Source organism: Idiomarina sp. 28-8 (assembly GCF_000320945.2).
In the GTDB taxonomy this organism is placed as follows: Bacteria; Pseudomonadota; Gammaproteobacteria; order Enterobacterales; family Alteromonadaceae; genus Idiomarina; species Idiomarina loihiensis.
Genome location: NZ_DF266793.1, coordinates 1 through 55,175, shown reverse-complemented (window position 1 = coordinate 55,175; position 55,175 = coordinate 1). Strand labels below are relative to the sequence as shown.

Sequence of the window (55,175 nt, the reverse complement as noted above, 5' to 3'; positions counted from 1 at the left end):
GAGCAAATTAAACCCGAACATATACAACCCGCTGTTGAAGAGTGCATACAGCACGCTCGAAAAACCATTGATGAAGTACTGGAACATGGTGATTTTAGCTGGAATGGTTTGATTGAACCTTTGACCGATGCGGATGAAAAGCTTGAGCATGTCTGGGCACCGGTATCGCATTTGAACTCCGTAAAGCACGCCTGAACTGCGTGAAGCGCATGACAGTTGCCTGCCATTGTTGTCGGACTACGCAACCTATGTAGGACAGCACAAAGGCTTGTTTGACGCTTATCAGGCACTGCGTGAAAGTGACGAGTTCGACAGTTTGACCGAAGCCCAGCAAAAACTCATTAACGACACCCTACGTGATTTTCGTTTGTCGGGTGTGGATTTACCCGAAGACAAAAAGAAACGTTATGCTGAAATTTCATCGCGGCTGTCTGACTTGTCTTCAACCTTCAGCAACAACTTGCTGGATGCCACCCACGCATGGACTTGCCTGATTACCGATGAAAGCCGCCTGGCTGGCTTGCCGGAAAGCATCAAAGAAGCTGCAAAAGAAACCGCAGCAGACCAGGAAAAAGAAGGCTGGTTGTTCACTTTAGATATTCCAAGTTATCTGCCGGTCATGTTGTACGCCGAAGACCGGGAGCTGCGTAAAGAAATGTACCAGGCTTTTGTGACCCGCGCGTCGGAAACTGGACCTAATGGCGGGGAGTTCGATAACTCTGAGGTTATGAACGAAACTTTGGCTTTGCGTCATGAAATGTCGGAGCTGTTAGGTTTTAACGACTTTGCTGAAATGTCACTGGCGACGAAAATGGCTGAGTCGCCGGAGCAGGTATTAGGTTTTGTGCAGGAGCTTGCCAATAAGTCTAAAGCACAGGCGAAAGCCGAGTATGCTGAAATTGAAACCTTTGCGGCAGAGCAAGGCGTGGAGAAAATGGAAGCCTGGGATGTTCCTTACTTTAGTGAGCAGTTAAAGCAGCAGCGCTACTCTATTTCCGATGAATTATTACGCCCCTACTTTCCTGAGCAACAAGTGCTAAACGGTTTGTTTGAGGTGGTTAAGCGCCTGTTTGGCATGACGGTTAGCGAGCAAAAAGACGTAAAAACCTGGCATGAGAATGTGCGTTTCTTCCGCATTCACGATGCCGACGGACATTTGCGTGGCAGCTTCTACCTGGATCTCTACGCGCGTTCAGGCAAGCGAGGAGGCGCCTGGATGGCGGATTTTGTCGGCCGCAGAGTGCACGCCGATGGCGAATTGCAAAACCCGGTGGCCTTTTTAACCTGTAATTTTAGCAAGCCGGTGGGTGGTAAGCCTGCACTCTTTACTCACGATGAAGTGCTGACATTATTCCATGAATTCGGTCATGGCTTGCACCACATGTTAACTCAGGTCGATACCGCTGGTTTGTCTGGTATTAACGGTGTTGAATGGGACGCTGTTGAGCTGCCCAGTCAATTCCTGGAAAACTGGTGCTGGGAACCGGAAGCGCTGGCATTAATATCCGGACACTATGAAACCGGTGAACCGCTGCCGCAGGAGCTTCTGGAAAAAATGCTGGCTGCGCGCAATTATCAGTCGGCTATGCAAATGATGCGTCAATTGGAGTTCTCGCTGTTTGATATGCGCATTCACCACGAGTTTGACGAAAACACGGGTGCGCGTATTAGTGAAATTCTGAGTGAAGTGCGTCAGCAAACTTCGGTACGTATTCCACCGGGGTACAACCGTTTTCAGCATAGCTTTGGTCATATCTTTGCTGGCGGCTATGCGGCAGGTTATTACAGTTACAAATGGGCTGAAGTGCTGTCGTCTGATGCGTTTGCGCGCTTTGAAGAAGAGGGCATATTTAACGCTACAATCGGGCGCGACTTTTTACATGTCATTCTGGAACGTGGTGGCAGCCGTAAAGCCGCAGATTTATTCCAGGAATTTCGTGGTCGCGAACCGAATGCCGAAGCTTTGTTACGTCATAGCGGCATAACAGCCTGATGTTCACATCAGGCTGCGATAGCCATAACCAAGTTGACGAGACCAATTAAACCAAAGACGAATAGAATGGTAAGAATAACGCCAATGATGATGTAGGCTTTCGGACTACCATGCTGGAAGTCTCGTTGGCGGTTTTTTTCTGTTTGCACACCTAAAAATGCCGCCAACACACTCATAACCATACTAAAAATTCCTGGTTTAGAGGTTTTATTTTCGGTAGATTCAGACATTAATCAGTGTATTCGTTTTGATAATGTTTTTTGTTGCTGTCGCTTGAACTCGAGATTAACTCAATCAAGTCGAAGAAGTGAAATTGTACGGACCGGCTGTCGCCTTTTAACCAGCTAAACCATGTCACTTGCTCGGCAGCTAACTGACACTCAACAGAGGTGTTACTGGGTTCTATTTCAGTGACAAGCTGCTGGCAGCGCTGAGTGGGGTTTTGCTGAGCAACGAGCGAGGAAGGACTCACGATAGCAAGCGCAGTAAACGCAGCTAATGCTAGTGATGTTATTATTGTTAGTAATCGCATGAAAGTCCCTCTCAAGTCTTGATTGACTAATTTATCAGCGATTTTGTAAAAATTCTAGTCATCATTGCGAATTTTTTTGTCATGGGTTAACTGCTACAATAAGCATCATTTTGAAATAGGTCAGGAAAACGAACAATGAAACCACTAATTGCACCGTCGATACTGTCCGCGGACTTCGCGCGGTTAGGTGAGGAAGTTGACGCGGTATTGAACGCTGGTGCCGATGTCGTGCATTTTGACGTAATGGATAACCACTACGTGCCTAACCTGACGATAGGTCCTATGGTATGCAAAGCGTTACGTGATTACGGAATTGAAGCGCCAATTGACGTGCATTTAATGGTTAAGCCTGTTGACCGTATTATTCCAGACTTTGCCGAAGCCGGGGCTTCTATCATTACTTTCCACCCGGAAGCATCCGACCATGTTGACCGGACTTTACAGCTTATTCACGAACAGGGTTGCCAGGCGGGTTTAGTGTTAAACCCTGCAACACCGCTGCATTACCTTGATCATGTTATGGATAAAGTGGATGTCATTTTACTGATGTCGGTTAATCCGGGTTTTGGCGGGCAGTCTTTTATTCCGTCAACGCTTGATAAGCTCAGAGCGGTGCGTAAACGAATTAAAGCAAGTGGGCGCGACATACGCCTGGAAGTGGATGGTGGTGTTAAGGTTTCAAATATTGGTGAAATTGCAGAAGCTGGCGCGGACATGTTCGTTGCTGGTTCAGCTATTTTTAATGCGGATGATTACGCCAGTGTCATCCAGACAATGCGCGATGAAATCGCTGCGGTAACAGGTTCTTAGAGGAAACAGTAATGTCGAAACCAATTGTGTTAAGTGGTTGTCAGCCGTCGGGACAGTTGTCTATTGGTAATTATATTGGCGCATTACGTCAGTGGGTTAAGATGCAGGACACTCACGACTGTAAGTTTATGTTGGTTGATCAGCACGCCATTACTGTACGCCAGGACGCCGAGAAACTGCAGCAAGCAACTCTTGATGGACTGGCTTTGTACCTGGCTTGTGGCCTTGACCCGGCAAAAAGTACGGTGTTTATTCAGTCGCATGTGCCGGAACATTCTCAATTAGCCTGGGTGCTTAACTGCTACACGCAAATGGGCGAGCTAAACCGCATGACGCAGTTTAAGGATAAGTCTCAGCGTCACGCTAGTAATATTAATGCGGGTTTGTTCACTTATCCGGCGTTAATGGCGGCAGACATTCTGTTGTACCAGGCGAATGAAGTGCCGGTGGGCGATGACCAGAAGCAGCACCTGGAAATGACGCGTAATGTTGCTGAGCGTTTTAATAACTTGTATGGCGATATTTTTACGATTCCGGAACCAATGATTCCAAAAGTCGGTGCGCGGGTGATGTCACTGCAGGAACCGACTAAGAAAATGTCAAAGTCGGACGATAATCCAAATAATTTTGTCGGCTTGCTGGAAGAGCCGAAGAAGATTCTGAAGAAAATTAAGAAAGCCGTTACCGACTCTGATGAGCAGGCGCGCATTTACTTTAATCAGGAAGAAAAGCCGGGCGTCTCGAATTTGCTTAGCATTATGTCAGCTGCCACAGGTAAGTCGATAGACGAGCTGGTACCTGAGTACGAAGACAAAATGTACGGGCATCTAAAGGTGGATGTGGCGGAATCTGTGGTTGCCATGCTGGAACCGATACAGCAGAGGTATCACGCAATGCGTAATGATCAGGCATTTTTGCAACAGGTTATGAAACAAGGCGCTGATAAGGCACGTGAAGCCTCAGCAAAAACTTTGTCAGATGTTTATAAAGCGGTAGGTTTTGTACCTTACCCGGGATAAATTTAACTATGGTGGATAAATCTCCGGAACAGCGCGAAAAGGAGTTGCTAACCAGTGTTGAAACCATGGCTAACATTGGCAGCTTTTGGTATGAACCCGCGTCCGGAGATTTATATTGGAGCCCTCAGTTACGAGAAATTCATGGTGTAGCCCAGGATGAACCCATTACTTATGAACAGGCAATGGCGTTTCACCTTCCTGAATACCGTGAAAATATTGAGCACCTGGTCGAGCAAAGCTTTCAAAATCACCATAGCTGGTCGGCAGAAAGCTGTCTTAAAGACAGAAGCGGAATAATTCACTGGGTTGCTATTACGGGCATTACCCGAACGCTGAAAAATGGTGACATGGCACTGTTTGGTGCCATTCAGGATATTACGGTTAAAAAGTACCGTTTGCAGCAGTTGCAAGAGCAAGCCAACACCTTACGCAGCACACTGGACAATTTACTGGATGCAGTTATTACCATCGACAATAACGGCATGATTATTAACTTTAGTGTGCCGGCTGAACGCATGTTCGGTTACAGCGCCGCTGAAGTGAAGGGTAAAAATGTTAGCGTGTTAATGCCTGAACCCTATGCCCGTGAACATGACCGTTATATTAGTGCTTATCAAAAAACAGGCCGCGCCCGCATTATTGGTATTGGCCGCGAAGTTCAGGCTAAGCGCAAAACTGGAGAAGTGTTTCCTATCGATTTGGCGGTAACCGAGATAACGCATTCTGGTGAAACGCAATATGTTGGCATTATACGGGATATTACCGAGCAAAAAGAAAATGCCCGTAAGCTTGAATATTTAGCAAACTTCGATGAGCAAACGGGGTTGCCAAATCGTCATCGTTTTCTTGATCTGGTTGAGAAACGTATTGAAAGTCAGTTACCCATTGCTGTCGCAGCCGTTAATATTGACTACTTTAATCGCGTTAATACAATTCACGGACACGAGGAAGGTGATCGTGTTATTCAGTTAATTGCACAGCGAATGAGAAAAACTATTGGCGATTCGGGCTGGATAGCGAGAGATCTTGGTGACAGATTTTGGGTGGGGGTTATGCAGGACTCTACCGAAACCAGTCTGGCTATTATTGATAAGCTGCACGGCGTACTGCGCGAGCCGTTTAAAACGGCATTCCAGACGCATTATCTCACCGCAAGTGTCGGTGTCAGTTTAAGTGGAGGTGATGAAAATGCTTCCGGACTGCTGTCACAGGCCGATACGGCAACGTCTAATGCACGACATAGCGGCCGGGATAAAGTTGCGGTACACCGAGCTGAAATATCTAACTCGGTTGTAACCGATGCCGAAACCGAAGTGGCCTTACGAGCGTCTTTGGGTAAAGGGCAGTTCGAATGCTGGTTGCAGTCTAAAGTGGATACCAACGGTGTTGTTCATGGTGCAGAGGCTCTAATGCGTTGGCGCAACGAAGCCGGAGAGATCATTCCTCCAGATCAATTTATTCCAATTGCGGAGCGTTTTAAGCTGATTATTCCTATGGCTAAAGAATTGTTGAGTCAGGTCGCTTTCGTTGTGCGGCAGCTGAGCGATAAAGGGCTTAATGATCGTATAGCGGTGAATGTCAGTCCAATTGAGTTTTTACAAGACGACTATGTCGAGACGGTACAAAGAATATTTGCCGAACAAAATGCACCGCTGAATCAACTGACCATTGAAATTACTGAAAACTTACTGTTAGCTGACCCTGAAATAGTCGAGCAAACAATGTCGCGGCTTGCCGGGCTCGGCGTCGTATTTTCTATTGATGACTTTGGGACTGGGTATTCTAATTTCATGCGCATTCAGCAACTGCCAATAGGCGAGCTAAAGATAGACCGGGAGTTTGTTCAGCTCGCAGAGGTGAATGACAAACATATGGGGCTGCTGCTGGCTATGCTGAATATGACTAAATCTCTATCGGTTTCCTCGGTAGCAGAAGGCGTAGAAACTGAAACTCAGGTTAAATTACTGAAAGAAAATGGCGCTGATTTATTGCAGGGGTTCTACTTCGCCCGGCCAGTCCATTTTAAAGACTGGCTAAGCGAGCGGCTGTCCTAGCAGTATGATTGTTTTAATTGATAACTTTGATTCATTTACTCACAACCTTGCACGCTACTTTCGGGAATTAGGCGAAGACGTTAGTGTTTTCAGGAATAATGAATTAACCCTTACCGACATAGAGCAGATAGCACCGCAAGCACTTGTTATATCACCTGGCCCCTGTACTCCCAACGAGTCGGGAATATCTTTAGCTGCTATTGAGCACTTTCAGACTAAGCTGCCAATATTAGGTGTGTGTCTTGGTCATCAGGCATTGGCACAGGTTTTTGGTGCAAACGTTGTTCGGGCAGAAAAAGTTATGCATGGAAAAACCAGTGTGATTAAACACTCCGGCGAAGGACTTTTCCGACAGCTGAATAACCCATTAGAAGTGACCCGTTACCATTCCCTTGTTGTTTCTCCTGAAAGCTTATCAACAGATTTTGTCATTGATGCCGATACAGAAACCGAAAAAGGTCAGCGCGAGATTATGGCAATAAGGCACCGGCATTTGCCGCTGTTTGGTGTTCAGTTTCATCCCGAGTCTGTGATGACAGCACAAGGACATAATCTGTTAGCGAATTTTTTACGTTATATACGATAATCAGTAAGTAGTATTTTCTCTGCTTATTCAACATAATACTGCCGCAGTTCAGATAATACCGAGGTAACATGTTCCACTTTTTTGCGGGTACCACAGAAGGCGGTAGTAATGATCCCGCCCTGCGCTTAGAAAAACGCTTTATCAACTATCTGATAAGCTTCCCGTTTGCGCGTAAAACTCGCTCAAAAGAAGATGGTACCGACGACGAAGAGCATGAACAGCGACGTAAGCTTTTAGAAGTTGAGCGTCTCAATTACGAAGAGCGCGATCGTAAAGCGCAGGCGCGCCAACGGTACGCCGATCGTATTTCTGATGAATTGCATGAAGAGATTTATCATCGTGCGTTGAAAACCATCGAAGATGGTGACTACATTCGCGAGCGCTTGATCCCACTACCTGAAAAGCTACCTGAATTGCTCGATACGCTTAGCATGAAAGCCGCTTCTATGCGCCGGATTGAGTCCGTTGTGCAAGGTATGGACTGGTTTCATACGGGGTTAATCCGTACGGTCAATCAACCACCGTTTATTGATCGGAATAAGCAGGTGAAAATTGATAACCTTCGGGTGGCCATGAGCTTTGTGGGCACCGAAAACCTACGCCTGCTGGCTCCCGCTTATATTATGCAAAACTGGCTGCCGCCGGCAACGCAACCCTTCACCTTATTCCGCCGCAAAATTTGGGAGCATTCGCTGGGTACGGCTATTGCTGCACACAATATTGCGGTAGAGCGTAACCTGCGAGATCCGGTTCTAGCCTATACCATTGGTATGTTCCATGAGCTGGGAAAAATTGCCTTAACCAAGCTGTATTTGCGTTTATTTGATGATGTGCAGCGCGAATTCGCTATGCAAAGCGTTAACGATAAGTCACCCGAGCGCCACAATACTATTGTCACTTTAACTCCGGACGAACGCTTTCTACGCGACTTAATGCTGGAAAAGGATAAAGACGTGAGCTATCTGGTTGCTGAAGGCTGGGGGTTAAAGCGTGTTCCGGTAAGCAAACACTTATTGGCTTTTACGCAAAGCAAAACGAAAGACAAAGGCTATGAATCTGAATACGCGGAAGCCTTAGCCCAAGCTAATGCTTATTGCGAATTCAGAATGCTGCGGGAAGTGGACCTTGCCAGTCTGGAAGAGGGTAAACATCTACTCAATAAGCATTCAATAACGTCAGAAACTGTTGCTCGCTTGCACAATGTGAGCTTAAAACGCCCGCCAATTGTCGTGCCGGAATAGAGAGGTCAGCACTCAAACTCGGTGTCGATTAATAAATGCTCGAACACTTTACCGATATGCGCTTCCTCGTCAGTGAAGCGCACGCCAACACTTATCATTCCATGCTCTTTGCGCTGATTCATAATTTGACCTGAAAGAGTCAGAGGCTCTTTCTGAGAACCCGAGCCAATACTGATTTTTATATTCATATGAGTGACATTACCTGTCTGGTTCTGCGCCTTAAACACAATTCGACACCCGGCAGAAGAGATATCGACGATAACACCACTGGCCAATTTCTTTTTAGTGTTAGTCTGGCTGCCGTCAGCAGTAACATCGACTGGAATGTGTGTTCGAACCCTCCGCTGTGCGCGTAGTGCGCGATTCTCAATTTCTTTCGGATAATCCAGATACAGCAACCTGAACGGGATATTTGAGACGGCCCGGATCTTTGTTTTAAACGCCAGGCATTCACCCGCTTCTCCCTCTAAAACCAAGCGAACAATAACCGGGTTGCCTTCATATAACACATCGGCATAGCTGCCGTCAGTGCGTGGATTCGGCTGTTTTAACAATAAATAGTTACCGGTATCAAAGCCCACAACCTGAAGCTTGGTGCGCACCTTGGTCGCCGAAGAAAACTCAACATCAATTACGTCGCCCGGACGTAAGTAGGTAAGCTTTAACTGTGGTTGAGATGAGGCGTTCAGGGGCGGAGTCTGATTTTCCATAACGTCTTCTGTTGCCGAACATTTATTCAATAAGTCAGGCTAAATTAACACCAGTTAAAGATCAATGTAATTCTGCGTACTTAAATGTTAATTCGGAGAAAACATTTTCGTGACCTAAAAAATAATGACTAAAGATTCATGGTTTCAGTATGCATTAGCATAACTATTCGTATCTTATGCAAGAAAAGCGTAAACCCTCGGGATTAGGGATTTATAACCGAATTATCACAGACAAACTGCACAAATTTTGGCATAATAGCCGGCTACTTTTAGAGATGAATTTGTTGACACCTTTGTTAACTCGCTAAGGCGATAAGGACGAGAGTAATGACAGACAATAAGACAGTAAACCGTGAAATGTTTAATGATGTAATGGTTCCAAACTACAACCCGGCATCGATGATTCCAGTTAAAGGAGAAGGTGCTCGTGTTTGGGATCAAGAAGGTCGTGAGTATGTCGACTTTGCCGGTGGTATCGCTGTGAACTGTCTTGGTCATTGCCACCCAGCGATGGTGTCAGCCCTACAGGAACAGAGCCAGAAGTTGTGGCATCTAAGTAATGTTTTTACCAACGAACCGGCAATTCGTCTGGCGAAGAAATTAACCGAAGCCACCTTTGCTGATCGCGTTTACTACGCTAACTCAGGTGCTGAAGCCAACGAAGCGGCATTAAAGTTGGCGCGTCGCTGGGCAATTGAAAAGCACGGTGAGCATAAGCAACAAATTATTGCTTTTACCAAAGGTTTCCACGGACGCACCTTCTTTACCGTAACCGTGGGTGGCCAGCCAGCCTACTCTGACGGTTTTGGTCCAAAACCTGGTGCTATTGAGCATGTGGATTACAACAACATCGACGCGCTTAAGGAACTGATTTCCGACAAAACTTGCGCGGTAATGATGGAGCCATTGCAAGGTGAAGGCGGCGTAGTAAGCCCTGACGTGGAATTCGTGAAGGCGGTACGTGAACTGTGTAATGAAAACGACGCGTTATTGATTTTTGATGAAGTACAAACAGGCTTTGGCCGTACCGGTAGCCTCTATGCTTATGAACAGCTGGGCGTAACGCCGGATATTCTGACTTCAGCCAAGGCTTTAGGCGGTGGTTTCCCTATTGGCGCTATGCTGACAACAACGGAAATTGCTGAGCATCTTAAACCTGGTACTCACGGTAGTACTTACGGCGGTAACCCACTGGCATGTGCTGTATCAGAAGCGGTACTTGATGTTGTGAATACGAAAGAAACGCTGGACGGCGTGAAGCAACGTGAGCAGTGGTTCAAAGAGCAACTGGCCGCAATTAACGAAAAATATAACGTGTTCAGCGAAATTCGAGGTCAGGGCTTATTACTTGGCGCGGCAATGAATAAAGAGTACGAAGGGCGTGCGCGCGACTTCTTGCTGGCCGGTCAGGAGCATGGCGTGATGGTACTGATTGCCGGTGCTAATGTGGTGCGTTTTACCCCGTCACTGGTTATTTCTGAAGAAGACATTAAAGAAGGCCTGCAGCGCTTTGAAAAAGCTGTTGCTCAGGTCGTCGGTCAATAACTGAGGCTGTTTTATGTTGCTAATCAGACCCATTAAGCCGTCAGATTACGAAGCGTTATATCAGTGCGCGATTGAATCCGGTCATGGTTTTACTTCCTTACCGGTAGACCAGTCGCTGCTGGAGCGCCGCATTAATGCGGCGCAAAAAGCATTCGCTAAAGACACCGTTGAAACACCGGGCGATGAAAGCTACCTGTTTGTTATGGAAGATACCGAAACCGGTACTATTGCAGGTGTCAGTGGTATTGAAGCTGCGGTGGGTTTGAATGAAGCCTTCTGGCATTACCGTTTGGGTAAAGTTGTGCATCATTCAGAAAAGCTTAATATTTATAATGCGCTGGAAACCTTAACCTTGTGTAATGACTACACAGGTGTTTCTGAGCTATGCACTCTATTTTTGCGTGAACCCTACCGGCACAATATGAACGGACGTACTTTATCTCGTTTCCGTATGCTGTTTTTAGCGCAGTTTAAACAGCGTTTCAGCGACTGGGTAATAGCCGAAATGCGCGGTGTTTCAGATGAAAATGGTGATTCGCCATTCTGGAACTGGCTGGAAGAGAACTTTTTCTCAATGGACTTTCCTAAAGCAGACTATTTAAGTGGCATTGGCGACAAAGTCTTTATTTCTGAACTGATGCCTCGCTTCCCTATTTATACCAACTTGCTGAGTAAAGAAGCGCAGGCGGTTGTTGGCAAAGTTCACGACAATACCCGTCCGGCGCTGAAATTACTGGAATCTGAAGGTTTCCGCTTCCGCGGGTTCGTCGATATATTTGACGCAGGGCCAACGGTTGAAGCTGAAGTGTGTAATCTGAACAGTGTCCGTAACAGTCGTTTAGTGACGGTAACTGTCAGCGAATCTACAGCGGAACAAGAAGGCATTCCTCACATTGTCTGCAACACGCAACTGAAGAACTTTCGTGCGACCAAACTGTCTTTACCGGCAGGTGCAGACGAACTCATATTGACGACAGAACAAGCCCAGGCAATGCATTTAGAAAGCGGCGATGAAGCCCGCATTGTTGCACTCTAAGCAGGAGTATTTGTATGACGAACAGTATTCAATTTATAGACGGTTGTTGGGAAGCTGGTGAAGGCCAGCTGTTCAAATCGATTGATCCAGCACGAAACGAAGTTATCTGGAGTGGCGAAGCTGCCAGTGAAACTCAGGTTGAAAAAGCCATTTTGGCAGCACGGGCGGCATTTCCGGATTGGTCTGGCCGCAGTGTTGAAGAACGCCTGGCTATCTGCCAAAAATTCTCTGAATTGCTGGAAGAAAATAAAGAGCACCTGGCTCGTACCATGGCCAAAGAAACCGGCAAACCTATTTGGGAAACTCGTACCGAAGTGGGCGCTATGATGGGAAAAGTGGCTATTTCAGAACGAGCCTACCATGAACGCACCGGTACCGTTGAAAACGACATGCCGGGTGCAAAAGCCTTTATCCGCCACAAGCCGCACGGCGTGGTCGCTGTTTATGGCCCTTACAACTTTCCGGGGCATTTGCCTAACGGGCACATTGTACCGGCACTTATTGCGGGTAACACCGTGGTGTTCAAGCCAAGTGAACTGACCCCTATGGTGGCTCAGGAAACCGTGAAATTATGGGAAAAAGCAGGCATCCCAGCGGGCGTTCTTAACCTGGTTCAGGGTGAAGTGGAAACCGGTAAAGCATTGTCAGCGCATCCACAAATTGATGGTCTGTATTTCACCGGCTCATCAAATACCGGTCACCTGCTACATAAACAATTTGGCGGTCGTCCGGATAAAATTCTGGCACTGGAAATGGGCGGTAATAACCCATTGTTGGTGACTAATGTGGCTGATATTGATGCAGCGGTACACAATATTGTGCAATCGGCTTTCATCACTTCTGGTCAGCGCTGCACTTGTGCACGTCGCTTGTTCATCGAAGATTCTGAGCAAGGTCGTGCTGTACTGGAACGCCTCATTGAAGTGACTGAGAATATTCTGGTCGACGACTACGAAGCTGATCCACAGCCATTCATGGGTGCTATGATTTCTGCTAAAGCTGCGGGAGAAATGGTCGATGCACAGAATGAGCTGTTACATAAAGGAGCTAAGTCATTAGTTCGTATGAAGCAGGCTGACTCGAAGAAAGGGTTTGTCACTCCGGGTATTGTGGATGTAACCGGAGTTGAAGATTTACCGGACGAAGAACATTTTGGACCATTACTGAAAGTGTATCGCTTTAAAGATATCGATGCGGCTATTAAAGAAGCGAACAACACACGTTATGGCCTGTCTGCCGGTGTTTTGTGTGACGATGAGCAAACCTATCGTTACTTCTTTAAACACATTCGCGCAGGTATTGTGAATTGGAATAAGCCGATTACTGGTGCCAGCAGTGCTGCACCTTTTGGCGGTATCGGTGCAAGCGGTAATCACCGTGCTAGTGCGTATTATGCGGCGGATTATTGCGCTTACCCGGTTGCCTCAGTGGAAGCTGACAGCATGAGCTTACCTGAGAGTTTAGCGCCAGGGCTTAAATTTTAATCGCAATCTGTGCTAGTTTAGTGGCTGGGCAACGTATGGGTTGCCTGGCCGCGTGACAAAGAGAAACAGATGATAGTTGAAACAGACGGATACATTGAGCTAATCCAGTACCTGACAGGTCAGTTACCGGTCTTCACTGAACAAAGCAGCAGCGCAAAAACTGCGGACTACACTTTGCGCGACTTTATGGAAGAACGCTTGTCAGAAAGCATGATGGCAGTGTTTGAGCAGAATGAGCTTGATGAGGCTGTGCGGCTGGATATTGTCCGGGAAACGGATGCTATCGTTTACGATTTAGAAGAAGTGCTATCGAAAGTTCTGGATAATCACCCGACTCCGCAGCAGGAAGCCTTCATTAACGAGTTTGTCGGTCTGGTAAAAAACCTTTTCGATGAGCGTCTGCAAAGTTACCGACTGTAGTCTTTTATTGAGTTCAGCAAGGATCTTCAATGTCAGCAAATAGCATGAATGCAAAGGTCACCTGGGTAGAGGATATGACTTTTGTGGCTACCTCAGGTAGTGGTCATCAAGTGGTGATGGATGGTGACAGTCCCGGCAAAGCCCCGAGTCCTATGGAAATGGTGCTAATGTCGGCAGGAAGCTGCGCGTCAGTTGACGTGGTCAGTATATTGCAAAAAGCTAAGCAGAACCTTCAGCGCTGCTATTGTGAGTTGTCAGGGACACGTGCCGATTCAGTACCAAAGGTTTTTACCGACATTCATCTGGAGTTCGTGGTCGTGGGCACCGATATCAACGAAAAGCACGTAGAGCGTGCGGTGAAACTGTCGGCCGACAAGTACTGTTCGGTGGCTAAAATGCTGGAAGCTTCGGTTAATATTACCCACAGTTACCGTATTGAATCTCCTCAACAAGACGACTGATCTTTGAATTATCGACACATTTTTCATGCCGGCAATTTTGCCGATGTTTTTAAGCACTTGCTGTTGGCGCGGGCGCTGGAGTATTTTCAGCAAAAGAAAAAGCCCTACTTTGTACTCGATACTCATGGCGGTATCGGTTACTACGACTTGCAAGGCGATCAGGCAGTAAGAACCGCCGAAGCTGAACAGGGCATTGTCCGTTTTGCTGAGCACTCAGCTGAAGAGCCGTTAGCCGCCGCATACTTAAACACCGTGCGTCAATTAAACGAAGAGCAGGATAAGCTTCGGTATTACCCCGGTTCACCGGTCATAACTTCTGAATTTTTACGCGAAAATGACCGGTTAGTTGTTTGTGAACTGCATAAAGAAGACGCAGAGACTCTTAAAAACACCCCCTTGGGACGACACAAACAAGTGCAAATACTGGCTCCTATGGACGGTTATCAGGCTGTGCGTGCGCAACTTCCCCCGGCTGAAAAGCGCGGTTTGGTGCTTATTGACCCGCCTTTTGAAAACACCACGGAGTTTGACGATGTGGTCAGCGCGCTTGAACAGGGCTTAAAACGCTGGAAAAGCGGCAGCTTTGCGGTTTGGTATCCCATTAAAGATGAGCTGAAAACGGCGGCTTTTCATCGCGACGTTGGCGCTTTGTCGGATCTGCCTAAGACTCTGATCATGGAGCTGAATATACGCACCAATGATGAGCGTAAAGGGCTTCACGGCTGTGGCTTTCTCTGGGTTAATCCGCCTTATGGCGTGGTACAGGACAGCGAGCATCTGTTACCCGTGTTGTGCAAGACTCTGGCTCAGGATAAAGGTGCCAACTTTCACAGTCGCTGGTTAGTTGGTGAGTAGTTACTTACTTGATATCCAGTCAACCTGACGGCGAACCTGGTTTTTCCTTTCCATAATTTGTTCAATCAGCGGTGTCAGAATAAGCTCCATGGCTAAGGCCATTTTCCCACCGGGCACAACTAGGGTGCTGGTACGTGACATAAACGAGCCGTCTATCATCTGCAGGTAATATGGGAAGTCGACGTTCTTAATACCGCGAAAACGAATAACAACAAAACTCTCGTCCAGTGATGGAATATCCTTGGCGCTGAAAGGGTTGGACGTATCAACCGTAGGTACTCTCTGGAAGTTGATATGAGTACGCGAAAACTGCGGAACAATATGGTGAATGTAATCTTCCATGCCGCGAATAATGCTGGTGGTAACCGCTTCACGTGAGTGCCCCCGCTCCGAGGTATCGCGAATTAATTTCTGGATCCACTCAAGGTTAACAATGGGCACCATACCGATTAATAAATCAACATATTGAGTTACATCGTAGCCGTCTCCGCAAACACCACCATGCAAGCCCTCATAGAAAAGTGCATCGGTACTTTCAGGCAGTTCTTCCCAGGGCGTGAAAGTACCGGGCATTTGGTTATAAGGAACCGCATCATCAAAGCTGTGTAAATAGCGACGGACTTTACCGTTGCCGGTTTGCGAATAAGAGCGGAATAACGATTCTAACCGGTCAAAGTCGTTGGCTTCGGCACCAAAATAACTGATATGACGACCCTGTTCCTGAGCTTTGCGAATAGCCAAGTCCATTTCAGGGCGGGAGTAGCGATGAAAGCTGTCACCTTCCACAAACGCTGCACTCACATCTAACGAACGAAAGATATGGCGTACGGCCTGACCTGTGGTGGTTGTTCCTGCTCCTGATGAACCGGTAACGGCAATAATCGGGTGCTTTGATGACATAACATTCTCGCAAACTAAATAAGAACAGTTGTTATACTGACCTGATTTGCTAAGGTCAAGGTAAACCCAACGCTTTAATAATGAGGAGGGGGTGGTTCGTCTGCCGGATCTGAGTCAGTCGACTGATTCTCCTGCATTTGTTTTAGGCGTTTTCCTAACCAGCGAATTTGCTTTTGCATTTCACTCATTTGCTGAGTCTGCTCAGTAACTAGTTTATTTAGTGAATCAATAGTGTCTTCCTGGAATGTTAACTGCATTTCCAGATTAGTTAATTGTGCTTCTATCTTCTCTACTGTCATTCTTTACTACCTGTTAAATCAATATTCCACCACTCAGCAAGACCGGCAGAGCTCTCGCTAATGACCTGTTGCTGTTTTTCATCAAAGACGACGGCTAACACCGCAGCGTTGCTGGGACGTCCTCCGTCGCGTAAATCTACCCGCCAGTGCGTGAGCTCTTCTCCTGTCGAGGTGTCCCAGATTGCAATTTGACGTGATGGCGAGCCGGTAATGAGATAATCACCGGATGCGCTAAAACGCGCAGCACTAAAAATTTTATGGCGCTCTATGAATTTAAGTTTTGAGGCAATTTCGCCATCGGGTAGTGAGTGAATAATCGAATTATCGATTGCATCTGAGATAAACGCGAAGTGACCATCAGGGTGCAGAGCAACCTGTGTGATCCGCCCTTCCAGTGGCCAACGGTGCACAATTTGCCCGCTCCGGGTATCCCACAGTATAGCCGAATGGTCGTTTGAACCGCTTAGAACATAAAAACCATTGGGCGAAATATCAAGAACATTAATACTTTCGGTATGCCCATAAAATTCAATACGTCGACCCGAGGCGGGGTTGAAAGCAACCTGTGTACCGTCTTGCTTTCCAAGCACCACCGTTCCACCTTTTTTACTGACCACCAGCTTTTGTATCTCGCCTGAACCTATTTGCCAGAACCCCAGATTTTCGCCGTTATTAATATCCCACATGGAGAATTCTTTACGCGATGCTGCAACCGCCACTTCCCCGTCGGCGCTAATATCAACGTCTATAATCTGAGAGACGGTGTTTTCATTATGCTGCCATTGGTACTTGGCGTTGGTGGCATAACGTGGCCACAGCAGTAAACCAGTTTCATCTGTAGAGACTAGGCTATAGTTTCCGTCGTCGGAAATATCAGCGGCGTAGGTGCCGTTTTCAGCGTGAATTGTTTTATTGACCTTTTCCGGTGCAGGTTGGCAACCGGTGAGTACAACCAGCAACATAAACGCACCGCACAGCTTGAGAAAAGGCATAGGCAAGTTCCTTGTGGTTGTGTAGTATGGTTCTGTTAGATAACACTATTATGGCATAGTCCGAAAGGATGCAAGACGATAATTGGAGAAAACGATGAAACAACTGATAAAGCCGTTAGCTATTTCAGCCATCGCGCTGGTACTGACTGCTTGCTCGCAAGAAAAATTTCCGGCTAATGATACGGAATTAAAAACAGATAAAGATAAGCAGGCTTACGCGTTAGGCTCTTCTGTTGGTGGATTTATTGCGCGTAACCTGGATCGTCAGGAAGAAGCGGACTACATGCTGGAACGTGATATTGTTATTGCCGGCTTTGTGGATGCGGTTAAAGGTGATCCTCAGTTAAGTGATGAGGAAGCTGAAAAAATCCTGAACACTATGCGCAAAGAAGTTATGGAGCAACGTCAAAACGTATTGGGTAAGAAAGCGGCGGAAGAAGGCAAAGCGTATTTAGCCGAGAACGCGAAAAAAGAAGGTGTTCAAACAACCGACTCTGGTCTTCAATATGAAGTTCTTGAAGAGGGTGACGGCGTTAGCCCATCAGAAACCGACATGGTAGAAGTTCATTACGAAGGCACGCTGGTTAATGGCGAAGTGTTTGACAGCTCATATGAGCGTGGCGAACCAACATCATTTCCGCTAAACCGTGTTATTCCCGGTTGGACTGAAGGTCTGCAGTTGATGAAGGAAGGTGCTAAATACCGTTTCGTTATCCCGTCTGAACTGGCATACGGTGATCGTGAATTGGGTGATGGTCAAATTCCACCAAATTCAACGCTGATTTTTACTGTTGAACTGCTCAACGTACAAAAAGACGAACCGGATACCGAATAAGTTCAGTTGCGCTTTCCTCTATACAAAAAAACGCCGACGAAATGCCGGCGTTTTTATAAATTCAATAAAAGTTAGCTTAAGCTGTTATTAAATTATGCTCGTCTAAATGATTGAGAAGTTTGTCTTCAAACTCCATTCTCAATTCCAGTGCCTCACCCAGTGCCGATAAATCTCTATCGAAGGTTTCACAGTGGTCAGTTGAGCTTATCTCTCCGTATCTATCATTAAAATCTAATGCAATTTCAGTGGTGTCAGAAATTAAAGGGAATAATTCGTCAGCTAAATCATCAACTGAGTTTCCCTGAGATGAAGCTTCGCGCACAATTTGATCATAAATTTCAAAATGACCACTTGAGACGTAGTCGACTAATTGACCGCAAAAGTTACGGATATCAGTGACATCGGGTAAGCCCGAGCGAATGCTTTCATAAGGCGGGAGCGCGGCAAGTTTAAAGTAATTCACCAGTAAGTCCTGGCGCTCGGATAGCCATAGGTCGATACTTTTATGAGCGCCGCCCCAGCGCTTTTTTGCCTGCTCATTACGGCTTAACATGATACTCTCCGTCTATAGTTTCAGTACCTAATGTAAATTCAGAAGCATTAGAACTCAACTGATTTTACAGAAAACCAAACGCATTTGATACGCGGGATTAATATGGCGACTTTGTATTCAAAACCGGCGGGTGATGAACCTGCCTGGTGGTTTGTGGTGAGCTCTGACCATCTTTTTCTGGATGACAGCGGAGAAGTCCCTTTTGGCTGCCTGCAAGATCTGAGCTTTCCAGACTTAAATGACTACCGGGTAGTGGAAATAGGAGAACTGCGGGAGCGTAGCTGTTATTTGGTCATGGCTGACTATATGGATGAGCAGTTCATTGGTGGTGAGTTCGTGCCTTTACGGCAATTACTTACCGTGGATGACATGGAAAAGTTTGCGATGGCAGGCAGAGCCCGGCAATTCAGCGACTTTTTGAATACTCATCGCTTTTGCGGTCGCTGCGGAGCCCGCATGCAAACTATAGAATGGGAGCTGGCAATGCATTGTAATCAGTGCCAGCACCGTTGTTATCCGCGCGTGTCGCCATGCATTATCGTGGCTATTCGCAAAGGTGACAAAATTTTACTGGCTCAGGGTAAGCGGCATAAGCCTGGGTTGCACTCTATACTGGCAGGGTTTGTTGAAGCCGGCGAAAGTCTGGAGCAGGCATTAGAGCGAGAGGTTTATGAGGAAGCAGGTATCCGCGTTAAGAACATTCAGTACCATTTAAGCCAGCCCTGGTCTTTCCCTCATTCATTAATGATGGGATACACTGCAGACTGGGCAGAAGGCGAATTGCATATTGATCCGCACGAATTGGTGACAGGCGACTGGTTTGCTTTTGACAGCCTTCCGAATATTCCGCCGGAAGGGACCATAGCAAGAACGTTGATTGACCTATCTCAAAAGAGGTAAGCATAAGTTTTCATGGAGCCAATGCCTGTGGACTGATAAAATGCCGGGCATTGATGTTGATAAATAATTGGATTCGCTATGACCGCTCCGGCGCTTAAAAATGATCGTTACCTTCGTGCATTGGCAAAACAACCTGTTGATCGCACACCCGTCTGGATGATGCGTCAGGCTGGGCGCTATTTACCTGAATATAAAGAAGTGCGCGGTCAGGCTGGCGACTTTATGTCATTATGCCGTAACACTGAACTGGCCTGTGAAGTGACCATGCAACCGTTACGTCGATTCGACCTGGATGCCGCTATACTCTTCAGTGATATTTTGACCATTCCGGATGCTATGGGTCTGGGTTTATATTTTGAGGCTGGCGAAGGTCCAAAATTTAAAGACCCGGTTCGCAGCATGGCTGCTATTAAAAATCTGGCTGTGCCCGATATGGAAGACGAGCTGGGTTACGTGATGGATGCTGTGCGCGCTATTCGTCGCGAACTGAATGGCAGTGTGCCACTTATTGGTTTCTCCGGAAGTCCCTGGACACTGGCGACCTACATGGTTGAAGGTGGCAGCACCAAAAACTTCTCCAAGGTGAAGCAACTGATGTTTGCTGATCCTGAAGCTATGCATACCTTGCTGAATGTACTGGCTGAGTCCGTTACTCAGTATTTAAATGCGCAGATTGCCGCAGGTGCGCAGTCGGTCATGATATTCGATACCTGGGGGGGAGTTTTATCACCACGTGACTACAAAGCATTTTCTCTGGCTTACATGGAGAAAATTGTAGCGGGTCTTACGCGGGAAGCCGACGGACGCAAAGTGCCGGTTACTTTATTTACCAAAAATGGTGGGCAATGGTTGGAAGCTATGGCTGCCAGCGGTGCCGATGCGCTGGGTGTGGATTGGACCACCGATTTATCCGATGCCAGAGCTCGTGTTGGTAGGCAAGTCGCGCTGCAGGGAAATATGGACCCTAGCGTACTGTATGCGAAACCAGCGCGGATTGAGGAAGAAGTACAAAGCATATTACAAAGCTATGGTTCAGGTACTGGCCATGTGTTCAATTTGGGGCATGGAATTCACCCCGAAGTAGATCCGGAGCATGCTGCTGCTTTTATTGAAGCTATTCACAAATACAGCCCCGCGTTTCATTCAAACGATTGAATTTGCGATTAAACCGCCAGAATCCTCGTTAAGTGCACCGCCTTTAGGCGGTGTTTTGCGTACAATAGTCCATGTTAAAACCGTTGTAAAAAGAACCTAGAGGTAAGCATGGCGAAACGTTCCTGGATTAATCCCATTACTATTGTTGTCGTTGTCCTGACTGCGGCAGCTGTGTATTTGTTTGGGTTTCCGCCTGAAACTAAGGTTGAAGAGGGAAAGGAACAGTCGGTTCCGGTTAAAACTCAGACCGCTGAAATTAGTGAGTTCCGCGATACTATTGAAGCGTTAGGCACCGCCATGGCCAATGAAACGGTTCGTATTACCGCGCAAACTCAGGACGTTGTTGAAAAAATCTATTTTGAAAGCGGCGACTTAGTTGAGCAGGGACAACTGCTGGCTGAGTTAAATGCGCGTATAGAAGTAGCTCGTGTGCAACAACTCAAATTTAGTTTAGACGAAGCAAAACGACAGCTGGAACGCATAACCGAATTGCGTCGTGGTAATGCAGCCTCACAACAACAACTTAATGAGCAACAAGTTCGGGTAAATGGGCTCCAGGCCGATTTAGAAGTTGCGGAAGCAACTTTAAAAGAAATGAAGATTTATGCGCCATTTTCAGGCCGTGTCGGTATTCGTGAAATAAGCGCCGGTTCTCTGGTCAGTCCGGGGGATGTGTTTACAACGCTTGATGATATCAAACCTATTAAAGTGGACTTCAGCGTTCCTGAACGTTATTTCGCTAGTATTGCCGTAGATCAGGAAGTGATTGCCCGCAGCCGTGCATATCCGGGCGAACAGTTTATTGGGCGTATTTCCAGCATTGATTCTCGTGTGGACCCGGTAACGCGGTCAGTAAAAGTCCGTGCAAAAATTAACAATGATGATGAACGCCTGCGTCCGGGAATGCTTTTGCAAATTACTTTGCTACGGAGCATTGATGAAGCTCTTTTGTTGCCGGAAAAAGCGCTTATCCCCATTCAAAACAGACAATATGTGTATGTGTTAACACCGGATAATCGCGCGCGCCAAAAAGAAGTCACTATTGGTCGACGTAAGCCCGGTATTGTGGAAATTACAGGCGGCCTTAAACCCGGAGAAGAAGTTATTATAGAAGGTATTGTTCGCCTTCGTGACGGTGTACCCGTTTCTGTGCAGGGAGGTTAAAGTATGTTGTTGTCAGACCTTTCTGTAAAACGTCCGGTTTTTGCAACCGTACTGAATATTCTGCTGGTGGTTTTCGGTATTGTAGCTTTTACCATGCTGCCGTTGCGAGAATATCCGGATATCGATCGTCCTATAGTTACTATTGATACAGACTACCCCGGCGCCTCTGCCGAAGTTGTAGAAACTCAGGTCACGCAGTTAGTCGAAGACCGTATTAGTGGCATAGAAGGCATTAAAAACATTAGCTCTAGCAGCCGCAACGGGCGCTCCAGTATCAGTATAGAGTTTAATCTGACTCGCGACATTGATGCCGCTTCTAACGACGTTCGTGAGCGGGTGTCCCGGGTACTTGATAACCTGCCGGAAGAAGCTGACCCCCCTGAAGTTTCAAAGGCCTCAAGCGATGAGAGTACCATTGTCTGGTATAACCTTCGCAGCGAGAGCATGTCGATTCTGGAGCTAACTGACTACGCGGAGCGATACATCGTAGACCGTCTGTCAGTTGCCGACGGTGTCGCACGGGTAGTCATTGGTGGTGACCGCCGTTACGCCATGCGTGTATGGCTGGACCGTGATGCTATGGCGGCACGGCAGGTGACGGTAACCGATATTGTTAGCCGTTTGCGAGAAGAAAACGTTGAGCTTCCGGCAGGTGAAGTTGAGTCAACCGACAGAGAATTCTCGGTTCGTATGGCACGCGCGTATTTATCGCCGGAAGACTTTAAAAACTTGGTGATACGACAGGGCGACGATGGTTACTTAGTCCGGTTGGGTGAAGTGGCCCGGGTAGAACTGGGTGCCGAAGATGACAAAACCGACTTCCGGGGTAATGGCGTTAACATGGTTGGTGTTGGTGTCATTAAACAGTCGAAGGGCAACACCCTGGATGTGGTGAAGAACGTTCACCGGGAAATGAAAAAAATTCAGGAAACCCTGCCTGAAACCATGTATCTGGCACCCAGCTATGACTCGTCGATATTTATTCAGGGCTCAGTTGACGAAGTTTATAATACTCTGGCTGTGGCGATGGCACTGGTTATTGTCGTTATTTACCTGTTTTTAGGAAATATAAGGGCAACTATTGTTCCTGCGCTGACGGTGCCTGTGGCGATTATTGCGTCCTACATGGTGCTATTCGCACTGGGCTTTTCCATAAACTTGTTAACCTTGCTGGCGCTGGTACTGGCTATTGGACTGGTGGTTGATGACTCTATTGTCGTGCTGGAAAACATATACCGCCGTATAGAAGAGGGAGAGCCTCCGGTTCTGGCTGCTTATCGTGGAGCCAGAGAAGTGGGCTTTGCGGTTATTGCGACAACTCTGGTACTGATTTCGGTATTTGTACCGTTGGCTTTCTTAGACGGAAATATCGGTAAGCTTTTTACGGAGTTTGCCCTTGCCATAGCCGCTGCTGTTGCTTTTTCCAGTATTGCTGCACTGACGTTAACGCCAATGCTGAGCTCTAAAATACTGAGTAAAAAAGAGCGTACCAGTAAATTTGGTAAGGCTTTTGATGCGACTTTCAACTGGCTGGAACAAGGTTACCGTGGCGTGCTTGAGAAAAGCGTGAAGCGGCCTATGATGGCAATCGTGTTGGTGGTTATGTCGGGTGTTGTTGCGTTCGGTTTATTCAGCTTTATTCCACAAGAGTTCGCGCCACCTGAAGACCGCGGTACTTTTTATATTCAGGTGCGCAGTGCCGAAGGCGCAAGTTTCGAGTCCAGCTCCAGACATATGGACGAAATAGAACAGATTCTTTTGCCTTATATTGATGAAGGCAAGATTGACCGTTTGATTGTTCGTGCTCCCGGTTGGGGCGGTAGCGCCGGTATTGCTATCGTCGGTGCCGTTCCGTTTGACGAGCGTGACTGGTCAAGTTTTGATCTAATGGAAGAAATGCGCTCTCAGTTGGATTCGGTTGTCGGCGTTCAGGCGTTCGCTTTTATGCGGAGTGGTATTAGCGGCGGAGGCGGGCGTCCGGTCGAATTCGTGTTGCAGGGGAATACCTACGAGCGCTTAGCTGAATTTCGTGACATTGTTATTGAGGAAGCTTCTACCAACCCGGGTTTACAGGATCTGGACAGTGACTATAAAGAAACTTTGCCACAATTACTGATTCAGGTGGATGAAGCCAGCGCGGCTGATTTAGGAGTTTCAGTGCAGGATATAGGTATCACCTTGCAGTCTGTATTAGGCCAAAGACGAGTGACAACCTACCTTGATCGCGGTGAAGAGTATGACGTGATGCTGGAGGGCGAAAAAGCCGATTACCGTAGCCCCAGCGCCATAGATAATATCTATGTACGTTCGCGTAAAAGTGACGAATTGATTCCGCTTTCTAACCTCGTAACCATCACTGAGCAGGCCACTTCAGCCCGGCTTAACCGATACAACCGTATGCGCAGTGTCACCATTGAAGCGAATCTGGCTGAGGGATATTCACTGGGTGAAGCGTTGAGTTATTTGGAAGGCGTGGTGCAGGAAAAACTGCCGGAAGATGTCTCAATTGACTATAAAGGCGAGTCTCAACTGTACAAAGAGAGTGGTAGTTCAATTGTCTTTGTTTTTGGGTTGGCATTGGTCATTACCTTCCTGGTTCTGGCGGCGCAGTTTGAAAGCTTTATTCATCCGTTGGTCATTATGCTGGCGGTACCTATGGCTATAGTTGGGGCTTTAATGGCGCTGTATCTGGCCGGAATGAGCATCAATATATACAGTCAGATAGGCATAGTAATGCTCATTGGTCTGGCAGCGAAAAATGGTATTCTTATTGTTGAATTTGCGAATCAGTTGCGTGATTCAGGAGTGGAGTTCAAAGAAGCTGTGCTTAAAGCTGCGCAACAGCGTTTACGACCGATTGTGATGACGGCGTTCACAACTCTAATGAGTTCCGTGCCACTTATCCTCGGTTCTGGGCCGGGAGCTGAAAGCCGTATGGTCATTGGTACGGTTATTTTTGCCGGGGTTGCAGTGTCAGCATTTTTGACGTTATTTGTTATTCCTGCTCTGTATATCGCTCTGGCGAAGAATACCAGCTCACCAATGGCTATCACGCGTAAACTGGAATCTTTACAGGAAGAGTATCCAGACCATCATAGTTGATGGCCTGCGGTGCTAATAGTGCAGAATAGGTTCGTTGCCGGCAGTGGTCAGGCCGGCAACGACGTTTTGTGCATAACTAGGGTGATTGGTAAAAATACCGTCGACTCCCATTGCGTGCAGTTCTTCAATGTCGTGCTGACCATCCACAGTATAGACATAAACTTGTAAGCCCCTGCGATGACCGTCTGCCACCAGCTCCGGAGTGACAAAATCAACAGCGAAATGAGCTGAGAAGGCTTTGAGTTCTTCTGCAAAGTAACAATAGCTCAAAGGGCAACTGGCGCTTAGCGCTCCAATTTTAATGCCGGGACGACGCTTTTTAAGGCGTTGTAACCAATGATGGTTAAAAGAAGACACCAGCAGCTGTTCTGGTTTGAAATTGGAGTTTTCCAATGCGTAATCAACATCCAGCAGAAGCTCTTTAGTGGGTACGTCGCCTTTAAGCTCGATGTTGACATGACAATGTCCGTTAATATGAGCTAAAGCCTCACGTAGCGTGGGTATAGACTGCTGACCAAAGACTTTCAGATGCCGAATTTGCTCTGCGGTTAAATCTTTTAATCTGCCCGGAGTGGCTGTCAGGCGTTCTAAATACCGGTCGTGAAAGACAAAGCGCTCACCATCAATGGCGTAAACATCCAGCTCTATGCCATGGACTCCGCTGTCCATTGCGCGTGAGAACGCGGCGAGCGTATTCTCCGGGGCTTCATAACTGGCCCCTCGGTGAGCCCATAAAATCAATCGTCGCTCTCTTTTATTTCTGCCATCACTTCCCCCATGCGGGTTACTGACTGAGGTCTAAGTCCATCATCAAACTCAATGGCGTCTTTAGCAAAGGTCAATACAACGGTCGAGCCCAGTTTAAAATGACCCATTTCCTCACCTTTTTTAAGATGTATAGCAGAGTGTCCCGAGGTTGGATATGACCAGCTTTGAATGCGGCCGCCGGTAGGAGGCGTTATGGTACCGGACCATACAGTACCGATACTGGCAACAATTGTCGCACCAACCAAGACCAATGACATGGGGCCAACTTCGGTATCAAAAATGGCAACTACGCGCTCGTTTCGGGCAAAAAGATTAGGGACATTAGCCGCTGTTAACGGGTTAACGGAGTACAAGTCACCTGGCACATAAATCATTTTTTTCAGCACGCCGTCGCAGGGCATATGAATGCGATGATAGTCTTTCGGTGCCAAATAAATGGTTGCGAATTTACCGTCAACGAAAGGTTTCGCATCTTCTTCGTTGCCTCCCAGTAATTCCTGCAACGAATAATCGTGGCCTTTGGCCTGAAAAATACGTCCGTTTTCAATGTCGCCCAGTTGGCTGACGGCACCATCGACCGGATGAGCCAGTTCGCTTTCGCTGGCTTCTAAGGGTCTGAGCTCAGGTTTTAAATGGCGGGTAAAAAACGCATTAAAGGTTTTATAAGCTGTTGGCGATTCTTCAATGGCTTCACTCATATCAATTTTATACTGTCGGATAAACCAACGGATAAACAGCTGAGTAAACCATCCGGCACGCGCCGCAGCAAACTTTCCTATTAAGCGGGAAATTAAATGCTTAGGCATGACATGCTGGAAGAATATTTTGACTTTATCGGTCTTAGCCACAGTTATTTACCTCGAATTGCCCGACTGGGCTTTTGTGTTTTCATAGTCTCAATAATGCGATGATAATTAGAAAGACGCCAGTCATGCAATTGATTGTTGCTGACAGCTTCCTGTAATGCACAACCTGGGTCGTCTGCGTGTTTGCAGTCACGGAATTTACAGCCGCCTAAATAGTCGCGAAAGTCCACATAGCAACGAGCGATTCGCTCGGGTTCCAGATGCCACAATGAAAACTCCCGAATTCCAGGAGAGTCAATCAGTGCACCGCCTTGCTTTAAATCATACCAAGTTGCGACGGTGGTTGTGTGCTGTCCTAATCCTGAATTATCGGACACTAAATTCGTCTCGGCGTTCACCTCAGGTAACAGTTGATTGACCAGCGAGGATTTACCCACCCCGGACTGCCCAACCACAATAGAAATACTGTCTTTCAGCATGTCCTGCAGGGCATCCAGACCATCCTGAGTCGCGCTGCTGACGTTAAGGACTTTATAGCCAATACTCTCGTAGTCTTTTAAGCGCTGCTGGATATGGTTGCGCTCTTCTTCGTCTATTTCCGGCAGTAAATCGGCTTTATTCAGGACAATAACCGGCTCTATGCCAATGTCTTCGCAGGCGACTAAGTAGCGATCGATAATCGGAGAGGAGAAGCTTGGCAATACGCTCGAGATAATAAAGATTTGATCAATATTAGCGGCAACCGGTTTAAGACCGTCGTAGTAGTCGGGACGCGAGAGCAAGCTGTCGCGTTCCTGAACGGCAACCACTACGCCCTTCATGCCTTGTTGCTCAACCGAAGATCTGGACCATAAAACACTGTCGCCACACACCAGACTGCTGATAACCCTGCGAATATGGCAGCGATAGGTGTTTCCCTGCTCGTCACGGATATCGGCATGTTGGCCAAAGCGGCTGATAACGCGACCGGGCTCCGGTGCATTAAGCTGGCTGTCAGTCCACTCTATATCAGTGTTTTTCAGTCGCTTTTTCTGATTGACTGATACTTGCCGTTGCTGACCTTTGTTAAGACGTCTGCGTTTTACCAAGCCCGTTAACCTGTTGTCGTGCTAGAAATGACGCTATCATACAACAAATTGTATTGAGAGAGCAGGGTAATGACCGAGGACAATAAGAAACAACGCTTAATTTGGATTGACCTTGAAATGACAGGCCTGGAGCCTGATGAAAATCACATTATTGAAGTGGCTACCATAGTCACCGATGCCGAGTTAAACACTCTGGCCGAAGGGCCTGTCATTGCGGTTCATCAGCCACAAAAGTACCTGGACAGGATGGACGACTGGAATGTGAAAACACATACCGGTTCTGGTCTGGTTGAACGGGTAAAGAAAAGTCAGCACGACGAGCATAAAGCGGCTGCAGAGACCATTGAGTTTTTAAAGCAGTACATTGATGCCGGCGTATCACCAATGTGCGGCAACAGTATCTGTCAGGATCGCCGTTTTTTGGCAAAGCATATGCCTGGACTGGAAGCGTTTTTCCATTACCGGAATTTAGACGTCAGTACGTTAAAAGAGCTGGCTAAACGCTGGAACCCGGAAGTTGCCAATAGCTTTAAAAAGTCAGGTGCGCATGAGGCTTTAGCGGATATTCGCGAGTCTATTGCAGAATTACAGCACTATCGAGAGCATTTTTTCAGCAAATAAACCAATTGCGGCGTGAAAACTATTGACCTTATCGGTGGTATCAGTAGAATACACGCCGCACTGACGAAGCGGGAATAGCTCAGCTGGTAGAGCACAACCTTGCCAAGGTTGGGGTCGCGAGTTCGAATCTCGTTTCCCGCTCCAACGTCAGTCTTTCCACCAGAAGTGTCAATATGCGGGAATAGCTCAGCTGGTAGAGCACAACCTTGCCAAGGTTGGGGTCGCGAGTTCGAATCTCGTTTCCCGCTCCAGGTTTTAATCGCTAGTACGTTTAAATTGAATTTAATACGCACCAGCGACAAGGTGTTCTGAACCTTCGTTTACTAACTCTTCTTCGAACTATCTACAAACATAGCAATAGCGCCATCACCTGTAATATTACAGGCGGTACCGAAGCTGTCTTGTGCCATGTACAAGGCTATCATTAAGGCGATAGCAGTTTCGCCGAAGCCCAGCATTGAACCCAATAGACCAACCGCCGACATAACGGCGCCGCCGGGCACACCTGGTGCGGCTAACATGACAATGCCAAGCATTAAAATAAACGGCAGCATGGTAAAGAAGCCGGGAATAGCCAGTGAATTATGCAGCACCATAACCGCGACCGCACAGCTAACAATGGTAATGGTGGAGCCAGCTAAGTGAACGGTAGCGCAAAGTGGCACGGTAAAGTTGGCTACGTCATTATCGACTTTGTTTTTACGCACGCTTTGTAAGGTAACAGGAATAGTTGCAGCACTGGACATAGTACCTAACGCGGTGAAATAGGCTGGCAGCATGTTTTTAATTAAAAACAGTGGCGAACGACCGGTTTTTATGCCTGCCATAATGTACATAGAGGTGATGTAAACCCAGTGCAGAGCAACGGCAAGTATGAGAATGACACCAAATGTTTTCAGGGTATTAAACACCGTGCCGGCAACGGCCATTTCTGTAAAGATACCGGCAATATACAGCGGCAGCAATGGAATAATAACTTTAACCAACAGCAGCTCGATAATGTCGCGGCCTTGATCCGACAGTTTTTTCAAACTTTCAGCTTTAGTACTGGCAATGCCCAACCCGAATATAAAGGCTAGAACCAGAGCTGACATGACTTCCATAAGTGGCGGAACTGACAGTTCAATAAAAGGTTCGATAGTGGCTTTGGCTTCGGTAGAAACACTTTGAGCATCGGTGGTCAGCCAGGGCACGACAAGGCTGGCGGCGAAAAACGCAACACTACCGGCGATGACGGTAGAGGCATAAGCTATACCTAAGGTTTTACCGAGCATTTTTCCGGAGTTGCTTGGTAAGCTGGCAATACCGCTGGTAATGAAGAACAAAATAAGTAATGGGATGGTAAAGAATAACAACTGACCGAACAGAGCTTTAAAGGTCAATAACAGTTGGCTGACCCACTCGGGCATATATAGCCCAATGAGAATACCGGCGACAATACCCGCAATTAGCTTAAGAATTAATCCCATAATACTCGACTCTTTTTATGAATGTTTTTACGAATGGAAGCTTGCTGTTTTAGGCGCTATTTAAGCCTTAGCTAATTAGAGCAAGCCTTTTAAATGCGCAACCACGCTGCGGCCTAAAGCGCTGAGATTATACCCGCCTTCCAGGCAAGATACGATACGGCCGTCGCAATGATTATCGGCAATTTCTTTCAGTTTGAGGCTTATCCAGTGGTAGTCTTCTTCTTTCAATAAGAACTGCGACATGTCGTCTTCGGCGTGGCCGTCAAACCCTGCAGAAATCAGCATGAGTTGTGGAGCAAAGTCATCTAACGCCTTAAACCACTTTTGGCTAACGGCTTCTTGCCATTGTGGGCCTTTGCATCCTGCGGGTAAGGGAACGTTGTGGATATTGTCGGCGCTGGTGTCTTCGCCGGTAAAGGGGTAAAACGCCTGCTGAAAAGACGAACAAAATAAAATACGCTCATCGCTCTGAACAATGTCTTCTGTTCCATTGCCGTGGTGCACGTCAAAGTCGACAATGGCAACGCGTTCAAGCCCGTGCGTTTCCAGAGCATGGTAAGCGGCAATAGCAACATTATTGAACAGGCAGAAGCCCATCGCTTTGTCGCGGGTGGCGTGGTGTCCGGGCGGGCGCACGGCACAAAAGGCCTGCTTGTTGTAAGTGGTCAGTACATCATCCACTGCATTGATGGCGGCTCCGGCAGCCTTCAGGGCGGCGGCTTTACTGCCTGCGGTTATTAAGGTGTCCGGATCAATCCACTCGTGGTCGTACTCCGGAATTTGCGCGAAAACAAAATCGACATGCTCTTTGGTATGGGCTCTGTAAATAGCCTCAAGTGGCGCGTCGGAAGCGTCTTTTCTGACCAGAACAAAGTCCATTCCGGAGCGGATCAATTGGTCGTTAATGGCCGCTATGCGAGCCGGGCACTCTGGGTGTTGTTCATCCGGAATATGCTCCAGGCAATCTGAATGACTAAAAACAACGATAGACATAGCTAGTCTGCGTCCTCGTTCAGCTCGAGTTTCAGCAGCACTTCTCCGGGCTCTTCACTGGGTAGGCGCTTAAAGCCTCCGCGCTCGAACACGCTGAGCATGGGCTTATTAGCTGCCAGAACATAGGCCTGCATACTGTCCAGCTTGCGTTCTTTGGCAATACGGATCATTTCATCCAGTAACATGCCCGCCATGCCCCGCCCCTGATACTTCTCACGGGTAACAAAAGCCACTTCACAGCTATTTTGAGACTCAATGAAGTAGTAACGTCCTACGGCCTGAATTTGAACCGCTGAGCCCTTCTGGCGAACAATACAAAGGGCCAGGTCTCTGGACTGATCAACGCTGACCAAATTACAGGATTTTTCCCGGGTCATATTGGTGGGCACTGCGTTGTATCGTAACTGCAGGGTTTCTTTGGTATGAGAGTAGAAAAACTCCTGCAATCGTCGTTCGTCTGATGGATAGAGAGGTCTTAAGTCGAAAGACTCATTATTAATTTTTAGCTTTTTAAAGCCGATGTCACCAAGTTCAGGCACATCGACAGGGGTTTGTTGCTGATAGTTGGGCACCCAGTAGTGTTTGCGTACTTCCTGTAACAGATGGCTACGGAATTTAGGGTGGGCAACACGAATCAGCTCTAATGCGCGTTCGCGGATACTTTTTCCGCGCAGCGACGCCACCCCAAATTCGGTTACGACATAATGCACGTGCCCTCGCGTGGTGACCACTCCGGCTCCTTCACGAATAAAAGGCACAATGCGCGATACTTTGCCGTCTTCGGTGGTTGACGGCAGAGCAATGACGGGCTTACCCCCCTTACTTAAGGAAGCGCCACGACTGAAGTCAACTTGCCCGCCAATACCGCTATAAAACTGATGTCCTATGGAGTCGGAAACAATCTGTCCGGTTAAGTCCACTTCAATGGCGCTATTAATAGCCACGAGTTTGTCGTTGCGGGCGACATTGGCCGGTGAGTTAACGTACTCACTAGGGTAAAAACCAACGTGGGGGTTGTGATCAACAAAGTCATACAGAGCTTTAGAACCCATACAAAAACTGGTGACGATTTTGTTCGGGTGAAAGGTTTTTTTACGATTGTTGATGACCCCTTTGAGCATAAGGTGCATAACATCGTCAGTGATAAGCTCACTGTGAATGCCAAGATCTTTGTGATTGCTCAGGTAACGCAGTGCCGCCGCGCAAATGGTACCCACACCAATTTGCAGAGTCGCGCCATTTTCAACCAGCAAAGCAATGTACTGGCCTATACGTTCAATGATTTTATTGTTTTCCAGGCTTGGCGGCGGCAGCTCCGGTAGTGGCGCCGCATGTTCCCAAAAATGGTGAATCTGGTTCGTGTGCAGAAACGACTGTCCATAGGTAACCGGCATATTAGGGTTAACCTGCGCTATTACCGTATTGGCAGACTTAGCTGCCGCGGCAACCACATCAACCGACACGCCCATAGAATGGTAGCCGTACTTGTCGGCGGGGCTGACCATAATTAAGGCCGCATCCAGCGGCAGAATTCCGTTACTGAACAAATTCGGAATGTCGGAAATAAAGCTGGGAGTGTAATCTGCGCGTCCTTCGTTAACCGCAGTTCGTACTGTATCCCCACCAATAAAAAAGGTGTTTACCTTAAAGAGTTGCTGATACTGCGGACCTGCCCATTTGTTATCAGACAGCGTCATTAACTGCACAATTTCAATATCGTGCAGGTTTTTCGAATTTTCTATCAGGTCATCAATAAGGGCCGTAGGCACCGCTGCGTGAGAACCTATAAAGATTCTCTGCCCGGATTTCAGTATTTTTGACCAGTCTAATTTTGTCTTTGTCATAGCACTGTTTTACCGCAGTGAGGTGTTTTGTGCAATCCTCTAAAGTGAGATAGACTCAGCGGTTAAATTACCGTCAAACGGACATGCTTCCCATGCAAAATAAAAACAATAAATGGGTTACTCATAAATTTAACTTTTCTGTTGTCTCCGGGGAACAGGGATATTTATGTTGAAACTGTCTAACTTTGGGCCGGGTGCCCTGGTCGCCGCGGCTTTTATTGGTCCGGGTACGGTGGTTACCGCATCATTAGCTGGCGCTAATTTCGGCTATGCACTGCTGTGGGCATTGCTATTTTCCGTTGTCGCCTGCGTCATTTTGCAGGAAATGTCTGCCCGTATTGGTTTGGTAACTCAAGCTGGCCTGGGCGAGAATATTCGTAATAATTTAACCTCGGGCTGGCTTCGGTGGCTGGCGTTGTTGCTCATTTTTAGTGCTATTGCTATTGGCAACAGTGTCTATCAGGGGGGCAACCTTTCCGGGGCTAGCCTGGGTGCAAGCGAACTGCTTGGATCGGTACCTGTACTTGATGTCTGGCTGAGTAATGCCTGGGCACTTGTCATTGGTATTATTGCGCTATTGATACTCTGGTCCGGGAATGCCCGCGTGATAGAGCGAGCTCTTATTGTTATGGTGCTGCTAATGAGCGTGGCTTTTATTGGTACGTTTCTATTAACAGACCCTGACTGGGGGGCGGTATTCACTGGTACCTTTGGTTTTTCCATGCCTACCGGAGCGACTTTAACGGTCGTGGCTCTAATTGGCACAACCGTGGTTCCTTATAATATTTTCCTGCACGCATCCAGTGTTTCAAAAAAATGGAAAACGGCAGAAGAACTGCCTGCCGCGCGGCGTGATCTCTTCCTATCTATTCCTTTTGGTGGCCTTATTTCTATGGCTATTGTGGCTACGGCCGCCTCAGCTTTTTTTGGTCAGCAAATTGAGATAGAAAGCGCTGGCGACCTGGCTGAATCTTTAAGACCATTGTTTGGAGACGGAGCCACCTACTTAATGGCAATAGGGCTGTTCGCTGCGGGTATTTCGTCGGCAACAACCGCGCCTTTAGCCAGTGCTTATGCACTCTGCGGAATTATGGGCTGGTCCGTTAATTTACGCAGCAGAGCTTTTCGGATTATCTGGTTCACGATTCTGGTAATTGGCATTATTATTTCCAGCGTTGGTATTAAGCCCGTAACTGTTATCTGGTTTGCACAGGTGGCTAATGGCATCTTGTTGCCCATAATAGTCGGATTTCTCTGGTGGCTTTGTCAAAGTCCTCTGTTGGGAAAATATCGCAACTCACTGCTGCAAAATATTTTAGCCGCAATTATTTTTCTGATTTCTGTAGTGCTGAGTGGCAGAAGTCTTGGTTCCGCTTTTGGGTTTTGGTAGGTAAAAGCTACGTCCCTGTAGCTTTATTTTAATTTGAGGTTACTCGCTGGCGGCACCAACAAACTCCAGTTCTTGTGGTTCGCTGGACGCTTCAATACTGACATTTTCAGCAAATAGGAAATTAATTTCGTCATCGGCTTCAGGGTCGTCGTCACCGTTACAGGTTAGCGCGGCTGTGTAGTCTCCTGCGGCAATAAACCCAAGCGAAAAGTCGTAGGTACTAACGCCATCAAAGTAAACCGCTGTGCTGGCATACGGCGTATTTTCTTCCGAACCGCCGTTATCAGCCAGAGTTGCTTCGTCAAGATCACTGCCTTCGTATAAATACACGTAAGCTACTGGCTCATCTGTGTTTTCCGGTGCCACGGTGCAAGTGTCGTTAAACAGCAGTGCGCCTTCAGCGACGGTTCCTTTCAGGTGTCCGACCGCAGAATTATCAACTAAACGAACGCCTCTGGGTTTAAGAATATAGTGGCTTTGGCCTACCGGATTTGTCATTGAGTTGCGTAAGTCAAACTCGACAGTAAAGTTAAGGTTGCCACCGGCATCGGCAATAAAGCCGTCTAGTTTAAGTTCATTAGAAGGGACTTGAATACTCACCTTCTCGGCTTCGCCGTCACCATTTGTGTCGGTCATAATGTATGAGCCATCCGCCATAACCAGTCTTAGTTGACCGTATTGTCCGGCTGCTATTTCAGCATCTTCCAGAAACATCATTGAATCGTTGCCGGTGAATTCTAATAAGTTAATACCTATGGTGTTGGCTATGGGCTGGCCTTCCTCATTAGTACAAAGATCATTTTCTTCAGGAGCCTCGATATCTTCACCAACTGTGAAAGTCCGCGGAGAGCTGCCATTTCCCGTAAGCTCAATGGCATTAAAGCAGGCGACAACAGATTCTGCATTGTCGACAGGGGCGTCACTGATACCTAAAGAGAACTGAGCGACATCGTTAGTGTCATTACTATCTGATCCTCCGCATGCAGCCAGACCTAATGTAGCGGTAGCCAGAGTTGTTAACATTAACTTATTCATAGTGCTCTTCCTTTTACTCGCGAAATAATTTGAAACAAAGTGACATATTTGATTACGTGAGGCTAATTTATAGATGCTGTAAAAATTTGTTAAAAGGCATTTTACAAAAATTTTCATTGACAAAATTCTGAGTTAGCTCTATATCGTCTTTGTCGTATACAACGACAGACTTTTGTTCGGTTTTTAGTCTGTAGGAAGGGCTTACCCATGACCAAGATGACCCGTGAATCACTGTTAAAGAAACCGTTTAACGATTTCCGCAACTATCCTTATGGCTTTTCACGCTCCGGCGACTTTTCAATTCGTGAAAGCGATGCATTGACTCATTATGGTTGTTTGATTACAGCCATGCTGAACGGTGAATTTAAGCCGACGTTAAAAGAAGACATTGAATTACTGGCCGCGTGCAAAGGTGAGCAAGCTCCGGTAAGTACTGTAGAAAAGGTTTGGGCCAAGTATCAGGCACGAATTCATCGCCCTAAAGTTGCCAGTATGTATGGTCGGGGTAAATTTGCTGATGACACTTTCAGTTCAGCCTCGGACACCGAAGATGACCTTATTGTTGAGGACTGATTTGGCGTAAACGTCTGGGTTTTTGGCGGTGGCACATGTAGCAACGGCTGCCGTCAGATTGTTTCGCTTCTTTTTTGGCTTCACTGGCCAGCAGTGCGACATCGTGATGCGATAAACACTCGGAAGGATCAGGCTGAACAACTCCTATAGCAAGGCCCAGTAAAGGGTAAAAAACCGGCGTACCGTTTCGGGATAACGCTTTTATGCCTCCTAAATCAATGTGTTCCTGATGATAAAAGCGGGTAATATCCTGCTCAAAGTCTCTGATAATTTTATTACATTGCTCTTCGGTTTGTTCTTTATCTATGTCTTTGAAAATGGCCACAAAGTCGTCCCCGCCAATGTGGCCAATGAAATGACCATGCCTGAATAGTTGCTTTTGCAGTATCTGCGCCAGCCATTTGATAATTTGATCGCCTTGTTCGTACCCATAAATGTCGTTATAGGGCTTGAAATGGTTCAGATCAAAGTAGGCGACGTGGAATGATCGTACTCGGGAAAGTTGTTCTTCAATAATTTGGTTAATGGCAACGTTGCCCGGCAGTTGGGTTAGGGGGTTAGCATGTCGTGCATTGTTAACTTTTAATTCGGTGATTCTGCGTAATAGGTTTTTAATGGATGCCACACCGTAGTAAACATCGCTTTTAGTCACAATAATGTGCTGATAAATATCGACTTCGTCGTTATCGGTAATAAGCTGGCTCACCTCTTCCAGCGACGTTTGCCAGTCAACGGAAAGAGGGTGTTCGTCCATTATGTATGAAACCGGTTTGTTGGCATAAAGTGCATGACCGTAGGAACCGGAAAAGAACTCCATAATTTTTTCTCTGCGAATAATTCCGGCGACTTTCTTCTCATGAATAACGGGCAGGGAAGATAAGGTTTTGTCCTGTGTAAAGGTATCAAGTACCTCCGATGAGCGCGTATGAGCTGATACGCAATGAATGGTATCAACCACGCTGGCGATAGTGCTTTGGTAGTTTAATGCAACATGATGATGCGGTAATAGTAGTGAGGACGGAACCTTCAACACCGGATAAGGCGCGGGCCTGCCAAGCAGGAAGCCCTGACAATAATTAACGCCCATAACCTGCAGTTGTTCAAGCTCATCTGGCGTTTCAATGCCTTCCACGACAACTTTTGTGCGCAGACTGGTGGCTAGCGATAAGATACTTTGTACAAATTCTCTTTTTACAGAGGACTTTTCAATAGAATGAATAAAGTATCGATCAATTTTCACATAGTCAGGACGTAATTCTGACCAGAGTTTCAGACCTGAATAGCCGGCACCTAAGTCATCAATTGCTATCATAAACCCCAGTTTTTGATAGTGAATAATGGCGTGTTTTAAGTTCTTGGTGTCTTCAATTGGATAGCGCTCTGAAATTTCGATAACGATTTGTTCCGGCGCTATGCCGAATTGCTGAGACAAGCGTAACGTTGAGCCATGAGGGTGGCTGTCGTCCTGCAACACGTTAGGGTTTACGTTAAGAAACAGCTTTCCCTGCATAGCGTTTTTTTGAAACGCTTCCATAGCTGCCGAGCGACAGGCTAGTTCCAGTTCAGACAGTAACTGTGCCTGGCTGGCGAGAGAAAATAGGCGATCCGGGAATTCAAGTGGATGTCCTTTAGGCCCGCGAATAAGAGCTTCGTGGCCAATAACAATTCCACGGGAAGTGTCCATAACGGGCTGGAATAGAGGATAAAGCTGTTTGTCCTGAATAAGGCTAAGCAGCTCTTTAGTTAAATCAGACCCTGACATGGAACCCCCTGTTACAGCACAACATAAAAGCTTAGTTTTATTTTATGACAGTGCTATGACAGGAGGTAAGTATTTAGCCTTCGCGTTTTATTGCGCGGTGAGCGATATCAGTACGGTAATAGACGTTATTCCAGCTCACTTGATCAACCAGTTGATATGCTAGTTTTTGTGCTTCTGTAACAGTGTCACCCAAAGCCGTACAACACAAAACTCGACCACCACTAGTGACCACTTTACCGTTATCCATTTTAGTACCGGCGTGGAATACTTTCTGGTTTTCAGGTGCGTGATCCGGCAAACCGTGAATGACGTCACCTTTCGCATAGCTTTCAGGGTATCCGCCAGCGGCCATAACCACACCAACTGCGGCACGCTCGTCAAAGTCGATAGGTGCCTGGTTGAGTTTGCCCTCAATTGCCTGGAGGCAAAGTTCGACAAGATCAGACTTCAGCCGCATCATAATGGGCTGAGTTTCCGGGTCACCAAAGCGACAGTTGTATTCCAGAACTTTGGAGGTGCCGTCTTCAGCTATCATTAAACCCGCGTATAGGAAGCCTTTGTAAGGCGCACCTTCTGCAGCCATTCCGTCCACTGTAGGCTTAATGACATGACGCATAACCCAGTCATGGATGGCCGGAGAAACGACCGGAGCCGGAGAGTAGGCGCCCATACCACCAGTATTTGGGCCTTTGTCATCGTTATCACGGGCTTTATGATCCTGGCTTGAGGCAAAAGGTATTGCATGTTTACCGTCAACCATCACGATAAAGGAGGCTTCCTCGCCACGTAAAAACTCTTCGATAACCACGCGATGCCCGGCATCGCCGAAACGGTTACCGGCCAGCATGTCGTCGATAGCGGCATCTGCCTGTTCCTGACTTTCGGCAATAATAACGCCTTTGCCAGCGGCAAGTCCGTCGGCCTTAATGACAATAGGAAGACCTTTTTCAGCGACATAAGCTTTAGCAGGCTCAACCTCGGTAAAGTTTTGGTAGTCGGCGGTAGGTATGCTGTGACGCTGCAAAAAGTCTTTGCTGAAGGCTTTAGAGCCTTCTAACTGTGCAGCCTTTGCGGTTGGGCCAAAGGCTGCCAGTCCGGCTTCGTTAAAGCGATCAACAATACCGGCAACGAGCGGTGCTTCAGGGCCAACGATAGTCAGTTCAATGTCTTCGCTTTTAGCAAAGTTGAGCAAACTCTCAATGTCCTCAGCACCAATAGCAACATTCGTCAGGTTTGGCTCACGCTCTGTACCTGCATTACCGGGTGCAACATAAACGCAGTCAACTTGGTTTGATTGTGCTGCTTTCCACGCCAGAGCGTGTTCACGGCCTCCGCCGCCAACGACCAATACTTTCATAAGGTTAGCTTTGTCCTGTTAGTCTGTAACGGGTTTGCGAAACTTCAGGGTGAAACGATCGCTTTCACCAATGGCTTCATATTTTTCTTTATCTTCATCACCCAGAGTTAGGGTTGGAGGTAAAGTCCATACGCCTTTAGGGTGGTCGGCTGTATCTTTCGGGTTTGCGTTGATTTCGGCACTGGCGACAAACTCAAAGCCTGCTTGCTCGGCTAAGTCTATAACCCAGCTTTCTTTCACATAACCTGAGTCTTTAAAGGCTTCTGCATCTGCCGATTCGGGCAAGCGATGATCAACGATACCCAGCATTCCGTTAGGCTTTAATGTTTGATGAAAATGACGGAAAGCTTGCAGCACGCCGTCTTCACCTTCCTGCATGTACCAGTTATGCAAGTTACGGAACGTTAAGATACGATCCGCACTTCTTGGTGGTGCAAGATCGGTATCTTCGCCTGGAGAGAATTCGGTTAATTCTACATTCCCATAAATTGGATTCGTGGTGAGTTTTTCTTTAAAGTTTTCCAGTGAACGCTGGTAGTAGTCACTGTCTGAGTTCTCCGGGAAGTGAGCTGTGTAAAGCTGTCCTTCGTCGGCAAGGTAAGGTGCCAGTATTTCAGTGTACCAACCGCCGCTCGGCCAAATTTCAACGACCGTCATATTTGGCTCTAATTCAAAGAACTCTAAGGTTTCTTTGGGGTGGCGAAACTCGTCACGAGCCTGATACTTGTCAGTACGTGATTCATGGTCAACAGCGGCTTGCAAAGAGTCGGCTTCAGGAGCCGGCGAACAGGCGCTAAGGGCGCTTGCTAGTGCAATGGCGGAAACAGAAGTTATTATTTTTTTCATACTATCACCTGTAGAGTTGAGAACTAGCCTATAAGACTAGCCCCCAAATGTTACTGACGCAATGCTGCAGTTATCAGCAAAGGTGCTTAGTGACGGAAATGTCTCATGCCGGTAAATACCATCGCAATACCGTGTTCATTGGCAGCAGCTATGATTTCTTCGTCGCGGATAGAACCGCCCGGCTGAATAATAGCGGTAATGCCGGCTTCCGCTGCGGCGTCAATGCCATCACGGAACGGGAAGAAAGCATCCGACGCCATGACCGAACCTGGTACGCTGAGGTTTTCATCAGCGGCTTTAATACCCGCAATTTTGGCACTGTAAACCCGGCTCATCTGGCCTGCACCAACACCTATGGTCATACCGTCTTTGGCATAAACAATGGCATTCGACTTAACAAACTTAGCGACTTTCCAGCAGAACAATAAGTCGGTCATCTGTGCTTCGGTTGGCTGTTTTTCGGTGACGACTTTAAGGTCGTCCTGAATGAAGTCCTGATTATCTGTGTCCTGGACCAGTAAGCCGCCGTTGACGCGCTTGTAGTCCAGTTGTTCAACAGAGTCCGACCACTCACCGCATTCCAGTAAGCGAACGTTCTTTTTGCCGGCAACAGCTGCCTTGGCGCTTTCGCTGACGCTCGGAGCGATAATAACTTCCACAAACTGACGCTCAACAATAGCGGTTGCGGTTGCTTCATCCAGCTCGCGGTTAAAAGCAATAATGCCACCAAATGCGGAGGTTGGGTCGGTTTTAAAGGCGCGGTCATACGCGTCAGTAATGGATTCACCTATTGCAACACCGCAAGGGTTCGCGTGTTTAACAATAACGCAGGCTGGTTCAACAAAGCTCTTTACGCACTCAAGCGCCGCGTCTGTGTCGGCAATATTGTTAAAGGATAACGCCTTGCCCTGAATTTGAGTGGCGCTGGAAACGGTACCTTTTGGCGCATTGCGCTCAGTATAAAATGCCGCCGACTGATGCGAGTTCTCGCCGTAGCGTAAATCCTGCTTTTTCGATACCTGCAGGTTCAACGTACGCGCAAAGTCGTTTTCGCTAAGCTGCTTACCAAGGTAATTTGCAATCATGCCATCATATTGAGCGGTATGCTCAAATGCTGCTACCGCTAAGTCAAAGCGAGTGCTGTGGCTGACTCCATTGTGCTCGTTGAGCTCAGCAAGCACGCGCTGATAGTCATTGGCATTGACAACAATGGTTACGTCTTTGTGGTTTTTAGCTGCTGCACGAACCATAGTCGGACCGCCAATATCGATATTCTCAATAGCGTCTTCCAGAGAACAGCCTTCTTTAGCAACCGTTTCAGCAAAGGGATACAGATTCACTACAACCATATCGATAGGAGCAATATTTTGCTCCTGCATAACATTCTGGTCGACATCGCGGCGACCTAAAATACCGCCATGAACCTTAGGGTGCAGTGTCTTTACCCGCCCGCCCATAATCTCTTCCTGACCGGTATGTTCAGAAACATCAATAACGGCAATGCCTGAGTCACGAAGCAGTTTGGCTGTACCGCCTGTAGAGAGAATTTCAATGTTCTTTTTAGCCAAAGCTTGAGCGAATTCAACAATACCGGTTTTATCAGAAACACTGATTAAAGCGCGTTGGATTGGACGGGTTTCCATTGTTTTGCCTTTCTATACTGAGTTAACTTACGGGGAGGTCAATAAAAAAAGGGCGCCAAAAGGCGCCCAAAAAACTTCTTAATTCATGCCGTATTTTTTCAGCTTCTTGCGTAAGGTGCCGCGGTTAATGCCTAACATGGTTGCGGCGCGGGTTTGATTACCCCGGGTGTAAGTCATGACTTCTTCCAGTAACGGTGCTTCTACTTCAGATAGCACTAACTCGTAAAGTTCTTCAGGATCCTGACCATCAAGCTGACGCAAAAAACTGTTCAATGCTTGTTTTACGGAATCACGCAGTGGCTTTGGCTGTGCGTTATTGCCGATAGTGGTTAGGGGAGATACGTTCTCACGACTAGGGTTTTGATCAAACATAATGCGCTTATCTCTTCTCTACAGTGACAAAATAATCTTCAAGTGCCTTAAGTTGCTCGCTGGCATCCTCAAGACGATTAAATGTTTGCCTGAATTCATCATTGCTGGCTTTTTCTTTTAAATACCAACCAACGTGTTTCCGGGCGATTCTGACACCCTGGTAACTGCCGTAAAATTCGTGCAGTTTGCCAACGTGATGAATAACGGTCTCAGCCACTTCGGTTAAGGACGGCGGGTTTAGCTCCTGTCCTGTTTCAAGAAAATGAGCTATTTCTCTAAACAGCCAGGGATTACCCTGCGCGCCGCGACCAATCATAATGGCGTCGGCTCCGGTGTACTCTAAAACCTGTTGAGCCTGAAGTGGTGTACGGATATCGCCGTTAGCCACTACCGGGATAGAAACAGCCTTCTTAATTGCCTTAATGGTGTCGTATTCCGCAATGCCTTTGTACATGCAGGCACGAGTACGACCATGAATGGCAAGAGACTGAATACCGCAGCGTTCTGCCAGCTGCGCTATATCAATACCGTTTCTGTGTTCAGGATCCCAACCGGTTCTGGTTTTCAGTGTTACCGGAACGTCAACAGCTGCAACCACAGCTGTTAATATCTCTTCTACTAACCCGGGATGCTGCATAAGCGCCGAGCCAGCCATCTTCTTGTTTACCTTTTTCGCCGGGCAGCCCATATTTATGTCAATAATCTGCGCACCCATACTCACATTCACGCGCGCTGCTTCGGCCATTAATGCCGGTTCCGAGCCCGCTATCTGCACAGCACGAATGCCCAGCTCTCCCGAATGATCCATGCGTTGCCTGGATTTATCGGTCTGCCATACCTTGGGGTTACTGGACAGCATCTCTGATACTGTAAGCCCAGCCCCCGTGCTGTAACACAGCTGACGGAACGGCTGATCAGTAACTCCAGCCATGGGAGCTAATATGACCTGATTGTCGAGTTGATATGGACCAATCCGCATCGGTTAAAAACTACTCAGCGAAAGGGTGAGGAATTTTAGGGAATTTGCGCAATAAAGAAAAGGCTATTTATTACGCAATTTGAGTCTTTTTTTCATTTTTTACTATTGACAAAGCGTACGCTTGTTAACCAACGCGGGTGCCGCTGAGCATTGCCCAGTCGCCGTCTATAGTCGGGGTATCGAATTTTATGTGGGGTTGGTAAGCCTCAATAACCCCTTCTATTTGCCGTTCCAGTATACCGGATAAAACCAGTTGTCCGCCGGGGGCAACAAAGCCGAGTATGGTATCAGCTAGCTCTCGTAAAGGGCCGGCGAGGACATTGGCAAGTACCAGGTCCACCTGGGTTTCAGGTTGCTGGCTGGGTAGGTAAAGGCTGAATTTATCGCCCACCTTATTACGCTCAGCGTTATCTTTGGTCGCAATCAGCGCCTGTTGGTCAATATCAATGCCAATTACGTGCTCTGCTTTAAATAGTAATGCGGCAATGCCTAATATTCCTGAGCCACAACCGAAATCCACCACGGTTTTTCCGGTTGGTGGGTTGGCGTCTATCCAGCGCAGACACATAGCGGTTGTTGGGTGTGTTCCGGTACCAAAAGCCATGCCGGGGTCGAGCAAAATATTAACGGCTTCAGGTTTTGGTATCTCCCGCCAGCTGGGGCAAATCCATAAATTCTCGCCAAACTGAATAGGGTGGAAGTTATCCATCCATTCGCGTTCCCAGTCTTTATCTTCCAGTGCATCAACTTTGTACTGCAAGTCGCTGCCGAAAATGTTGGACTGTTTCAGGTTAGCAGTAATGGCTTTGATGTCCGCGTCGGCGTCAAATAAGCCCGTGGCTAGAGTGTGCTCCCACAATATAACGTCGCCGGGGCGGGGTTCAAAAATGGGCGTGTCGGCGCCGTCGCGGTAAGTTACCGCCTGAGCGCCGTTAGCCATGAGCATGTCACCAACCTGGGGCGCATGCTCTTCACTACAGGAAAGGGTGAGTTGTATCCAGGGCATTAATTAATGCCCGCCTATACCGAGTTTTTTCTCAAGGTAGTGAATATTGGTGCCACCGTGCTGGAAGTTTTCATCTGCCATAATCGACTTTTGCAGAGGAATATTGGTTTTAATGTCTTCGATGATCAATTCATTTAAGGCATTACGCATACGGGCAATAGCAATATCACGGTTTTCGCCGTAAGTAATCAGCTTACCTATCATCGAGTCATAGTTCGGCGGTACTTTGTAATCCGCGTAAACGTGTGAGTCCCAACGCACACCAAAGCCACCCGGAGAGTGGAAGCGGGTAATAGTGCCCGGCGACGGTGTAAAGGTTTCAGGGTCTTCGGCGTTAATCCGGCATTCAATTGCATGACCACGAATGACAACGTCTTCCTGACTGACCGAAAGCTGACGACCGGCCGCAATGCGCAGCTGCTCTTTAATCAAGTCGATACCTGTGACCATCTCGGTAACCGGATGCTCAACCTGAATACGGGTGTTCATTTCAATGAAATAGAATTCACCATTTTCGTACAAGAATTCAAATGTACCAGCGCCACGGTAGCCCAGCTCTACACAAGCTTTGGCACAACGCTCACCAATAAATTTACGCATTTCAGGGGTGATACCCGGCGCAGGTGCCTCTTCAACCACTTTCTGGTGGCGGCGCTGCATCGAGCAGTCGCGTTCACCTAAATGAATGGCATTGCCTTGTCCATCGGCCAGAACCTGAATCTCCACATGGCGAGGGTTTTCAAGGAATTTTTCCATATAAACAACAGGATTACCGAAGGCAGCGCGAGCTTCGTTCTGAGTCATAGTGATAGAGCTGAGCAATTCTCTCTCTTCGCGTACAACTCGCATACCACGACCACCGCCGCCGCCTGCTGCTTTAATAATAATTGGGTAACCAATGCGCTTAGCAAGCTTCTTATTACGTTCGTCGTCGTCATCCAGAGGGCCATCCGACCCCGGAACGCAAGGAACGCCGGTTTTTTTCATTGCTTTAATGGCCGACACTTTGTCGCCCATAAGACGGATAAGATCCGGCGTGGGGCCAACAAAAATGAAGCCAGACTGTTCAACTTGTTCAGCAAAATCGGCGTTTTCCGCCAGAAAGCCGTAACCCGGGTGAATAGCTGCTGCATCCGTAATTTCAGCTGCGCTGATAATACGGGGAATGTTCAGGTAGCTTTCGTTTGCTGGCGCTTTACCTATGCAAATTGCTTCGTCTGCAAGTAAAACGTGTTTAAGGTTTCTATCAACCGTTGAATGAACTGCCACTGTTTTAATGCCGAGCTCTTTACAGGCTCGCAGTATGCGCAGTGCAATTTCGCCACGGTTGGCAATGACCACTTTATCTAACATGACAAATACCTGCGGTTACTTTATTCGATGATAAACAGTGGCTGATCAAATTCAACCGGCTCTTCGTTATCTACTAAAATCTGTTTAACGACACCGGATTTGTCTGCTTCAATCTGGTTCATCATTTTCATTGCCTCAATAATGCACAGTGTTTCGCCGGCATTAACGCGAGAGCCAACAGTAACGAAAGGTTTTGCATCAGGGGATGGAGCTTCGTAGAAGGTTCCAACCATAGGCGAGCGAACAACGTGACCGCTAATTTCTTCGCTTGCTGGTTCTGCCGCTGGCTGGCTTGCCGGAGCTGATTGTGGCGCTTGCTGAGGGGCGTGTTGCGGTTGTGGCGCGTATTGCATCGGTGCAGGCTGCGCACTGTAACGATTAATCCGAACTGACTCTTCGCCCTCGGTAATTTCCAGTTCTGCTACGCCAGATTCTTCAACGAGCTCGATCAGTTTCTTAATTTTTCGGATATCCATGCTAACGTCTACCTTTAGTTATCTGTGTTGTTCAATGTAGTTAAAGCTGCTTGTAATGCGTATTCATAACCACGGGCGCCAAGCCCGCAGATAACGCCGTCGGCCACGTCCGCCAAATACGAATGGTGGCGGAAGCTCTCACGGCGATAAATATTGGAAAGGTGCACTTCAATAAAAGGGATTTTCACAGCCAATAACGCATCGCGTAATGCCACACTGGTGTGTGCGTAGGCTGCCGGATTAATCACAATATAATCTACAGAGTCTTTGGCGGCTTGCTGGATCCAGTCAATTAACTGGTGTTCAGCATTGGACTGACGAAAATCGAGTGCTGTTGCGTTTTGTTTAGCAATGGCTCCCAATGAGTCAGCGATATCATCCAGGCTTTGCTTACCATAAAGCTCTGGTTCACGCTGCCCCAGTAAATTTAGATTCGGGCCATTGAGCACTAATATTTTAAAACGTTCTGCCATTGTGCCGCCATTTGCTGTGAAGTTACGAAAACTATTAAAAGTGACCACAACTTTCAGTTTGGGTTCCTATAACAACAGTATTATAGGGAAAAAAAGCAAGATTGCAGCACTTTACTGGTCTTATCAGCGCATTTAGGCACAAGTTTACTCGGAAACTATCTTTTCCAGATGCTTTTTGAAATCTTCAGCGTTCATATAACCGGTCACCCGGTATTCAGAGCGTTCTTTGCCTTCCGGGTCAAAGAACAGAATAGTGGGCAGACCCAGCACCTTGTAGCGACTCAGAATTTCCACGTCTTGCGCATTATTGCGGGTAACATCGGCCTGAATAAGTTTAAATTTCTGAAATTGCGTCTGAACCTGTTCATCAGAAAAGGTGTACTGCTCGAATTCTTTGCAGGCCACGCACCAGTCAGCGTAAAGGTCTAGCATTACCCAACGGTCACTCTCTGCTATTTGTTGCTGTATGTCGCTTACATTACTGACAACAGTAAAAAGACCGTGACTTTTTTGTTCCAATTGCGCTTTATTAACCTGCCAGTAACTGCCTGTAGTAGCTGCCGCTGCCAGAAATACAACAGTGATAACTTTTGTGGTGGTGCGAAGCGGTTGGCTTATCGAAACAGCCAGAGATACGGCGGCAAGAATAAAGTAGAAAATCCATAGCCACATACTGATACTGGTCGGAATAAGGCGCTCAATTAAGAATAAGGTAACTGCCAATAACAGCCAACCGAAGAACTGCTTAACTACGTTCATCCATGCGCCGGCTTTGGGCAGAAGCTTGCCGCCACTTAAGCCAAATAGAATAAGCGGCACGCCCATCCCCAGGCTTAATGCGTAAAGAATAGCGACGCCGCTTACCATATCGCCCGATTGCGCAATAAAGAGTAACGCCCCTGACAAGGGGGCTGTGGTACAGGGTGATGCTACCAGGCCGGAAATAGCGCCGATAATAAAGACGCCAACGATATTGCCTCCGCTTTGCTGGCCGCTAAAGCTTTGCAGTTTTGACTGCCAGCTAATAGGAAGCTGCAGCGTATAAGCTCCGAACATACTCAAAGCAAAAAGAGCGAACAACGCTGCCAGAACGATTAACACCACCGGATGCTGAAAGTAAGCCTGATACTGCATACCCGCTGATGCCACAACCAGGCCTAATAAAGAATAGGTAATGGCCATACCCTGAACGTATATAAAGGAAAGCCAAAGTGTGTTTTTCCAGTTACGTTCACGGTTGCCCAGCACAACGCCGGATAAAATGGGGTACATAGGAAACACGCAGGGGGTAAAAGCTAAGCCAATACCCAAAGCAAAAAAGAGTAACAATGTAATGACTAAATGTTGTTCACCTATACCGAACAGGCTGCTGTCGGTGTTTGGCGGTGCGGTGGCGGGGGCCGTTTCACTAGTACTGGAGAGTTTAATCTGCTTTTCAGTGGGCGGGTAACATAACCCCGCATCTGCGCAGCCCTGATACTGAACGGTAATGGTGTCGCCGGAAAACTCCGGGTTAAGTGTAAAAGACCACTCAACGTAGTTGCGGTATACAATTGACTCGCCAAAAAATTCATCGCTATGAGACTCGCCTTGCGGGAGTTCGGGTTCTGCTGCTAATGCATTTTCGGGAACCACCTTAAAGCGGTGTTGATACAAATAGTACTCGGGAGCGACAACCCAACTGACCGTCACTTTGCTGTCATTAACTTCGCTGTCGAAATCAAAAGCCTGATCTACCGATAAAAACTGATTGTCCTGCTGGAATGGATTCGACTGCACACTATGCGCTGGCGCAACGACGGCAAAAACCAGGGTTAAGGCTGCGAGACATGTGATGAATCTTTGTATCATTTAACTGAGTCCTGTATCCACGTCAGATAATCGGGTAAACCATCTTCAATATTGATGCTTATTAATTCTGGAGAATCGTAAGGGTGAATAGCACTGATGGTACTTTTTATGTCACTGAAACGTTCCGCAGTCGATTTTATCAGTAAAAGCCACTCCTGGTCTTCATGCAATTCGCCCTGCCAGGAGTAAATAGAGGTCATATTAGGCACTATGTTGACGCAGGCCACTAGCTTTTTTTCGAGCAGAGAACGCGCCAGCTGTTTAGCCGAGTCAGAACTGTCTGTGGTGCATAAAATCAATTGTGGTTGCTGAGTCATAGAACCTCCCTATAGCGCCTGTCAGTTTTGCAAATTAGCATAAAAATTTTTGAGCTTCCCCCTTGATAACAAAAATTCCTCCCCCATTTAATGTGCACACACATTTTTATCCGCCCCTTAGGGGTATTAACCACTAACAACAATAGGTTGAGGAGTTATCAACAATGAAACTTCGTCCTTTACACGATCGAGTCATTATTAAGCGCACCGAAGTCGAAGCGAAATCGGCTGGCGGCATTGTTCTGACTGGTTCTGCGGCAGAAAAATCTACTCGCGGTGAAATCGTAGCAGTAGGCAAAGGCCGCATTCTGGATAACGGTGAGGTACGTGCACTAGACGTAAAAGCTGGTGACAAAGTGCTGTTCAATGAAGGCTACGGTGTTAAAACCGAGAAAATTGACGGTGAAGAGTACTTAATCATGAGCGAAAGCGACATTCTGGCTGTTGAAGAATAAGACGTCAGAAACGCTTACTAGCACAACCGACTAAACGAATTTAAGAGGAAAGCAAAAATGGCAGCTAAAGAAGTCAAATTTGGTAACACAGCACGTCAAAAAATGCTGAAAGGCGTTAACATTCTTGCTGATTCAGTAAAAGTGACGCTGGGTCCAAAAGGTCGCAACGTTGTATTAGATAAGTCTTACGGTTCTCCTGTTATCACCAAAGACGGTGTGTCTGTTGCGAAAGAAATCGAGCTGGAAGATAAGTTCGAGAACATGGGCGCGCAGATGGTTAAAGAAGTGGCGTCTAAAGCAAATGACGAAGCGGGTGACGGTACAACAACCGCAACCGTTCTGGCTCAAGCCATTGTTAACGAAGGCTTGAAGTCAGTAGCCGCAGGCATGAACCCGATGGATCTTAAGCGCGGTATCGACAAAGCGGTTATCGCTGCAGTTGAAGAGCTGAAGAAAATTTCTCAGCCTTGTGCCGACAGCAAAGCCATTGCTCAGGTAGCGACTATTTCTGCAAACGCTGATCACACTATTGGCGAAATCATTGCTCAGGCAATGGACAAAGTAGGCCAGGAAGGTGTTATCACCGTTGAAGAAGGTCAGGCACTGACTGACGAGCTGGACGTTGTTGAAGGTATGCAGTTCGACCGTGGTTACTTGTCTCCTTACTTCATTAACAACCAGGAAAGTGGTTCGGTTGAATTAGACAACCCGTTCATTCTTCTGATTGATAAGAAAATCTCTAATATCCGCGAGTTACTGCCGGTATTAGAAGGTGTTTCTAAAGCCGGTAAACCTCTGCTGATTATTGCTGAAGACGTTGAAGGCGAAGCGCTGGCAACTCTGGTTGTGAACAATATGCGTGGCATCGTTAAAGTTGCTGCGGTTAAAGCACCAGGCTTTGGCGACCGTCGTAAAGCTATGCTGCAGGACATTGCTGTTCTGACTGGCGGTACTGTGGTTTCTGAAGAAATTGGTATGGAGCTGGAAAAAACGCAGCTGGAAGACTTAGGTACTGCGAAGCGCGTTGTGATTACTAAAGACAACACCACTGTTGTTGACGGTAATGGCGACGATACCGCTATCGACGGTCGTGTTAACCAAATCAAGCAGCAGATGGAAGACACTACGTCTGACTATGACCGTGAAAAACTGCAAGAGCGTCTGGCTAAGTTAGCTGGCGGTGTTGCGGTGATTAAAGTCGGCGCTGCTACTGAAATGGAAATGAAAGAGAAAAAAGCGCGCGTTGAAGATGCGTTGCATGCAACTCGTGCAGCTGTTGAAGAAGGCGTGGTACCTGGTGGTGGTGTTGCTTTGGTTCGCGCTGCGAGCAAACTGGCAGAACTGCGTGGTGACAACGAAGAACAGAACGTTGGTATCCGTTTAGCCCTGCGTGCGATGGAAGCGCCGTTGCGTCAAATCGCAATGAACGCTGGCGCCGAAGGTTCTGTGGTTGCTAACAACGTACGTGCTGGCGAAGGTAACTATGGTTACAATGCCGGTAACGACACTTACGGCGATATGCTGGAAATGGGTATTCTGGATCCAACCAAAGTGACCCGTTCGGCACTTCAGTTCGCGGCATCTGTTGGCGCACTGATGATCACCACCGAAGCAATGATTGCTGACATCCCACAAGATGACAACGCAGGCGGCATGCCTGGCGGCGACATGGGTGGAATGGGCGGTATGGGCGGCATGATGTAAGCCTCCCAACGCACTTTTGAAAAGGGGAGCCTTGATGGCTCCCCTTTTTTTTATGGAATTTTTTTCATTATTTGTGTTCTAACCTAGAGATGACACCCTTGGCGATTGTATGGGAGGAAGATAGCATGCGTGTTCAAGGTATAGTGGGAGCGGCGTTATTAGCCTGTAGCTTTACAGCATATGCTGGTACGGCTGAAGTTTCCTGGAAAGATGTTGATAGTTACACAGATATTCGACCGGCCGATGGCTTACGTGATCGGTACCAGAAAAAGGTGATGGATAAGCTGACTGAGCATTTTCAGGAGTTGGCGGCAAAGCTTCCTGAAGATCAGAAGCTGGAAATTACCGTAACAGACGTTGATTTAACCGGCCGGGTTGAACCGACATTTGGACGCTCGAGTTCAAATTACGTGCGCATTGTTCGGGAAATTGACTTCCCTAGAATGGAATTTGATTATCGTTTAATGAGTAACTCAGGAGAAGCTGTAAAGGAAGGCCAGGCTCACGTAAAAAATATGGGGTTTAATTACGACAGCCTGGCATCACGGATGAGACGGGATGACTTATATTTTGAAAAGCAGATGCTGACTCAGTGGTTCGAAGAAACCTTTGTTAACCAGCCTGACGAATAGCTTTAAGACGAGCGAGAGTTTCAGTCATCAACTGTAATTGTTGTACCAGTAACTGCAACTGCTGCTCGTTTTCTTTGTCCTGCTGCCATTTTTCAAAGTTGGCAGCAATTTCATTAAGGTAGGGCTGAAAACGGTTGCCTGTGCTTTCAAATACCGTTTGCTCGGCGAAAACGCCCTGGAACTTGGCTTTGCCTTGTTGACGCAGATCGTCAAGGTACTGGTCTGCATCAATAACTTGACGATACAGTTGCTGAAGATGATCCTGCAGTTTGCTTTCTACACTTTCCAGGTTATCGCTCATAGTTTTTCCTCTGTTAATGTATTAGTGCCGTCCGGCATGATAGCGGTTTTACTGAGTTCACCAGCTTCCTCTCTGACCAGGCGAGGAACCAGAAACCCAGGTAATTCATGAGTCATTTTTTGCCACAAGGCTTGCGCCTTCTCGTCACTAACCGCGAAATGGCTGGCGCCTTCAACTTTGTCCAGCTGGTGCAAATAGTAGGGCATAACCCGGGCACTAAATAACGTTTCACTAAGCTCAATAAGCGCGGTTAAATTATCATTTACTCCGCTGAGCAAGACGCTCTGGTTCAGTAAATGGATACCCGCGTGGTGCCAGTCATCGAGTGCCCCGGCTAACTCAGGAGAAATCTCATTTGCATGATTCGCATGAAGCACTAAGACGCTTTGCAAACGACTGTTGCTGAGCACTTCTTTAAGCTTATGCGTCAGGCGGGAGGGTATCACGACTGGCAACCGGCTATGAATACGTAAACGGGTGAGTTGGGGCAATAATTCAAATTCGTTAATCAACCCTTTAAGCCGCTCGTCCTTTGCCATTAGAGGGTCGCCGCCGCTCAGAATCACCTCATTAATTTCCGGGTGTTGTCGGATGTACTCCAGTGTCTCCGTTAGTTGGCGTTTGCTGAAGGTTAATTCGTCGTAAGGAAAGTGACGCCGAAAGCAATAACGGCAATTGACTGCGCAACCGCCTTGCAGTATCAACAATACTCGGCTTTTATACTTGTGCAGAAGACCATTTACGGGGCCTTGCTGTTCTTGCAGAGGGTCGGTGCTGTAACCGGGCTCTGACTCAAACTCGTTGTGCAAAGGGAGCACCTGACGTAATAATGGATCGTTAGAGTCTCCGACTTGCATTTGCGCAACAAAAGGCTTTGGCACGCGCATAGCAAAGAGCTTACGGGCTTTGATATCCTCACTAAATAATGCGGGATCGAGTTTGAGTGCGCGTAGCAGTTCTTCTGGCTGGGTATAGGCTTGTTTCAGCTCAAACTGCCAGTCAGGACGATCATTTATAGAGATAGGATACGCTGGCTCAGGCACTACGCCTCCGCGACTGCTGCAAATACTCCATATTTTACCTGAAAAAAGTCGCTATTTGTTTTATTATTGCGCGCAAATGATCAGGCATTTACAAAGGAAAGTCTTGTTATGGCGAATTATAGTACGAGTGAATTTAAAGGTGGTTTAAAAATCATGCAGGACGGCGAGCCATGCTCGATCGTTGAAAATGAAATGGTTAAGCCCGGTAAAGGTCAGGCCTTTAACCGCGTTAAAATTCGCAAATTAATCAGCGGTAAAGTGGTTGAGAAAACCTTCAAGTCGGGCGAATCCGTTGAAGGAGCTGATGTTATTGAGTTGGAACTGTCTTATCTTTATAACGATGGTGAATTCTGGCACTTTATGAATAACGAAACCTTTGAACAAGTTCCTGCCGACGAGAAGGCGGTAGGCGAAGCGGAGAAATGGCTTGTCGAACAAGATGTTTGTACTTTGACTCTGTGGGAAGGGAAGCCAATTAATGTGCAGCCGCCAAACTTTGTTGAATTGGAAATTACTGAAACTGACCCCGGACTTAAAGGTGATACTGCCGGTACTGGCGGTAAACCTGCCACACTGAGCACTGGCGCGGTTGTTCGTGTTCCGTTATTCGTACAAATTGGCGAAGTGATCAAAGTGGATACTCGCTCGGGCGAATACGTTTCCCGCGTTCAAAAGTAAATAGATATGACGACCGACTGGCGGCCAGCAGCAGATTGGTCAGTGCTTGTTAAACGCGCTGATTTCATGCGACAAGTCCGCCAGTTTTTTTATGAAAGGAAGGTAACCGAAGTCGATACGCATTTGTTGTCCCAGTTTGGGGTAACCGATTGTCATCTGAATAATCTCACCACGGAATTCAAGTATCCGCTGGCTTCAGGAAATAGAACACTCTATTTGCAGACCTCTCCCGAATACGCCATGAAGCGAATTCTTGCAGCCTATGGAAAAGATATTTATCAATTGAGCCATGTGGTGCGCGATGACGAAATAGGGCGCTTCCATAATCCGGAATTTACTTTACTTGAGTGGTACCGGGTTGGGTACGACGATATTCAGCTAATTGCTGAAGTTTCAGAGCTGCTGACTGAAGTCTGTGACGCGCCGGAAACTAAAGTCATCACCTACCAGCAGTGTTTTCTTGATTACCTTGGCGAAGACCCTTTGACGACTTGCGGTGTTGAAAACATCAGACAAGAGCTTATTGAACAACCCGCTTTAACGGACTGGATGTCAAAAGAAGACGATGAAAATACCATTCTTCAAGTGGCATTTTCGGAATTAATAGAAGGCCAGTTTCCTGCGGAGATACCGATTTGCATCACCGAGTTTCCAAAGTCGCAAGCTGCTTTGGCCAAAATTGACCAGCATAATCCGCGTGTCTCCAGAAGATTTGAGTTTTATTATCAGGGAGTGGAATTGGCCAATGGTTATAATGAGCTTGCTGATCCAGCTGAGCAACGTCTGCGTTTTAGCCAGGATAATCAACGACGTAAACAGCTGAATTTGCCCACACAACCCGAAGATACTCGTTTATTGGCGGCGTTAGAGTCGGGATTCCCCGCGTGTTCCGGCGTAGCACTAGGGTTCGATCGGCTGCTAATGATTGCCTGTGGAGCGAAATCAATAACCGAAGTGCTGCCTTTCTCTATTCAAACTGCTTGATCAGTATCGCCTGAGAAAACAATTTTTTCTGATCTCCCTTGGCTATTCTTTTCGTATGTTATAATATTACAGCTTAGGTTTATGCAGAAGGTCGTTTCTAGTATGTCAGCAACAGCATCCAAAAATTTGGATAAAGCAGGAATTTGGGTCACCACTTTGTGTGCGATTCATTGCTTATTGCTGCCTGTTATTCTGCCGTTGCTCGCTATGGCGGGTTTAGCCTTTATCGGCGAAGACCTATTGGAAAACACCATTTTAGGCTTCAGTGTTGTTATCGGGCTATTATCTCTTATTAGTGGTGCGCGGAAGCACGGTAAATGGCACCTGCTGTCATTGTTACTACTAGGAGCATTTATCTATTCTCAACGCGATATTCTGGGACACTGGGGTGAACCTGTCATTATTCTATTTGGTGCCGGTCTCATTATTTATGCCCATGTCTCGAACCTTCGCTTAAGCCGCAAGCTTAATTTTTCCTCGGTGGCTGAAGAGCCCGTTCAAGGTTAACTCTTCCTTTCCAGAACAACGCCCGTTTCAATGTGGTCTGTGTAGGGAAACTGATCGAACATTGCCGCTGCAGTCACTTTATGGCTACTGGATAAATCATGAATGTTCTCTGTCAAAGTTTCCGGGTTACAGGAAATATAAATTATTCTTTGATACTGAAGCACCAGCTTCAACGTGTCTTTATCTAAACCCGCTCTGGGTGGATCAACCAATACGGTTTGACAATCAAAACTGTGAATCTCAGCATCAGCCGCCCGTTTAGATTCCAGCTCTCCACTTAACGCTGCACTAAACTCTTCGGCAGACATACGAACAACGGTGACATTTTTAATATTGTTCAATTCTGCGTTCTCGCGAGCCGCCGCAACAGAACTTTTGCTAATTTCAGTAGCTAAAACGCGATTAAAGTTCTCAGCCAGCGGTAAGGTAAAATTGCCGTTGCCGCAGTAGAGCTCTAATAAGTCATGCGAATTGTTGCCCGCGTGGCGTTTAGCCCAACTGATCATTTGCTGATTAATAATGGCATTTGGCTGAGTGAAGCTGTTCTCGGTTTGTAGAGACAGATAGCTTTTTCCATCAACCTTAACTTCTTCAGTGACGCTTTCTTTATATAACACGCGTTTTTGCTTACGAGCTCTTCCTATAACTTCAACCTTAGCTATAGAGGTCAGCGCTTCGCGAAGTTGGATGGCTTCCTGTTCCCATTGGTCATCTAAAGGGCGATGATAGAGTAAAGAGATAATGGCTTCACCGGTGGTGGTAGTCAGGAAATCCACTTGAAACAGTTTGCGACGTAAAACCTCATTCGGCTTTAATAAACTAATAAGCTCTTTCATTAGCTCATTAATAAGCAGGCTCCCTGGTATGAATTCATCCATGCGGATTTTTTCACGCGTTTCAGGGTTAAACATAATGTAGTACAAGTCGTCACCTTCGTGCCAAACCCTAAACTCAGCACGCATTCGGTAGTGACTGGCAAGCGATTCAAACACCTCCACTTCATTAATGTGAAAAGGACGAAACATCTCTCTAACCCGATCTGTCTTCTGTGCGAGTTGTTGTGGGTATTCAGATGTATCGATTCGTTTGTAAGTCATTATGAAGTTACGCCATATTTGCCAGTAATTAGTCAGGCTTCTATTTTACGCATCAATGGCTTTATGTGCCAACGCCCTTTATTCATGTTGGATTTGATCACATTTG

The 55,175-nt window shown here is 47.1% G+C and carries 54 protein-coding genes, 2 tRNA genes and 1 pseudogene; 28 read left to right on the top strand and 29 right to left on the bottom strand.

The window, feature by feature from the left end; genetic code table 11:
* Positions 1–1,993: pseudogene (prlC, locus tag RJ32_RS12355) on the top strand (oligopeptidase A); the annotation flags it as partial.
* An 8-nt stretch (positions 1,994–2,001) separates the two neighbouring features.
* On the opposite strand, the gene RJ32_RS12350 reads toward prlC, so the two are convergent.
* Together RJ32_RS12350 and RJ32_RS12345 are read right to left on the bottom strand one after the other, a co-directional pair.
* On the bottom strand, positions 2,002–2,223 hold the full coding sequence (locus RJ32_RS12350; protein WP_034822630.1) for a DUF2970 domain-containing protein: 222 nt from the start codon (positions 2,221–2,223) through the stop codon (positions 2,002–2,004).
* Positions 2,223–2,525 carry a hypothetical protein gene (locus tag RJ32_RS12345; protein WP_034822628.1) on the bottom strand — a complete coding sequence of 101 codons (303 nt, stop codon included), beginning with the start codon at positions 2,523–2,525 and terminating at the stop codon, positions 2,223–2,225. Before RJ32_RS12345 ends, RJ32_RS12350 begins: the two co-directional genes overlap by 1 nt.
* A 135-nt stretch (positions 2,526–2,660) precedes the next feature.
* Here RJ32_RS12345 and rpe point away from each other — a divergent pair, with 135 nt between their 5' ends.
* From rpe to RJ32_RS12320, 5 genes are all read left to right on the top strand, one after another.
* The gene (gene rpe / locus RJ32_RS12340) at positions 2,661–3,335 is read left to right on the top strand and encodes a ribulose-phosphate 3-epimerase (RefSeq protein WP_034822626.1); all 675 of its coding nucleotides are present in this window, start codon (positions 2,661–2,663) and stop codon (positions 3,333–3,335) included.
* A gap of 11 nt (positions 3,336–3,346) precedes the next feature.
* A complete protein-coding gene (gene trpS / locus RJ32_RS12335) occupies positions 3,347–4,354 on the top strand; it encodes a tryptophan--tRNA ligase (protein ID WP_034822624.1) in 1,008 nt (335 codons plus the stop codon).
* Between the two features lie 8 nt (positions 4,355–4,362).
* On the top strand, positions 4,363–6,408 hold the full coding sequence (locus RJ32_RS12330; RefSeq protein WP_034822622.1) for a bifunctional diguanylate cyclase/phosphodiesterase: 2,046 nt from the start codon (positions 4,363–4,365) through the stop codon (positions 6,406–6,408).
* A gap of 4 nt (positions 6,409–6,412) precedes the next feature.
* Positions 6,413–6,994 carry an aminodeoxychorismate/anthranilate synthase component II gene (locus RJ32_RS12325; RefSeq protein ID WP_034822620.1) on the top strand — a complete coding sequence of 194 codons (582 nt, stop codon included), beginning with the start codon at positions 6,413–6,415 and terminating at the stop codon, positions 6,992–6,994.
* A gap of 68 nt (positions 6,995–7,062) precedes the next feature.
* The gene (locus tag RJ32_RS12320) at positions 7,063–8,235 is read left to right on the top strand and encodes an HDOD domain-containing protein (RefSeq protein WP_011235546.1); all 1,173 of its coding nucleotides are present in this window, start codon (positions 7,063–7,065) and stop codon (positions 8,233–8,235) included.
* A gap of 5 nt (positions 8,236–8,240) precedes the next feature.
* Here the strand turns inward: RJ32_RS12320 and RJ32_RS12315 are convergent, their stop codons facing one another.
* Positions 8,241–8,945 (bottom strand): flagellar brake protein, encoded by a 705-nt coding sequence (locus tag RJ32_RS12315; RefSeq protein WP_034822618.1) that lies wholly within the window; start codon positions 8,943–8,945, stop codon positions 8,241–8,243.
* Positions 8,946–9,272: 327 nt separating this feature from the next.
* Between RJ32_RS12315 and RJ32_RS12310 the strand changes: the two genes are divergently transcribed.
* The 6 genes from RJ32_RS12310 (at position 9,273) to RJ32_RS12285 (ending at position 14,746) form a co-directional block, all read left to right on the top strand.
* Positions 9,273–10,490: an aspartate aminotransferase family protein gene (locus RJ32_RS12310; RefSeq protein WP_034822616.1), complete on the top strand. Its 1,218-nt coding sequence runs from the start codon at positions 9,273–9,275 to the stop codon at positions 10,488–10,490.
* 13 nt (positions 10,491–10,503) lie between these two features.
* A complete protein-coding gene (gene astA / locus RJ32_RS12305; protein WP_034822613.1) occupies positions 10,504–11,526 on the top strand; it encodes an arginine N-succinyltransferase in 1,023 nt (340 codons plus the stop codon).
* A 14-nt stretch (positions 11,527–11,540) separates the two neighbouring features.
* A complete protein-coding gene (astD, locus tag RJ32_RS12300; RefSeq protein WP_034822611.1) occupies positions 11,541–13,010 on the top strand; it encodes a succinylglutamate-semialdehyde dehydrogenase in 1,470 nt (489 codons plus the stop codon).
* Positions 13,011–13,079: 69 nt separating this feature from the next.
* Complete coding sequence (locus RJ32_RS12295) at positions 13,080–13,430, top strand: DUF3802 family protein (protein ID WP_034822609.1); 351 nt, start codon at positions 13,080–13,082, stop codon at positions 13,428–13,430.
* Positions 13,431–13,459: 29 nt separating this feature from the next.
* Entirely contained in the window at positions 13,460–13,891 is a 432-nt protein-coding gene (locus tag RJ32_RS12290) for an OsmC family protein (RefSeq protein ID WP_034822607.1), read from the top strand.
* A 3-nt stretch (positions 13,892–13,894) separates the two neighbouring features.
* Complete coding sequence (locus tag RJ32_RS12285; protein ID WP_034822605.1) at positions 13,895–14,746, top strand: 23S rRNA (adenine(2030)-N(6))-methyltransferase RlmJ; 852 nt, start codon at positions 13,895–13,897, stop codon at positions 14,744–14,746.
* Here the strand turns inward: RJ32_RS12285 and RJ32_RS12280 are convergent, their stop codons facing one another.
* The 3 genes from RJ32_RS12280 to RJ32_RS12270 form a co-directional block, all read right to left on the bottom strand.
* Positions 14,747–15,646, bottom strand: a complete 900-nt coding sequence (locus tag RJ32_RS12280) for a phosphoribulokinase (protein WP_011235538.1) — start codon at positions 15,644–15,646, stop codon at positions 14,747–14,749.
* A gap of 74 nt (positions 15,647–15,720) precedes the next feature.
* Positions 15,721–15,945 (bottom strand): SlyX family protein, encoded by a 225-nt coding sequence (locus RJ32_RS12275; RefSeq protein WP_011235537.1) that lies wholly within the window; start codon positions 15,943–15,945, stop codon positions 15,721–15,723.
* Positions 15,942–16,937, bottom strand: coding sequence for a WD40 repeat domain-containing protein (locus RJ32_RS12270; RefSeq protein ID WP_034822603.1), 996 nt, complete (start codon positions 16,935–16,937; stop codon positions 15,942–15,944). Before RJ32_RS12270 ends, RJ32_RS12275 begins: the two co-directional genes overlap by 4 nt.
* Positions 16,938–17,031: 94 nt before the next feature.
* Here RJ32_RS12270 and fkpA point away from each other — a divergent pair, with 94 nt between their 5' ends.
* Entirely contained in the window at positions 17,032–17,772 is a 741-nt protein-coding gene (fkpA, locus tag RJ32_RS12265) for an FKBP-type peptidyl-prolyl cis-trans isomerase (protein ID WP_034822601.1), read from the top strand.
* A gap of 76 nt (positions 17,773–17,848) precedes the next feature.
* Here fkpA and RJ32_RS12260 read toward each other — a convergent pair whose 3' ends face one another.
* Positions 17,849–18,325, bottom strand: coding sequence for an Rsd/AlgQ family anti-sigma factor (locus tag RJ32_RS12260; RefSeq protein ID WP_034822600.1), 477 nt, complete (start codon positions 18,323–18,325; stop codon positions 17,849–17,851).
* 102 nt (positions 18,326–18,427) lie between these two features.
* On the opposite strand from RJ32_RS12260, the gene nudC reads away from it, so the two are divergent.
* From nudC to RJ32_RS12240, 4 genes are all read left to right on the top strand, one after another.
* A complete protein-coding gene (nudC, locus tag RJ32_RS12255) occupies positions 18,428–19,225 on the top strand; it encodes an NAD(+) diphosphatase (RefSeq protein ID WP_034822599.1) in 798 nt (265 codons plus the stop codon).
* 78 nt (positions 19,226–19,303) lie between these two features.
* Entirely contained in the window at positions 19,304–20,380 is a 1,077-nt protein-coding gene (gene hemE, locus RJ32_RS12250) for a uroporphyrinogen decarboxylase (protein ID WP_034822598.1), read from the top strand.
* 108 nt (positions 20,381–20,488) lie between these two features.
* Positions 20,489–21,544, top strand: coding sequence for an efflux RND transporter periplasmic adaptor subunit (locus tag RJ32_RS12245; RefSeq protein ID WP_011235531.1), 1,056 nt, complete (start codon positions 20,489–20,491; stop codon positions 21,542–21,544).
* Positions 21,545–21,547: 3 nt separating this feature from the next.
* On the top strand, positions 21,548–24,646 hold the full coding sequence (locus RJ32_RS12240) for an efflux RND transporter permease subunit (RefSeq protein ID WP_011235530.1): 3,099 nt from the start codon (positions 21,548–21,550) through the stop codon (positions 24,644–24,646).
* A 12-nt stretch (positions 24,647–24,658) separates the two neighbouring features.
* Here the strand turns inward: RJ32_RS12240 and RJ32_RS12235 are convergent, their stop codons facing one another.
* Genes RJ32_RS12235 through rsgA form a run of 3 tightly spaced genes read right to left on the bottom strand, consistent with a single transcriptional unit; the run spans position 24,659 to position 27,308 of the window.
* Entirely contained in the window at positions 24,659–25,387 is a 729-nt protein-coding gene (locus RJ32_RS12235) for a glycerophosphodiester phosphodiesterase (protein ID WP_034822597.1), read from the bottom strand.
* Positions 25,384–26,262: an archaetidylserine decarboxylase gene (gene asd / locus RJ32_RS12230; protein WP_034822596.1), complete on the bottom strand. Its 879-nt coding sequence runs from the start codon at positions 26,260–26,262 to the stop codon at positions 25,384–25,386. The genes RJ32_RS12235 and asd overlap by 4 nt, the downstream gene beginning before the upstream one ends.
* Before the next feature lie 2 nt (positions 26,263–26,264).
* The gene (gene rsgA, locus RJ32_RS12225) at positions 26,265–27,308 is read right to left on the bottom strand and encodes a small ribosomal subunit biogenesis GTPase RsgA (RefSeq protein ID WP_034822595.1); all 1,044 of its coding nucleotides are present in this window, start codon (positions 27,306–27,308) and stop codon (positions 26,265–26,267) included.
* A gap of 69 nt (positions 27,309–27,377) precedes the next feature.
* Here rsgA and orn point away from each other — a divergent pair, with 69 nt between their 5' ends.
* From orn to RJ32_RS12210, 3 genes are all read left to right on the top strand, one after another.
* Entirely contained in the window at positions 27,378–27,929 is a 552-nt protein-coding gene (orn, locus tag RJ32_RS12220; protein WP_034822593.1) for an oligoribonuclease, read from the top strand.
* A gap of 68 nt (positions 27,930–27,997) precedes the next feature.
* A tRNA-Gly gene (locus tag RJ32_RS12215) sits at positions 27,998–28,073 on the top strand.
* A 31-nt stretch (positions 28,074–28,104) separates the two neighbouring features.
* Positions 28,105–28,180, top strand: a tRNA-Gly gene (locus RJ32_RS12210).
* 72 nt (positions 28,181–28,252) lie between these two features.
* Here the strand turns inward: RJ32_RS12210 and RJ32_RS12205 are convergent.
* The 3 genes from RJ32_RS12205 to RJ32_RS12195 form a co-directional block, all read right to left on the bottom strand.
* Positions 28,253–29,398 (bottom strand): dicarboxylate/amino acid:cation symporter, encoded by a 1,146-nt coding sequence (locus RJ32_RS12205; protein WP_034822591.1) that lies wholly within the window; start codon positions 29,396–29,398, stop codon positions 28,253–28,255.
* A 75-nt stretch (positions 29,399–29,473) separates the two neighbouring features.
* Positions 29,474–30,391: a histone deacetylase family protein gene (locus RJ32_RS12200; RefSeq protein ID WP_034822589.1), complete on the bottom strand. Its 918-nt coding sequence runs from the start codon at positions 30,389–30,391 to the stop codon at positions 29,474–29,476.
* Between the two features lie 2 nt (positions 30,392–30,393).
* Entirely contained in the window at positions 30,394–32,235 is a 1,842-nt protein-coding gene (locus RJ32_RS12195) for a GNAT family N-acetyltransferase (protein ID WP_011235523.1), read from the bottom strand.
* Between the two features lie 166 nt (positions 32,236–32,401).
* On the opposite strand from RJ32_RS12195, the gene RJ32_RS12190 reads away from it, so the two are divergent.
* On the top strand, positions 32,402–33,625 hold the full coding sequence (locus RJ32_RS12190; RefSeq protein WP_034822587.1) for an Nramp family divalent metal transporter: 1,224 nt from the start codon (positions 32,402–32,404) through the stop codon (positions 33,623–33,625).
* A 39-nt stretch (positions 33,626–33,664) separates the two neighbouring features.
* Here the strand turns inward: RJ32_RS12190 and RJ32_RS12185 are convergent, their stop codons facing one another.
* Entirely contained in the window at positions 33,665–34,660 is a 996-nt protein-coding gene (locus RJ32_RS12185) for a DUF4382 domain-containing protein (RefSeq protein WP_034822585.1), read from the bottom strand.
* Positions 34,661–34,867: 207 nt separating this feature from the next.
* On the opposite strand from RJ32_RS12185, the gene maoP reads away from it, so the two are divergent.
* Positions 34,868–35,233: a DUF413 domain-containing protein gene (gene maoP / locus RJ32_RS12180; RefSeq protein ID WP_011235520.1), complete on the top strand. Its 366-nt coding sequence runs from the start codon at positions 34,868–34,870 to the stop codon at positions 35,231–35,233.
* On the opposite strand, the gene RJ32_RS12175 is transcribed toward maoP, so the two are convergent.
* The 12 genes from RJ32_RS12175 to cutA all read right to left on the bottom strand — a co-directional run bounded on the left by RJ32_RS12175 (position 35,217) and on the right by cutA (position 47,668).
* Complete coding sequence (locus RJ32_RS12175) at positions 35,217–36,995, bottom strand: bifunctional diguanylate cyclase/phosphodiesterase (protein WP_034822583.1); 1,779 nt, start codon at positions 36,993–36,995, stop codon at positions 35,217–35,219. The genes maoP and RJ32_RS12175 overlap by 17 nt on opposite strands.
* A gap of 73 nt (positions 36,996–37,068) precedes the next feature.
* The gene (gene purD, locus RJ32_RS12170; protein ID WP_034822581.1) at positions 37,069–38,352 is read right to left on the bottom strand and encodes a phosphoribosylamine--glycine ligase; all 1,284 of its coding nucleotides are present in this window, start codon (positions 38,350–38,352) and stop codon (positions 37,069–37,071) included.
* 18 nt (positions 38,353–38,370) lie between these two features.
* Entirely contained in the window at positions 38,371–39,198 is an 828-nt protein-coding gene (locus RJ32_RS12165; protein WP_034822579.1) for a class I SAM-dependent methyltransferase, read from the bottom strand.
* A gap of 86 nt (positions 39,199–39,284) precedes the next feature.
* On the bottom strand, positions 39,285–40,841 hold the full coding sequence (gene purH / locus RJ32_RS12160) for a bifunctional phosphoribosylaminoimidazolecarboxamide formyltransferase/IMP cyclohydrolase (protein WP_034822577.1): 1,557 nt from the start codon (positions 40,839–40,841) through the stop codon (positions 39,285–39,287).
* Between the two features lie 78 nt (positions 40,842–40,919).
* Positions 40,920–41,213, bottom strand: a complete 294-nt coding sequence (gene fis, locus RJ32_RS12155) for a DNA-binding transcriptional regulator Fis (protein ID WP_011235515.1) — start codon at positions 41,211–41,213, stop codon at positions 40,920–40,922.
* A gap of 7 nt (positions 41,214–41,220) precedes the next feature.
* Entirely contained in the window at positions 41,221–42,192 is a 972-nt protein-coding gene (gene dusB / locus RJ32_RS12150; RefSeq protein ID WP_034822575.1) for a tRNA dihydrouridine synthase DusB, read from the bottom strand.
* A gap of 124 nt (positions 42,193–42,316) precedes the next feature.
* Positions 42,317–43,198, bottom strand: coding sequence for a 50S ribosomal protein L11 methyltransferase (prmA, locus tag RJ32_RS12145; protein ID WP_034822573.1), 882 nt, complete (start codon positions 43,196–43,198; stop codon positions 42,317–42,319).
* 3 nt (positions 43,199–43,201) lie between these two features.
* Positions 43,202–44,551, bottom strand: coding sequence for an acetyl-CoA carboxylase biotin carboxylase subunit (gene accC / locus RJ32_RS12140; protein WP_034822571.1), 1,350 nt, complete (start codon positions 44,549–44,551; stop codon positions 43,202–43,204).
* A gap of 20 nt (positions 44,552–44,571) precedes the next feature.
* Positions 44,572–45,027 (bottom strand): acetyl-CoA carboxylase biotin carboxyl carrier protein, encoded by a 456-nt coding sequence (gene accB, locus RJ32_RS12135; RefSeq protein WP_011235511.1) that lies wholly within the window; start codon positions 45,025–45,027, stop codon positions 44,572–44,574.
* Positions 45,028–45,041: 14 nt separating this feature from the next.
* A complete protein-coding gene (aroQ, locus tag RJ32_RS12130) occupies positions 45,042–45,500 on the bottom strand; it encodes a type II 3-dehydroquinate dehydratase (RefSeq protein WP_034822569.1) in 459 nt (152 codons plus the stop codon).
* A gap of 144 nt (positions 45,501–45,644) precedes the next feature.
* Positions 45,645–47,351, bottom strand: a complete 1,707-nt coding sequence (locus RJ32_RS12125; RefSeq protein ID WP_034822567.1) for a protein-disulfide reductase DsbD — start codon at positions 47,349–47,351, stop codon at positions 45,645–45,647.
* On the bottom strand, positions 47,348–47,668 hold the full coding sequence (cutA, locus tag RJ32_RS12120) for a divalent-cation tolerance protein CutA (RefSeq protein WP_011235508.1): 321 nt from the start codon (positions 47,666–47,668) through the stop codon (positions 47,348–47,350). The genes RJ32_RS12125 and cutA overlap by 4 nt, the downstream gene beginning before the upstream one ends.
* Before the next feature lie 164 nt (positions 47,669–47,832).
* Between cutA and RJ32_RS12115 the strand changes: the two genes are divergently transcribed.
* The 3 genes from RJ32_RS12115 to RJ32_RS12105 all read left to right on the top strand — a co-directional run bounded on the left by RJ32_RS12115 (position 47,833) and on the right by RJ32_RS12105 (position 50,459).
* Positions 47,833–48,123: a co-chaperone GroES gene (locus RJ32_RS12115; RefSeq protein WP_011235507.1), complete on the top strand. Its 291-nt coding sequence runs from the start codon at positions 47,833–47,835 to the stop codon at positions 48,121–48,123.
* Positions 48,124–48,180: 57 nt separating this feature from the next.
* On the top strand, positions 48,181–49,827 hold the full coding sequence (gene groL, locus RJ32_RS12110) for a chaperonin GroEL (RefSeq protein ID WP_011235506.1): 1,647 nt from the start codon (positions 48,181–48,183) through the stop codon (positions 49,825–49,827).
* A gap of 125 nt (positions 49,828–49,952) precedes the next feature.
* Entirely contained in the window at positions 49,953–50,459 is a 507-nt protein-coding gene (locus RJ32_RS12105) for a DUF3016 domain-containing protein (RefSeq protein ID WP_011235505.1), read from the top strand.
* Here RJ32_RS12105 and priC read toward each other — a convergent pair.
* Both priC and epmB read right to left on the bottom strand, forming a co-directional pair.
* Positions 50,440–50,760, bottom strand: coding sequence for a primosomal replication protein PriC (priC, locus tag RJ32_RS12100; protein ID WP_011235504.1), 321 nt, complete (start codon positions 50,758–50,760; stop codon positions 50,440–50,442). The genes RJ32_RS12105 and priC overlap by 20 nt on opposite strands.
* Positions 50,757–51,803: an EF-P beta-lysylation protein EpmB gene (gene epmB, locus RJ32_RS12095; protein ID WP_034822564.1), complete on the bottom strand. Its 1,047-nt coding sequence runs from the start codon at positions 51,801–51,803 to the stop codon at positions 50,757–50,759. Before epmB ends, priC begins: the two co-directional genes overlap by 4 nt.
* 108 nt (positions 51,804–51,911) lie before the next feature.
* Here epmB and efp point away from each other — a divergent pair, with 108 nt between their 5' ends.
* From efp to RJ32_RS12080, 3 genes are all read left to right on the top strand, one after another.
* On the top strand, positions 51,912–52,481 hold the full coding sequence (gene efp / locus RJ32_RS12090; protein ID WP_011235502.1) for an elongation factor P: 570 nt from the start codon (positions 51,912–51,914) through the stop codon (positions 52,479–52,481).
* A 6-nt stretch (positions 52,482–52,487) separates the two neighbouring features.
* Positions 52,488–53,465, top strand: a complete 978-nt coding sequence (epmA, locus tag RJ32_RS12085) for an EF-P lysine aminoacylase EpmA (RefSeq protein WP_034822562.1) — start codon at positions 52,488–52,490, stop codon at positions 53,463–53,465.
* Between the two features lie 102 nt (positions 53,466–53,567).
* Positions 53,568–53,972: a MerC domain-containing protein gene (locus tag RJ32_RS12080; protein WP_011235500.1), complete on the top strand. Its 405-nt coding sequence runs from the start codon at positions 53,568–53,570 to the stop codon at positions 53,970–53,972.
* On the opposite strand, the gene trmA is transcribed toward RJ32_RS12080, so the two are convergent.
* Positions 53,969–55,069, bottom strand: coding sequence for a tRNA (uridine(54)-C5)-methyltransferase TrmA (trmA, locus tag RJ32_RS12075; RefSeq protein ID WP_034822560.1), 1,101 nt, complete (start codon positions 55,067–55,069; stop codon positions 53,969–53,971). The genes RJ32_RS12080 and trmA overlap by 4 nt on opposite strands.
* Positions 55,070–55,175 lie beyond the last annotated feature (106 nt).

Bases quoted from the DNA above. Each gene is read 5' to 3' on its own strand.
- RJ32_RS12350 (WP_034822630.1), bottom strand. From the start codon at position 2,223: ATGTCTGAATCTACCGAAAATAAAACCTCTAAACCAGGAATTTTTAGT.
- RJ32_RS12345 (WP_034822628.1), bottom strand. From the start codon at position 2,525: ATGCGATTACTAACAATAATAACATCACTAGCATTAGCTGCGTTTACT.
- rpe (WP_034822626.1), top strand. From the start codon at position 2,661: ATGAAACCACTAATTGCACCGTCGATACTGTCCGCGGACTTCGCGCGG.
- trpS (WP_034822624.1), top strand. From the start codon at position 3,347: ATGTCGAAACCAATTGTGTTAAGTGGTTGTCAGCCGTCGGGACAGTTG.
- RJ32_RS12330 (WP_034822622.1), top strand. From the start codon at position 4,363: ATGGTGGATAAATCTCCGGAACAGCGCGAAAAGGAGTTGCTAACCAGT.
- RJ32_RS12325 (WP_034822620.1), top strand. From the start codon at position 6,413: ATGATTGTTTTAATTGATAACTTTGATTCATTTACTCACAACCTTGCA.
- RJ32_RS12320 (WP_011235546.1), top strand. From the start codon at position 7,063: ATGTTCCACTTTTTTGCGGGTACCACAGAAGGCGGTAGTAATGATCCC.
- RJ32_RS12315 (WP_034822618.1), bottom strand. From the start codon at position 8,945: ATGGAAAATCAGACTCCGCCCCTGAACGCCTCATCTCAACCACAGTTA.
- RJ32_RS12310 (WP_034822616.1), top strand. From the start codon at position 9,273: ATGACAGACAATAAGACAGTAAACCGTGAAATGTTTAATGATGTAATG.
- astA (WP_034822613.1), top strand. From the start codon at position 10,504: ATGTTGCTAATCAGACCCATTAAGCCGTCAGATTACGAAGCGTTATAT.
- astD (WP_034822611.1), top strand. From the start codon at position 11,541: ATGACGAACAGTATTCAATTTATAGACGGTTGTTGGGAAGCTGGTGAA.
- RJ32_RS12295 (WP_034822609.1), top strand. From the start codon at position 13,080: ATGATAGTTGAAACAGACGGATACATTGAGCTAATCCAGTACCTGACA.
- RJ32_RS12290 (WP_034822607.1), top strand. From the start codon at position 13,460: ATGTCAGCAAATAGCATGAATGCAAAGGTCACCTGGGTAGAGGATATG.
- RJ32_RS12280 (WP_011235538.1), bottom strand. From the start codon at position 15,646: ATGTCATCAAAGCACCCGATTATTGCCGTTACCGGTTCATCAGGAGCA.
- RJ32_RS12275 (WP_011235537.1), bottom strand. From the start codon at position 15,945: ATGACAGTAGAGAAGATAGAAGCACAATTAACTAATCTGGAAATGCAG.
- RJ32_RS12270 (WP_034822603.1), bottom strand. From the start codon at position 16,937: ATGCCTTTTCTCAAGCTGTGCGGTGCGTTTATGTTGCTGGTTGTACTC.
- fkpA (WP_034822601.1), top strand. From the start codon at position 17,032: ATGAAACAACTGATAAAGCCGTTAGCTATTTCAGCCATCGCGCTGGTA.
- RJ32_RS12260 (WP_034822600.1), bottom strand. From the start codon at position 18,325: ATGTTAAGCCGTAATGAGCAGGCAAAAAAGCGCTGGGGCGGCGCTCAT.
- nudC (WP_034822599.1), top strand. From the start codon at position 18,428: ATGGCGACTTTGTATTCAAAACCGGCGGGTGATGAACCTGCCTGGTGG.
- hemE (WP_034822598.1), top strand. From the start codon at position 19,304: ATGACCGCTCCGGCGCTTAAAAATGATCGTTACCTTCGTGCATTGGCA.
- RJ32_RS12245 (WP_011235531.1), top strand. From the start codon at position 20,489: ATGGCGAAACGTTCCTGGATTAATCCCATTACTATTGTTGTCGTTGTC.
- RJ32_RS12240 (WP_011235530.1), top strand. From the start codon at position 21,548: ATGTTGTTGTCAGACCTTTCTGTAAAACGTCCGGTTTTTGCAACCGTA.
- orn (WP_034822593.1), top strand. From the start codon at position 27,378: ATGACCGAGGACAATAAGAAACAACGCTTAATTTGGATTGACCTTGAA.
- RJ32_RS12205 (WP_034822591.1), bottom strand. From the start codon at position 29,398: ATGGGATTAATTCTTAAGCTAATTGCGGGTATTGTCGCCGGTATTCTC.
- RJ32_RS12200 (WP_034822589.1), bottom strand. From the start codon at position 30,391: ATGTCTATCGTTGTTTTTAGTCATTCAGATTGCCTGGAGCATATTCCG.
- RJ32_RS12195 (WP_011235523.1), bottom strand. From the start codon at position 32,235: ATGACAAAGACAAAATTAGACTGGTCAAAAATACTGAAATCCGGGCAG.
- RJ32_RS12190 (WP_034822587.1), top strand. From the start codon at position 32,402: ATGTTGAAACTGTCTAACTTTGGGCCGGGTGCCCTGGTCGCCGCGGCT.
- RJ32_RS12185 (WP_034822585.1), bottom strand. From the start codon at position 34,660: ATGAATAAGTTAATGTTAACAACTCTGGCTACCGCTACATTAGGTCTG.
- maoP (WP_011235520.1), top strand. From the start codon at position 34,868: ATGACCAAGATGACCCGTGAATCACTGTTAAAGAAACCGTTTAACGAT.
- RJ32_RS12175 (WP_034822583.1), bottom strand. From the start codon at position 36,995: ATGTCAGGGTCTGATTTAACTAAAGAGCTGCTTAGCCTTATTCAGGAC.
- purD (WP_034822581.1), bottom strand. From the start codon at position 38,352: ATGAAAGTATTGGTCGTTGGCGGCGGAGGCCGTGAACACGCTCTGGCG.
- RJ32_RS12165 (WP_034822579.1), bottom strand. From the start codon at position 39,198: ATGAAAAAAATAATAACTTCTGTTTCCGCCATTGCACTAGCAAGCGCC.
- purH (WP_034822577.1), bottom strand. From the start codon at position 40,841: ATGGAAACCCGTCCAATCCAACGCGCTTTAATCAGTGTTTCTGATAAA.
- fis (WP_011235515.1), bottom strand. From the start codon at position 41,213: ATGTTTGATCAAAACCCTAGTCGTGAGAACGTATCTCCCCTAACCACT.
- dusB (WP_034822575.1), bottom strand. From the start codon at position 42,192: ATGCGGATTGGTCCATATCAACTCGACAATCAGGTCATATTAGCTCCC.
- prmA (WP_034822573.1), bottom strand. From the start codon at position 43,198: ATGCCCTGGATACAACTCACCCTTTCCTGTAGTGAAGAGCATGCGCCC.
- accC (WP_034822571.1), bottom strand. From the start codon at position 44,551: ATGTTAGATAAAGTGGTCATTGCCAACCGTGGCGAAATTGCACTGCGC.
- accB (WP_011235511.1), bottom strand. From the start codon at position 45,027: ATGGATATCCGAAAAATTAAGAAACTGATCGAGCTCGTTGAAGAATCT.
- aroQ (WP_034822569.1), bottom strand. From the start codon at position 45,500: ATGGCAGAACGTTTTAAAATATTAGTGCTCAATGGCCCGAATCTAAAT.
- RJ32_RS12125 (WP_034822567.1), bottom strand. From the start codon at position 47,351: ATGATACAAAGATTCATCACATGTCTCGCAGCCTTAACCCTGGTTTTT.
- cutA (WP_011235508.1), bottom strand. From the start codon at position 47,668: ATGACTCAGCAACCACAATTGATTTTATGCACCACAGACAGTTCTGAC.
- RJ32_RS12115 (WP_011235507.1), top strand. From the start codon at position 47,833: ATGAAACTTCGTCCTTTACACGATCGAGTCATTATTAAGCGCACCGAA.
- groL (WP_011235506.1), top strand. From the start codon at position 48,181: ATGGCAGCTAAAGAAGTCAAATTTGGTAACACAGCACGTCAAAAAATG.
- RJ32_RS12105 (WP_011235505.1), top strand. From the start codon at position 49,953: ATGCGTGTTCAAGGTATAGTGGGAGCGGCGTTATTAGCCTGTAGCTTT.
- priC (WP_011235504.1), bottom strand. From the start codon at position 50,760: ATGAGCGATAACCTGGAAAGTGTAGAAAGCAAACTGCAGGATCATCTT.
- efp (WP_011235502.1), top strand. From the start codon at position 51,912: ATGGCGAATTATAGTACGAGTGAATTTAAAGGTGGTTTAAAAATCATG.
- epmA (WP_034822562.1), top strand. From the start codon at position 52,488: ATGACGACCGACTGGCGGCCAGCAGCAGATTGGTCAGTGCTTGTTAAA.
- RJ32_RS12080 (WP_011235500.1), top strand. From the start codon at position 53,568: ATGTCAGCAACAGCATCCAAAAATTTGGATAAAGCAGGAATTTGGGTC.
- trmA (WP_034822560.1), bottom strand. From the start codon at position 55,069: ATGACTTACAAACGAATCGATACATCTGAATACCCACAACAACTCGCA.